This window comes from Janthinobacterium sp. GW458P (assembly GCF_002127585.1).
GTDB lineage: Bacteria > Pseudomonadota > Gammaproteobacteria > Burkholderiales > Burkholderiaceae_D > Janthinobacterium.
In genome coordinates this window covers 1-56,418 of sequence record NZ_NEGZ01000022.1, presented here as the reverse complement: position 1 = coordinate 56,418, position 56,418 = coordinate 1, and the positions used below count along the sequence as shown (strand labels likewise).

Annotated in this window: 50 protein-coding genes and 10 tRNA genes (1 of these 60 only partly in view); 33 read left to right on the top strand and 27 right to left on the bottom strand. The window is 62.4% G+C overall.

The genetic code is table 11. From position 1 onward, the window contains the following. Together CBW50_RS14290 and cheY are read left to right on the top strand one after the other, a co-directional pair. Window positions 1-859 carry the 3' portion of a chemotaxis response regulator protein-glutamate methylesterase gene (locus CBW50_RS14290; protein WP_086146174.1) on the top strand. 212 nt of this gene lie to the left of the window's left edge, so only the last 859 of its 1,071 coding nucleotides appear in the window; its start codon lies beyond the left edge, outside the window; the stop codon is at window positions 857-859. 147 nt (window positions 860-1,006) lie between these two features. Next, window positions 1,007-1,405: a chemotaxis response regulator CheY gene (gene cheY / locus CBW50_RS14285; RefSeq protein ID WP_026132837.1), complete on the top strand. Its 399-nt coding sequence runs from the start codon at window positions 1,007-1,009 to the stop codon at window positions 1,403-1,405. 76 nt (window positions 1,406-1,481) lie between these two features. Here the strand turns inward: cheY and CBW50_RS14280 are convergent, their stop codons facing one another. Next, window positions 1,482-2,234 carry a glucose 1-dehydrogenase gene (locus tag CBW50_RS14280; RefSeq protein ID WP_086146173.1) on the bottom strand — a complete coding sequence of 251 codons (753 nt, stop codon included), beginning with the start codon at window positions 2,232-2,234 and terminating at the stop codon, window positions 1,482-1,484. Window positions 2,235-2,575: 341 nt separating this feature from the next. Here CBW50_RS14280 and CBW50_RS14275 point away from each other — a divergent pair, with 341 nt between their 5' ends. Then, on the top strand, window positions 2,576-3,052 hold the full coding sequence (locus tag CBW50_RS14275) for a hypothetical protein (protein ID WP_139842512.1): 477 nt from the start codon (window positions 2,576-2,578) through the stop codon (window positions 3,050-3,052). Window positions 3,053-3,092: 40 nt separating this feature from the next. Here CBW50_RS14275 and panC read toward each other — a convergent pair whose 3' ends face one another. From panC to metG, 5 genes are all read right to left on the bottom strand, one after another. Then, on the bottom strand, window positions 3,093-3,932 hold the full coding sequence (panC, locus tag CBW50_RS14270; RefSeq protein WP_086146171.1) for a pantoate--beta-alanine ligase: 840 nt from the start codon (window positions 3,930-3,932) through the stop codon (window positions 3,093-3,095). A gap of 54 nt (window positions 3,933-3,986) precedes the next feature. Continuing rightward, window positions 3,987-4,919, bottom strand: coding sequence for a ScpA family protein (locus CBW50_RS14265; protein WP_086146170.1), 933 nt, complete (start codon window positions 4,917-4,919; stop codon window positions 3,987-3,989). 17 nt (window positions 4,920-4,936) lie between these two features. Next, window positions 4,937-5,146: a DUF3460 family protein gene (locus CBW50_RS14260; protein WP_086146169.1), complete on the bottom strand. Its 210-nt coding sequence runs from the start codon at window positions 5,144-5,146 to the stop codon at window positions 4,937-4,939. Between the two features lie 107 nt (window positions 5,147-5,253). Beyond that, a complete protein-coding gene (locus tag CBW50_RS14255; protein WP_086146208.1) occupies window positions 5,254-5,733 on the bottom strand; it encodes a GNAT family N-acetyltransferase in 480 nt (159 codons plus the stop codon). Window positions 5,734-5,751: 18 nt separating this feature from the next. Next, window positions 5,752-7,905, bottom strand: coding sequence for a methionine--tRNA ligase (metG, locus tag CBW50_RS14250; protein ID WP_086146168.1), 2,154 nt, complete (start codon window positions 7,903-7,905; stop codon window positions 5,752-5,754). Window positions 7,906-8,065: 160 nt separating this feature from the next. On the opposite strand from metG, the gene apbC reads away from it, so the two are divergent. The 3 genes from apbC to CBW50_RS14235 all read left to right on the top strand — a co-directional run bounded on the left by apbC (window position 8,066) and on the right by CBW50_RS14235 (window position 11,550). Then, window positions 8,066-9,154, top strand: coding sequence for an iron-sulfur cluster carrier protein ApbC (gene apbC / locus CBW50_RS14245; RefSeq protein ID WP_086146167.1), 1,089 nt, complete (start codon window positions 8,066-8,068; stop codon window positions 9,152-9,154). Window positions 9,155-9,290: 136 nt separating this feature from the next. Continuing rightward, complete coding sequence (locus CBW50_RS14240; RefSeq protein WP_086146166.1) at window positions 9,291-9,698, top strand: DUF4399 domain-containing protein; 408 nt, start codon at window positions 9,291-9,293, stop codon at window positions 9,696-9,698. Between the two features lie 175 nt (window positions 9,699-9,873). Then, complete coding sequence (locus CBW50_RS14235; protein ID WP_086146165.1) at window positions 9,874-11,550, top strand: alkaline phosphatase family protein; 1,677 nt, start codon at window positions 9,874-9,876, stop codon at window positions 11,548-11,550. 54 nt (window positions 11,551-11,604) lie between these two features. On the opposite strand, the gene CBW50_RS14230 is transcribed toward CBW50_RS14235, so the two are convergent. Both CBW50_RS14230 and lysA read right to left on the bottom strand, forming a co-directional pair. Further along, complete coding sequence (locus CBW50_RS14230; RefSeq protein WP_086146164.1) at window positions 11,605-13,167, bottom strand: phospholipase D family protein; 1,563 nt, start codon at window positions 13,165-13,167, stop codon at window positions 11,605-11,607. Between the two features lie 62 nt (window positions 13,168-13,229). After that, complete coding sequence (lysA, locus tag CBW50_RS14225; protein WP_086146163.1) at window positions 13,230-14,480, bottom strand: diaminopimelate decarboxylase; 1,251 nt, start codon at window positions 14,478-14,480, stop codon at window positions 13,230-13,232. Window positions 14,481-14,624: 144 nt separating this feature from the next. Here lysA and CBW50_RS14220 point away from each other — a divergent pair, with 144 nt between their 5' ends. The 7 genes from CBW50_RS14220 to CBW50_RS14190 all read left to right on the top strand — a co-directional run bounded on the left by CBW50_RS14220 (window position 14,625) and on the right by CBW50_RS14190 (window position 17,834). After that, on the top strand, window positions 14,625-15,536 hold the full coding sequence (locus CBW50_RS14220; protein WP_086146162.1) for a LysR family transcriptional regulator: 912 nt from the start codon (window positions 14,625-14,627) through the stop codon (window positions 15,534-15,536). A 90-nt stretch (window positions 15,537-15,626) separates the two neighbouring features. Further along, on the top strand, window positions 15,627-17,033 hold the full coding sequence (gltX, locus tag CBW50_RS14215) for a glutamate--tRNA ligase (protein ID WP_086146161.1): 1,407 nt from the start codon (window positions 15,627-15,629) through the stop codon (window positions 17,031-17,033). A gap of 124 nt (window positions 17,034-17,157) precedes the next feature. Then, window positions 17,158-17,233, top strand: a tRNA-Ala gene (locus tag CBW50_RS14210). A 66-nt stretch (window positions 17,234-17,299) separates the two neighbouring features. Beyond that, window positions 17,300-17,375, top strand: a tRNA-Glu gene (locus CBW50_RS14205). Between the two features lie 134 nt (window positions 17,376-17,509). Then, window positions 17,510-17,585: transfer RNA gene (locus CBW50_RS14200), tRNA-Ala, on the top strand. A gap of 51 nt (window positions 17,586-17,636) precedes the next feature. Then, a tRNA-Glu gene (locus tag CBW50_RS14195) sits at window positions 17,637-17,712 on the top strand. Between the two features lie 46 nt (window positions 17,713-17,758). Continuing rightward, window positions 17,759-17,834 (top strand) — tRNA-Ala (locus CBW50_RS14190). Window positions 17,835-18,225: 391 nt separating this feature from the next. Here the strand turns inward: CBW50_RS14190 and CBW50_RS14185 are convergent. After that, complete coding sequence (locus tag CBW50_RS14185; protein WP_086146207.1) at window positions 18,226-19,161, bottom strand: LysR family transcriptional regulator; 936 nt, start codon at window positions 19,159-19,161, stop codon at window positions 18,226-18,228. Between the two features lie 202 nt (window positions 19,162-19,363). On the opposite strand from CBW50_RS14185, the gene lhgO reads away from it, so the two are divergent. The 12 genes from lhgO to aqpZ all read left to right on the top strand — a co-directional run bounded on the left by lhgO (window position 19,364) and on the right by aqpZ (window position 28,387). Continuing rightward, window positions 19,364-20,569 (top strand): L-2-hydroxyglutarate oxidase, encoded by a 1,206-nt coding sequence (gene lhgO / locus CBW50_RS14180; RefSeq protein ID WP_086146160.1) that lies wholly within the window; start codon window positions 19,364-19,366, stop codon window positions 20,567-20,569. A 103-nt stretch (window positions 20,570-20,672) separates the two neighbouring features. Continuing rightward, window positions 20,673-21,986 (top strand): MFS transporter, encoded by a 1,314-nt coding sequence (locus tag CBW50_RS14175; RefSeq protein ID WP_226936425.1) that lies wholly within the window; start codon window positions 20,673-20,675, stop codon window positions 21,984-21,986. A gap of 325 nt (window positions 21,987-22,311) precedes the next feature. After that, window positions 22,312-22,387 (top strand) — tRNA-Glu (locus tag CBW50_RS14170). Between the two features lie 122 nt (window positions 22,388-22,509). Beyond that, a tRNA-Glu gene (locus CBW50_RS14165) sits at window positions 22,510-22,585 on the top strand. Between the two features lie 88 nt (window positions 22,586-22,673). Beyond that, a tRNA-Glu gene (locus CBW50_RS14160) sits at window positions 22,674-22,749 on the top strand. 98 nt (window positions 22,750-22,847) lie between these two features. Continuing rightward, on the top strand, window positions 22,848-24,017 hold the full coding sequence (gene earP, locus CBW50_RS14155) for an elongation factor P maturation arginine rhamnosyltransferase EarP (protein ID WP_086146159.1): 1,170 nt from the start codon (window positions 22,848-22,850) through the stop codon (window positions 24,015-24,017). Between the two features lie 135 nt (window positions 24,018-24,152). Continuing rightward, window positions 24,153-24,728, top strand: coding sequence for an elongation factor P (locus CBW50_RS14150; protein WP_086146158.1), 576 nt, complete (start codon window positions 24,153-24,155; stop codon window positions 24,726-24,728). A 201-nt stretch (window positions 24,729-24,929) separates the two neighbouring features. Continuing rightward, entirely contained in the window at window positions 24,930-26,078 is a 1,149-nt protein-coding gene (locus CBW50_RS14145) for an amidase family protein (protein WP_226936427.1), read from the top strand. Window positions 26,079-26,119: 41 nt separating this feature from the next. Beyond that, window positions 26,120-26,530 carry a hypothetical protein gene (locus CBW50_RS14140; protein WP_139842511.1) on the top strand — a complete coding sequence of 137 codons (411 nt, stop codon included), beginning with the start codon at window positions 26,120-26,122 and terminating at the stop codon, window positions 26,528-26,530. 69 nt (window positions 26,531-26,599) lie between these two features. Next, a complete protein-coding gene (locus tag CBW50_RS14135; RefSeq protein WP_086146156.1) occupies window positions 26,600-27,058 on the top strand; it encodes an Ivy family c-type lysozyme inhibitor in 459 nt (152 codons plus the stop codon). Then, a complete protein-coding gene (locus CBW50_RS14130; RefSeq protein WP_086146155.1) occupies window positions 27,058-27,483 on the top strand; it encodes a GNAT family N-acetyltransferase in 426 nt (141 codons plus the stop codon). Before CBW50_RS14135 ends, CBW50_RS14130 begins: the two co-directional genes overlap by 1 nt. Window positions 27,484-27,685: 202 nt before the next feature. Then, the gene (gene aqpZ / locus CBW50_RS14125; RefSeq protein WP_086146154.1) at window positions 27,686-28,387 is read left to right on the top strand and encodes an aquaporin Z; all 702 of its coding nucleotides are present in this window, start codon (window positions 27,686-27,688) and stop codon (window positions 28,385-28,387) included. A 21-nt stretch (window positions 28,388-28,408) separates the two neighbouring features. On the opposite strand, the gene CBW50_RS14120 is transcribed toward aqpZ, so the two are convergent. After that, window positions 28,409-29,968 (bottom strand): DUF4157 domain-containing protein, encoded by a 1,560-nt coding sequence (locus tag CBW50_RS14120; protein ID WP_226936429.1) that lies wholly within the window; start codon window positions 29,966-29,968, stop codon window positions 28,409-28,411. A 246-nt stretch (window positions 29,969-30,214) separates the two neighbouring features. Next, window positions 30,215-31,039, bottom strand: a complete 825-nt coding sequence (locus CBW50_RS14115) for a helix-turn-helix domain-containing protein (protein ID WP_086146152.1) — start codon at window positions 31,037-31,039, stop codon at window positions 30,215-30,217. A gap of 221 nt (window positions 31,040-31,260) precedes the next feature. Here CBW50_RS14115 and CBW50_RS14110 point away from each other — a divergent pair, with 221 nt between their 5' ends. The 4 genes from CBW50_RS14110 (at window position 31,261) to CBW50_RS14095 (ending at window position 35,208) form a co-directional block, all read left to right on the top strand. After that, window positions 31,261-32,412, top strand: a complete 1,152-nt coding sequence (locus tag CBW50_RS14110) for an MFS transporter (protein WP_216356355.1) — start codon at window positions 31,261-31,263, stop codon at window positions 32,410-32,412. A gap of 238 nt (window positions 32,413-32,650) precedes the next feature. Then, on the top strand, window positions 32,651-34,039 hold the full coding sequence (gene cysS / locus CBW50_RS14105; RefSeq protein ID WP_086146150.1) for a cysteine--tRNA ligase: 1,389 nt from the start codon (window positions 32,651-32,653) through the stop codon (window positions 34,037-34,039). 55 nt (window positions 34,040-34,094) lie between these two features. Next, entirely contained in the window at window positions 34,095-34,664 is a 570-nt protein-coding gene (locus tag CBW50_RS14100; protein WP_139842510.1) for a hypothetical protein, read from the top strand. After that, window positions 34,657-35,208, top strand: coding sequence for a hypothetical protein (locus CBW50_RS14095; RefSeq protein WP_086146148.1), 552 nt, complete (start codon window positions 34,657-34,659; stop codon window positions 35,206-35,208). The genes CBW50_RS14100 and CBW50_RS14095 overlap by 8 nt, the downstream gene beginning before the upstream one ends. On the opposite strand, the gene dbpA is transcribed toward CBW50_RS14095, so the two are convergent. The 7 genes from dbpA to CBW50_RS14060 all read right to left on the bottom strand — a co-directional run bounded on the left by dbpA (window position 35,195) and on the right by CBW50_RS14060 (window position 43,722). Beyond that, window positions 35,195-36,622 (bottom strand): ATP-dependent RNA helicase DbpA, encoded by a 1,428-nt coding sequence (gene dbpA / locus CBW50_RS14090; RefSeq protein ID WP_086146147.1) that lies wholly within the window; start codon window positions 36,620-36,622, stop codon window positions 35,195-35,197. The genes CBW50_RS14095 and dbpA overlap by 14 nt on opposite strands. 110 nt (window positions 36,623-36,732) lie before the next feature. Further along, window positions 36,733-36,969: a hypothetical protein gene (locus CBW50_RS14085; RefSeq protein WP_086146146.1), complete on the bottom strand. Its 237-nt coding sequence runs from the start codon at window positions 36,967-36,969 to the stop codon at window positions 36,733-36,735. A gap of 212 nt (window positions 36,970-37,181) precedes the next feature. Further along, window positions 37,182-38,846 (bottom strand): acid phosphatase, encoded by a 1,665-nt coding sequence (locus CBW50_RS14080; protein ID WP_086146145.1) that lies wholly within the window; start codon window positions 38,844-38,846, stop codon window positions 37,182-37,184. A 243-nt stretch (window positions 38,847-39,089) separates the two neighbouring features. Further along, a complete protein-coding gene (locus CBW50_RS14075) occupies window positions 39,090-40,340 on the bottom strand; it encodes an HlyD family efflux transporter periplasmic adaptor subunit (RefSeq protein ID WP_086146144.1) in 1,251 nt (416 codons plus the stop codon). After that, the gene (locus CBW50_RS14070; protein WP_086146204.1) at window positions 40,333-41,703 is read right to left on the bottom strand and encodes a TolC family protein; all 1,371 of its coding nucleotides are present in this window, start codon (window positions 41,701-41,703) and stop codon (window positions 40,333-40,335) included. Before CBW50_RS14070 ends, CBW50_RS14075 begins: the two co-directional genes overlap by 8 nt. Window positions 41,704-41,803: 100 nt before the next feature. Next, window positions 41,804-43,006 (bottom strand): ABC transporter permease, encoded by a 1,203-nt coding sequence (locus tag CBW50_RS14065; protein WP_086146143.1) that lies wholly within the window; start codon window positions 43,004-43,006, stop codon window positions 41,804-41,806. Continuing rightward, window positions 43,003-43,722: an ABC transporter ATP-binding protein gene (locus CBW50_RS14060; protein ID WP_086146142.1), complete on the bottom strand. Its 720-nt coding sequence runs from the start codon at window positions 43,720-43,722 to the stop codon at window positions 43,003-43,005. Before CBW50_RS14060 ends, CBW50_RS14065 begins: the two co-directional genes overlap by 4 nt. A gap of 348 nt (window positions 43,723-44,070) precedes the next feature. Here CBW50_RS14060 and CBW50_RS28880 point away from each other — a divergent pair, with 348 nt between their 5' ends. Further along, entirely contained in the window at window positions 44,071-44,886 is an 816-nt protein-coding gene (locus CBW50_RS28880; RefSeq protein ID WP_139842509.1) for a hypothetical protein, read from the top strand. Between the two features lie 28 nt (window positions 44,887-44,914). Further along, the gene (locus CBW50_RS14055) at window positions 44,915-45,370 is read left to right on the top strand and encodes a hypothetical protein (RefSeq protein WP_216356354.1); all 456 of its coding nucleotides are present in this window, start codon (window positions 44,915-44,917) and stop codon (window positions 45,368-45,370) included. A gap of 254 nt (window positions 45,371-45,624) precedes the next feature. On the opposite strand, the gene CBW50_RS14050 is transcribed toward CBW50_RS14055, so the two are convergent. The 3 genes from CBW50_RS14050 to CBW50_RS14040 all read right to left on the bottom strand — a co-directional run bounded on the left by CBW50_RS14050 (window position 45,625) and on the right by CBW50_RS14040 (window position 49,751). Beyond that, window positions 45,625-48,081 carry a TonB-dependent siderophore receptor gene (locus tag CBW50_RS14050; protein ID WP_086146141.1) on the bottom strand — a complete coding sequence of 819 codons (2,457 nt, stop codon included), beginning with the start codon at window positions 48,079-48,081 and terminating at the stop codon, window positions 45,625-45,627. Window positions 48,082-48,226: 145 nt separating this feature from the next. Further along, the gene (locus CBW50_RS14045; RefSeq protein WP_086146140.1) at window positions 48,227-49,231 is read right to left on the bottom strand and encodes a FecR domain-containing protein; all 1,005 of its coding nucleotides are present in this window, start codon (window positions 49,229-49,231) and stop codon (window positions 48,227-48,229) included. A gap of 1 nt (window position 49,232) precedes the next feature. After that, window positions 49,233-49,751 carry a sigma-70 family RNA polymerase sigma factor gene (locus CBW50_RS14040; RefSeq protein ID WP_086146139.1) on the bottom strand — a complete coding sequence of 173 codons (519 nt, stop codon included), beginning with the start codon at window positions 49,749-49,751 and terminating at the stop codon, window positions 49,233-49,235. Window positions 49,752-50,027: 276 nt separating this feature from the next. Here CBW50_RS14040 and CBW50_RS14035 point away from each other — a divergent pair, with 276 nt between their 5' ends. Then, window positions 50,028-50,648 (top strand): hypothetical protein, encoded by a 621-nt coding sequence (locus CBW50_RS14035; protein ID WP_139842508.1) that lies wholly within the window; start codon window positions 50,028-50,030, stop codon window positions 50,646-50,648. A 71-nt stretch (window positions 50,649-50,719) separates the two neighbouring features. On the opposite strand, the gene CBW50_RS14030 is transcribed toward CBW50_RS14035, so the two are convergent. The 5 genes from CBW50_RS14030 to CBW50_RS14010 form a co-directional block, all read right to left on the bottom strand. Continuing rightward, window positions 50,720-50,796, bottom strand: a tRNA-Met gene (locus CBW50_RS14030). 122 nt (window positions 50,797-50,918) lie between these two features. Further along, window positions 50,919-50,995: transfer RNA gene (locus CBW50_RS14025), tRNA-Met, on the bottom strand. A gap of 46 nt (window positions 50,996-51,041) precedes the next feature. Then, complete coding sequence (locus CBW50_RS14020; protein WP_139842507.1) at window positions 51,042-52,220, bottom strand: class I SAM-dependent methyltransferase; 1,179 nt, start codon at window positions 52,218-52,220, stop codon at window positions 51,042-51,044. A gap of 58 nt (window positions 52,221-52,278) precedes the next feature. Continuing rightward, entirely contained in the window at window positions 52,279-53,106 is an 828-nt protein-coding gene (locus CBW50_RS14015) for a hypothetical protein (RefSeq protein ID WP_086146136.1), read from the bottom strand. A 60-nt stretch (window positions 53,107-53,166) separates the two neighbouring features. Beyond that, window positions 53,167-53,376 (bottom strand): hypothetical protein, encoded by a 210-nt coding sequence (locus tag CBW50_RS14010; RefSeq protein ID WP_034755039.1) that lies wholly within the window; start codon window positions 53,374-53,376, stop codon window positions 53,167-53,169. A gap of 178 nt (window positions 53,377-53,554) precedes the next feature. Here CBW50_RS14010 and CBW50_RS29365 point away from each other — a divergent pair, with 178 nt between their 5' ends. Then, on the top strand, window positions 53,555-53,722 hold the full coding sequence (locus tag CBW50_RS29365) for a hypothetical protein (RefSeq protein WP_172404765.1): 168 nt from the start codon (window positions 53,555-53,557) through the stop codon (window positions 53,720-53,722). 16 nt (window positions 53,723-53,738) lie between these two features. Here CBW50_RS29365 and CBW50_RS14005 read toward each other — a convergent pair. Then, on the bottom strand, window positions 53,739-56,418 hold a 2,680-nt coding region (locus CBW50_RS14005), incomplete at its 5' end, for an SbcC/MukB-like Walker B domain-containing protein (protein ID WP_139842506.1).

The following is a 56,418-nucleotide window of genomic DNA, read 5'->3' as shown; positions in this document are numbered from 1 at the left end:
GCGTTTGCGCCCCATGCCGGTGCTGATGGTGTCGTCGCTGACCGAGCGCGGTTCGGAAATCACCATGCGCGCGCTGGAACTGGGCGCCGTCGATTTCGTCACCAAGCCGAAGATTTCGATCCAGAGCGGCATGCGCGAGTACACGGACATGATCGCCGACAAGATCCGCGCGGCCTCCAAGGCGCGCATCCGTGCGCGCACCCTGCCGTCGGCAGGCGACAAGACGACAGCACCGCTGCCGGCGCTGCGCAGTCCATTGACGTCGAGCGAAAAGCTGATCATCGTTGGCGCCTCCACGGGCGGCACGGAAGCGATCCGCGAATTCCTCATGCAGATGCCGTCCGATTGCCCCGGCATCCTGATTACGCAGCACATGCCCGAAGGGTTTACGCGCTCGTTTGCGCGGCGCCTCGATTCCTTGTGCAAGATTTCGGTGCAGGAAGCGGCCGGCGGCGAACGCGTGCTGCCAGGCCACGCCTACATCGCGCCCGGTCATTCGCACCTGACCTTGACGCGCAGCGGCGCCAACTACATGACCAAGATCGACCAGGGCGAGCCCGTCAACCGCCACCGTCCGTCCGTGGACGTGCTGTTCCGTTCGGCTGCGCAATCGGCAGGTAAAAATGCCGTCGGCGTGATCCTGACGGGCATGGGCAAGGATGGCGCACAAGGCATGCTGGAGATGAAGGCCGCAGGAGCGTATAATTTTGCTCAGGACGAAGCCAGTTGCGTCGTGTTCGGCATGCCGCGCGAGGCGATCGCCATCGGTGCCACGCATGAGGTTGGCGCTCTGACGGCCTTGCCTGGCATGGTGCTGGGCCACCTGGCTGCGCATGGCATGCGCGCTTTGCGCGTGTAAGCCACGTTTTATATGATCTGAGGCAAGTTTGTTCGCCTAAAAGCAACGAAAATGCTATCCTACGACTTGCTGCCGTAGTGTCGACCATAATGTCGGCATTCATGTCGATATTATTAACAAACCGCTACAGAAACAACGGAGTTATTCATGGCTGATCCAAAGATGAAATTTTTAGTCGTTGACGATTTTTCGACGATGCGCCGCATTGTCCGGAATCTGTTGAAGGAACTGGGTTATGCCAACGTCGATGAGGCGGAAGACGGCGTGATGGGCCTGGCCAAGCTGCGCGCGGAATCGTTCGATTTCGTCGTGTCGGACTGGAACATGCCGAATATGGATGGCCTGACGATGCTGCAGCATATCCGCGCCGATCCCGCGCTGGCCAAGCTGCCCGTGCTGATGGTTACGGCTGAAGCGAAGAAGGAAAACATCATTGCCGCCGCGCAAGCGGGCGCCAGCGGTTATGTTGTCAAGCCGTTCACGGCCGCGACCCTCGATGAAAAGCTGAACAAGATTTTCGAGAAGCTGGAAAAAGCCGGCGCCTGATCACGGCTTGATACCGATCAAGAAAAACGCTGCCCGTGCAAACCGGCAGCGTTTTTTTCGTTGGCCTGCAACTGGCTTACACCAGGCCGCCATTCGCGCGCAGGGTCTGGCCATTGATCCAGCGGCCATCGGGGCCGGCCAGGAAGGCCACGGCGGCGGCGATGTCGTCGGGCGTGCCCAGGCGTTCCAGTGGCGCCATCTTGCTCATGCGCTCTATCGTTTCGCCTGATTTTCCGTTCAAAAACAGGGCCGTGGCCGTGGGGCCGGGGGCGACGGCGTTGACGGTGATGTTTTTGCCGCGTAGTTCCCTGGCGAAGATATTCGTCATCGTCTCGATGGCCGCCTTGCTGGCGCCGTAGACGGAGTAACCTGGCAGGGCCAGGCCTATCACACTCGTCGAGAAATTGACCACGCTGCCGCCGTGGCGCAGGCGCCTCGCCGCCTGGCGCATGGTATTGAAGCTGCCCTTCACATTGATGGCGAACAGCCTGTCGAAGGCGGCGTCGTCCGTGTCGGCCAGGCTGGGCAGCTCGGGCGGCAGGACGCCGGCGTTATTGACGAGCACGTCGACGCCGCCAAAGGCCGCTTCGGCCGCGTCGAACAGGGCTTGCACGTCTGCCGCATCGGCCACGTCGGCCCTCACCGCAATGGCAGCGCCGCCATCGCCGACGATGGCCGCCGCCAGCTGCTCCGCTGCCGCCTTGCCGCTGGCATAGTTGACGACGACCTGCATGCCGTCGCGCGCCAGACGGCGGGCAACGGCGGCGCCGATGCCGCACGAGGCGCCCGTGACGATGGCGACGCGCGATGGGGGGACTGCTGTATTCATGGCGTTTCTCCTGTAGTGACCGGAAGCCCGCGGTGTTGCCGACGAGCCAGTACAGGCATTCTGGTCTTTATCTTTGACTGGATAAAGATGGCGCTATTGCTTTGATTGTGCAAGTTAAATCAATAATGATGTCGGCGCGCGTTCGCGTCGCACGACGCCGCTGCCATGCCGGCGGCCGAGGATGTATTCCGCACGGCTATTGCGCGATTGCAAGCCATGGAAACGAATTGCGCAAAGGAATGAAATATTTCCTAAAGTTAACTTTACACGTCAACTGATTTGGCCCATGATCGCTGCACCATTCGACCTTTGTCCCCGACCCCGACAAGAAGGAGCGCAGCATGCGCCGAACATCCGTTTTAGTGTTAGCCCTGAGCACGGCCTTGCTGGCGGCCTGCGGCGCCAGTATCGAGCAGGCCATCGCACCGGCAGCCGTTTCGACCGCGTTCGTGGAGGCACAGCCGCCTGAGACGCCGCCGGCGCCAGTACACCTGGCCGTCGAGGGCGATGGCCGGCATGCGTATCTGCACCGCGTCGGCGGCAGTGATTATGTTTCCCTGAGCCAGGAAAATGCGCCAGGTGATGTGGCGCCCCTGAAGGCAGCGCAGCGCGATGGGCACGCCATCCGCCTGCTGGCGGCGGACCCGGCCCAGGCGCGCGCGATGCTGCGCAGCCTGAAGCTGCCGGCCAGCCAGCGCAAATTGTGGGCAGGCGAGGAAATCGTGCTCGATGCGGCCAGTTATGACATGCTGCAGGCTGCGCGCAGCAAGGGCAAGCCGCTGTTTGCAGAGCTCAGGCTGGTACGCCTGGAGAAGTAGGGGCGGCGGAGCCGGCCGGCCCCGCCGGCGTGCGGCGCTGTCAGATTTCCAGGTTGTCGATCAAGCGCGTCTGGCCCAGCCTGGCGGCGGCCAGCACCACCAGCGGTTCGCCAGCGGCCAGTTCGGCAGCGCTTGGCGCTTGCAGGTTGGCGCGCTTGCGCACGGCGATGTAATCGGACTTCCAGCCGCGTCCGTCCAGCAGCCGCATGGCGGCCTGTTCCAGCTCGCCCACGGCCAGGTTGCCCTTGCGCACTTCCTCGGCCACGAATGTGAGTCCCTTGAACAGTTCCGGCGCTTCCGCCCGTTCGCTTTCCGACAAGTACATATTGCGCGAGGACAAGGCCAGGCCATCGTCGGCCCGGTAGGTTTCTGCGGCGATGATTTCCGTCGGCAGCGCAAACTGGCGCGCCATGTTACGGATGATCATCAGCTGCTGGTAATCCTTCTTGCCGAACACGGCCACTCGCGGGCCCACGCACGAGAACAGCTTGGTGACGACCGTGCACACGCCTTCGAAGAAGCCGGGGCGGAATTCCCCTTCCAGGGTATTGCCCAGGTCATCGGGCGGACGCACGCGGTATTCCTGCGGTTCCGGATACAGTTCCTTTTCCGTCGGCGCGAACAGCACATACACGCCTTCCTTCTCCAGCTTGGCAATATCGGCGGCCATGGTGCGTGGATATTTTTCAAAGTCTTCGTTCGGGCCGAATTGCAGGCGGTTGACGAAGATCGAGGCGACGACGGGGTCGCCGTGCTTGCGCGCCAGGCGCATCAGCGACAGATGGCCTTCATGCAGGTTGCCCATGGTGGGGACGAACGCCGTGCGCAGCTGTCCGCTGAGCTGGTCGCGCAATTCTTCGATGTCGGAAATAATTTTCATGGATTGCTTTCGCTAAAACCCCGTTGTACGGTGGTCAGTGACAAAGGGAAGGGGTCAGGCGGGCGAATACGCCAGCCGGACGTAGATGGGGGCAAACGGTTCTGCCTGCGTGATTTCGATCAGGGTTTCCTTGGCCAGTTCCAGCAGGGCCACGAAGTTAACCACCACCACGGGCACGCCGCCGGCAATGTCGAACAGCTCGCTGAATTCGACGAAGCGCGACGATTGCAGATGGCGCAGGATGCTCGACATGTGCTCGCGCACGGACAGTTCCTGGCGGCTGATGCGGTGATGCTGGGTCAGCTTGGCGCGCTTCAGCACGTCGAGCCATGCCTGCTGCAAGTCCACCGGCTCCACGTCGGGCCAGGTGGGCGTCAGGCTTTGCTCGATGAAGATCTGCGTGCGCACGAAATCGCGCTCGAACTGCGGGATGGCGTTCAGGTCGTAGGCGGCCAGCTTGATCTGCTCGTACTCGAGCAGGCGGCGCACCAGTTCGGCACGGGGGTCGCCGCCGTCTTCCTCGACGTCGCTCTTGCGCGATGGCAAGAGCATGCGTGACTTGATCTCGATCAACATGGCGGCCATCAACAGGTACTCGGCGGCCAGTTCCAGGTTGCGCACGCGGATCTGGTCCACGTATTTCAGATATTGCAGGGTGACCTGCGCCATCGGGATATCGAGAATGTTGAAGTTTTGCTTGCGGATCAGGTAGAGCAGCAAGTCGAGCGGGCCTTCGAAGGCTTCGAGGAAGATTTCCAGCGCGTCCGGCGGAATGTACAAATCGGTCGGCATGCGCATCATCGGCTCGCCGTACAGGCGGGCGATGCCCAGCGGGTCGGCGGCGGGCGCCGCGTCCGTGACCGCTGTTGCAGATGCTGCAGGGTCGCCGCCGCCGTCGCCGCCAGCGACGGGTTCGGGCAACTCGATGACCGCGTTCACGTCCTGGGCGTCTTGCCCCGGCGTGCCCGCCGACTCTTCAGGCAACATCGTGCCGGTTCCAGGTCTTAGTTCTTGTTCTGGTAAACGTAGGCCTGCTGCTTGACGGCCGACGCCATCTGGCGTTCCTGCTCATCGATGCTGACGGGTGGCTTGTCCCACAGCAGGGCGCGGCCCGCTTGCTGGCCCGCTTCCATGCCAGGATTCTTGGCCTTCAGTTCGGCGATGAACAAGGTGTGGTCGGATACGTAGTTGTTGTGTTTTGCAGGCAGTTTCATATTCTCTTCTGAGTGTCTTATAAGTAAGGTCAGCCGGCCGTATTTTACCGCGCCGGGCGAGCTGGCGGGTTGTTGTATGGACAAGCCAGGGGCAAAAATGCTAAAAATCAATACCTTAGCAGGCGGCGCATCACCATAGGCGCCGGTTCGGCGGGGTTGGCGTGCGAATATTCCAGTTCCTCGGCCAGGTCGAATTCGAAGGCCGCGTAAAAATCGATCAGCTTGCGCTGGTCGCGCCGCACGGCCAGGCGCAATTCCTCGGCCTGGCACGACAGGCCGTGATGAATGATGGCTTCGAGCAAGTGCTGCGAGATGTGGCTGCCCCGGTAGGCGGGCAGCACGCCCATGCGCGAAATCTTCCAGATGGCGGGATCGCTGTCGAGCGGCATCCAGCGCAGCGAGCCGGCCGGCACGTCGTCGACCAGCAGCACGAAGCCGCCGCCGTGGCGCAGTTGCTCCGCCACTTGCTCGGCCGTCTCGTGGTGTCCGCTGGAGGAAGGAGCCACCTTGCCGGCCCACGCGGCGCGGGTCAGCTCGGCAATCAGTTGTGCATCGGCATTCGTTGCTTCGCGCACCACGATATTCATCATCGGTCCTTGTCGTCCTTAGCGGATGCGCATGCCAGGTTCGGCGCCCGGCCACGGGTTCAGGATGTAGATGCCCGGATTGGCCTTCTCGTCGGCGGCGGAGGCGGCCATGACCATGCCTTCCGAAATGCCGAACTTCATCTTGCGCGGCGCCAAATTGGCCACCAGCACCGTCAGCTTGCCGATCAGCTCTTCCGGCTGGTAAGCCGAACGGATGCCCGAGAACACGTTGCGCAAACGGCCTTCGCCCGCGTCCAGCGTCAGGCGCAGCAGCTTGTCGGAGCCGTCGACCAGCTCGCAGTTGACGATTTTCGCGATGCGCAAGTCGACCTTGAGGAAATCGTCGATCTTGATTTCCGGCGCCAGTTCCTCGATGGCGGAGGCTGGGGCGGCCACGGCGGCGTCGCTTGCGGCGTCGATGGCGGGCGCGGCAGCTGCCGCTTGCGGCGCGTCAAACAACGCTTCGATCATCTTTGCATCCATGCGCGTCATCAAATGGTTGTAGGTGCCGATGGTGCGGCCCAGCATGCTGGCCGAGACGGCGTCCGCTTGCGTATCGGCCCAGGTAAATTGTTCGTCGTTGAGGAAGCTGGCCACGTTCTTCGCCACGCCCGGCAATACCGGCGACAGCAAGATGGTCAGCTGGCGGAACAGGATCAGGGCCGTGGTGCACACGTCGTGCAGCTCGGCCGTTTTGTCCGCATCCTTGGCCAGGATCCACGGCTTGTTTTCATCGACATACTGGTTGGTGATGTCGGCAATTTCCATGATCTCGCGCAAGGCCTTGCCGAATTCGCGATTTTCGTAGTGGGCCGCGATGCTGGCCTGGCGTTCCTTGCTCAGGACCTCGTCGCCGGACGGCACCTTGTACGTGAGCGCGCGCCAGATATAGCCCTGCGCCGTCGACGACAGGGTAGTGGCCAGCTTGCCGTCGAACTTCTTGGCGATGAAACCGGCGCAGCGGCTGGCGATGTTCACGTACTTGCCGATCAGGTCGCTGTTCACGCGGGCGACAAAATCTTCGCCGTTGAAGTCCAGGTCTTCCACTTTCGAGTTCAGCTTGAAGGCGATGTAGTAGCGCAGCCATTCCGGGTTCATGCCCAGGTCCAGGTAGCGCAGCGGCGAGATGCCGGTGCCGCGCGACTTCGACATCTTTTCGTTATTAACCGTCAGGAAGCCGTGGACATTGACTTTCAGTTTGTCGATCACCGGGTGATTGGCAAATTTCAGCATGGCAGGCCAGAACAGCAGGTGGAAGGAAACGATGTCCTTGCCGATGAAATGGATCTGTTCCGTCGTCGGGTCGTTCAGGAAGGCGTCGAAATCGATGCCTTTCTTGTCGCAATAGTTTTTCAGGCTGGCCAGGTAGCCGACGGGCGCGTCCATCCACACATAGAAGAACTTGCCCGGCGCATCGGGAATTGGGATGCCGAAGTAGGGCGCGTCGCGCGAGATATCCCAGTCGGCCAGCTTTTCGCCCGCCTCGCCCAGCCATTCGCTGACCTTGTTGACCATTTCCGGCTGCAAGCGGCCTGGCGTGTTCAGCCAGCTTTTCAGGAATTCGAAGCAGCGCGGGTCGGACAGCTTGAAGAAATACTGTTCCGACGGCTTCATCACGGGCGTCGCGTTGGTGAAGACCGAGAACGGGTTGACCAGGTCGGTCGGCTGGTAGGCGGCGCCGCATACTTCGCAATTGTCGCCGTACTGGTTCTTGGCGCCGCATTTCGGGCATTCGCCCTTGATGTTGCGGTCGGCCAGGAACATGCCTTTGACCGGGTCGAAGAAGCGGTCGACGGTTTTCGTGACGATCAGGCCCGTATCGCGCAGCTTGCGGTAGATCGATTGCGACAGATCAACGTTCTCCGGCGAATCGGTCGAATACCAGTTGTCGAAGGCGATGTGGAAGCCATCGAGGTACTGGGCGCGGCCGGCGGCGATATTGGCGACGAATTGCTGCGGCGTAATGCCTTCCTTTTCGGCGGCGATCATGATGGGCGTGCCATGCGTATCGTCGGCGCCCACAAAGTGCACTTCACGGCCGGCCGCGCCATCGCGTTGCATTCGCTGGAACCGGACCCAGATATCAGCCTGGATGTATTCCATGATGTGGCCAATGTGAAAAGCGGCGTTTGCGTAAGGCAGGGCAGTGGTGACGAACAGCTTGCGAGTCATGATTGATGCACTTTTGGGATGGATAATAGGACATTTTAACAGCGGAAAGGCAATATGAGCAGATGCAGCGCCGGCAAGTGATGCTTTTGCCGCCATCGCACCATGCAAATTTGCGCTAGACTGCGCGTATTGCACATATGTAGTACACACGGAGATTTACATGAGCATCACAGTAGAAGACGTCAAGGCCGCGCTGGCCCAGGTTATTGATCCAAATACACATAAAGATTTCGTTTCCAGCAAAACCGTCAAGAATCTGAAGGTCGATGGCGCCGATATTTCGCTCGACATCGAGCTGGGCTACCCCGCCAAGAGCCAGATCGACCTGATCCGCAAGTCCGTGCTGGCCGCGCTGCGCGTGCTGCCGGGCGTGGGCAACGTCAGCGTGGGCGTGTCGTCGAAAATCATTTCGCACACGGTGCAGCGCGGCTTGAAGCCGATGAGCAACGTGAAAAACATCATTGCCGTCGCTTCCGGCAAGGGCGGTGTTGGCAAATCGACCACGGCCGTCAACCTGGCCCTGGCCCTGGCGGCCGAAGGCGCCACCGTCGGCATGCTCGACGCCGACATCTATGGCCCGTCGCAACCGATGATGCTGGGCATCAGCGGCCAGCCGAAGACCCTGGACGGCAAGAGCATGGAGCCGATGGAAAACCACGGCCTGCAAGTGTCGTCGATCGGCTTCATGATCGATCCGGACGAGCCGATGGTGTGGCGCGGCCCCATGGTCACGCAAGCCTTGCAGCAGCTGCTGGACCAGACCAACTGGCGCGACCTCGATTATCTGATCGTCGACATGCCGCCAGGCACGGGCGACATCCAGCTGACCCTGTCGCAGAAAGTGCCCGTCACGGGCGCCGTCATCGTCACGACGCCGCAGGACATCGCGCTGCTCGACGCGCGCAAGGGTTTGAAAATGTTCGAGAAAGTCGGCATCCCGATCCTCGGCGTGGTGGAAAACATGAGCACGCACATCTGCTCGAACTGCGGTCATGCGGAAGAAATCTTCGGCGCCGGCGGCGGCGCGAAGATGTGCGCGGACTTCGGCGTGGAATTCCTCGGCGCCTTGCCGCTGACCATGGCGATTCGCCAGCAGACGGATTCCGGCACGCCGACCGTCGTGGCCGAGCCGGAAGGCCCCGTCGCCGTGATCTACAAGCAGATCGCCCGCACCATCGCCATCAAGGTGGCGGAAAAGGCGAAGGATATGACAAGTAAATTCCCGTCGATCGTCATCAAGAACGACTAGTGGCTGGGCGGCCTTGCAAATCTGGTTTTCAAGGCCGCCGTGGTGTTGTTGGATTTATATAATCTTCCCCGGCGCCACGACCGCCAGGAATATGGTTTCATGCAGTCCGTGTTGTTATTAAACAAGAGGAGACATCATGCAATTGACTACCGTATTCCTGCGCCAGGCCGCAGTCCTGGTTGCCGGCAGCCTGCTGGCCGCCAGCGCCTTTGCCCAATCCGTGTCATTCGTCGAGCCTGTTGACGGCGCGACGGTGACCAGCCCGTTCAAAGTGAAATTTGCCGTCAGCGGCATGGACGTCAAGCCGGCCGGCGACATGACGGCCAAGACGGGCCACCATCATCTGCTCATCGATACGGGGCCGATGAAGGCGGGCGAGATGATCCCCATGGATGACAAGCATTTGCATTTCGGTAAAGGACAGACGGAAACGGACGTCACCTTGCCGCCGGGCCAGTACACCCTCACCATGCAGTTCGCCAATGGCGCGCACCAGTCGTATGGGCCGGAGTTGAGCAAAAGCATCAAAGTGACGGTCAAGTAAGCGCCAGTCCGTTTCAGCGCACCTCGCAAGAGCCGGCTTCCTGCAGGAGTCCGGCTTTTTTCATAACATTGCCTATTGTCATTAATGCGTCATATAGTCTGTGTATGCTGCCGGGCGGCCAGTCTTATGGCCTCCCGATGGCATTCCTATAATGTGTACTGATAAACGAGCGGATATGACGAAACATTTCTCCCTTTCCCGGCAACTGGCGCAGGCGCTGCTGCTGGCCGCTGGCGTGGCGGCGTGCCAGGCGCATGCGGCCAAGGCGCTTCCCGCGACTGCGGCGCAGCCGAAGCTGGTCGTGGTGCTGGTGGTCGACGGCTTGCCGCAAGAGCAGGTAACGCGCTACCGCGACCAGTTCGGCCAGGGCGGCTTGCGCCGCCTGCTGGAGCAGGGCGCGTGGTTCAGCGATGCGCACCAGGCGCATGGCATCACGGTCACCGCCATCGGCCACTCGGCCGTGCTGTCGGGCGCCTACCCGTACCAGCATGGCGTGATCGGCAATAACTGGATCGATCCCGTCACGAAGAAATCCGTGTACTGCACCGAGGATGGCAATTTCCACTACATCGGCGAAGAGACGCAACCGGACGACGGCACGGCGCCGACGAAACTGCGCGTGAGCACCCTGGGCGACGAACTGCGTTACGCCACGGGCGACAAGGCCAAGGTCGTCACCGTGTCGGGCAAGGACCGCGGCGCCATCCTGCTGGCCGGGAAAACGGGCACGGCCTATATGTACATGGAAAAGACGGGCAATTTCGCCAGCAGCACATACTATATGCAGCAGCACCCGCAATGGGTGCAGCGCTACCAGGCGGCCAAACCGCAGGACCGCTATTACGGCAAGAGCTGGACGCCGCTGCTTGCCGATGCTGCCTATGCGCGCGACGCCCGTGATGATCTGGTGGCGGCCAAGCCAGGCACGCGCAACACCTTCCCCTTCGCCTATTACAGCGACAGCGGCAAGCTTGATGGCGAGTATTACAGCCGCTTGAAGTCCGGTCCCTTCCTCGATGAACTGACCCTGGAATTTGCCCGTGCCGCCGTCGATGGCGAAAACCTGGGCCGCAATCCGGCCGGCGTGCCCGATATCCTCGGCGTGAGCCTGTCTGCGCACGACTACGTGAACCATGCCTACGGCCCGGAAAGCAGGATGTCGCACGACCATCTGCAGCGCCTGGACCGCATGCTGGCCGGCTTCTTTCTTGATCTCGATAAAAAAGTCGGCATGGACAATGTGCTGGTGGTGCTGACGGCCGACCATGGCTTTGCCAACGTGCCGGAATTTGCCGAAACGCGCGGCTTTTCCGCCAAACGCATCGACGGCGCCAAGCTGGTCGATGCCTTGAACCAGCACCTGGCAACCAGCCTGGGCATCGATAAACTGGTGACGGCGTCGTCGCTGCCGAATATCTATCTCGACTACGCGCTGGCGGAAAAGAGCGGCATCCATCGCGCCGCCCTGGAAGAGGCGGCGGCCCGCTTCCTGCTGCAGCAGGACGGCCTGGCGCAGGTCTACACGCGCACGCAGATGGAAACCGGCGCCGTGGCCACGCGCATGGACACCCTGATGCGCCGCGCCTGGAACCGCCAGCTGTCGGGCGACCTGATGCTGGTCACGAAGCCGGCCTGGTATTTCGGCAAGGGCAGCGGCGGCACCTCGCACGGCACGCCGTACACGTATGACACGAACGTGCCGCTGATGGTCTTCGGCCCCCGCTGGATCAAGCCGGGCGCGTATGGCGAATACGCGGAAGTGGTCGACATCGCGCCTACGCTCGCCCACCTGCTGCGTATCCGCCAGCCGTCGGCGTCGGAAGGGCGGATTTTGACGGAAGCGCTGCGCTAAGACGCGTTGGCGCCTGCTTGGGGGCAGACCCGGCGGGTCTGACCCCGGTAAATGTTACAGCAGCCAGTCGATCGGCAGCACCGACAAAATCGCCACGCCCATGCGCTTCCACATGCTGGCGCCCGGTTCCGTGTCGTAGCGTGTGGTCGTGCCGCTGGCATCGCGGGCCAGCCAGTACAGCGAACCGTCGGGGTTCAGCAGCACCTGGTAGGCGCGCTGCGGGATCGTCGTGCGCATGGCTTGCCCCAGCTGGCTTGCCAGCGCGGGGCTGTCGATGACAAGGCCCATTTCCGTGTTCAATTCGATGGAACGGGGGTCGAAATTGAACGAACCGACGAAGACGCGCCGGTCATCGACGGCAAAGGTTTTCGCATGCAGGCTCGATGCGGAGCTGCCGAAGCGGCCCGTTTGTTCGCGCGCGTCGCCGGCTTCCCACGAGCGGCGCGATTCATACAGCAGCACGCCCGCTTCCAGCAGCGGTTTGCGCCACTTCGCATAGCCCGCATGCACGGCCGCCACGTCGGTCGCTTCCAGCGCATTCGTCAGGATGCGCACGCCCACGCCTTTTTGTGCCAGGTCGGCAAAGGCTTGCGTGCCGGCCTTGCCGGGCACAAAATACGGCGACACCAGGTCTACTTCCTTTTGCGGCGCGCCCAGCAGGTCTTGCAGCTTGTCCGCCACGCCCGTGCCTGGCCGGGCCTTGTCCAGCACCTTGGCCGGGTCGTCGCTGACCATGCGCGTCCTGGCCCATTCGAAGGGCAGGGTGCGTTCCATCATCTGCTTGACGAAGGGCGAGGTGCGCAGCGCCTGCACGTATTCCTCTGCTGCCCTGGTGTCGTCGATGCGGTCCGCCTCGGCGGCGATGGTGGCCGCGTCGCCATCGACAGGGCTGGTCAGCAGCAGTGCGGCCGGGTAGGCCGAGGCGCTGTTCCAGTAGCGGTCGAATTCCTGCGACACCTCGCCGACGACAGGGCCGACGGCCAGCACGTCAAGGTCGGCGAACAGCACGTCGCCGGCCGCGCCAAAATATTCATCGCCCACGTTGCGCCCGCCAACGATGGTGGCCTGGTTATCGGCCGTGAACGATTTATTGTGCATGCGCCGGTTCAGGCGCGAAAAATCCGTGGCAAAGGCCAGCGCGCGCGGCGCGCGGGGCACGAAGGGATTGAACAGGCGGATTTCCAGATTCCGCTGCTTGCCCAGCATGGACAGGGTCTGGTCCAGGCCCGCCGTGTTGTTATCGTCAAGCAACAGGCGCACGCGCACGCCCCGTTCGGCCGCCTGGCGCAGGGCGTCGAACAGCAGGGTGCCGGTGATGTCCTTGTGCCAGATGTAGTACTGCACGTCCAGGCTGCGCTGGGCGGCGGCGGCCAGCAGCGCCCGCGCGGCAAACGCGTCGCGCCCGTCGGCCAGCGGATAGATGCCGGATACGCCCGGGTGCTGCGCCGCCAGCGGCGCGATGGCCGCGCCCAGCCGCGTGTCGGCCGTATCGGTGATGACGCTGGAGGCGCTGCGGCCCTCCAGCGAAGGCAGTGTAGCGCAGCCGGCAAGGATGGCGCAGAGCAGCAGGGGCAGCAGCCGGCTGGCGCTGCGGAAGGGGGGTACTTGGGCGGGCATGGCAAGCTTTCATCGAGTTGCCCCGATGTTAGCAGATGCGCATGCCCGCACAGGGCGCGGTGTTACAGTTGTTCCAGCGCGATCAACTCGGCAACCGTCTGGCGGCGGCGGATCAGTCGCGACGGGTGTTGCTCATCCGCGCCATCGACCAGGTATTCGGCCGCATGCGGGCGGCTGTTGTAGTTCGACGACATCGACGCGCCATACGCGCCCGCGCCTTCGAAGACCACATAGTCGCCCACCTGCGCTTCGGCTAGCTGCCGCGTTTCCACCACGCCGCCATCGCGCTGGGTAAACACATCGCCCGATTCGCACAGGGGGCCGCCGACCACGGTGGCGCGCTGGGCGTCCAGGGTGCGGCCGTCATGCGCGATCACCGACATTTCATGGTAGCTGCCGTACATGGCCGGGCGCATCAGTTCATTGAAGCCCGTATCGAGCAAGGTGAAGTGATTGCCGCCCATTTGCTTGGTGGCGCGCACTTCGGCCACCAGCAGGCCGGCGTCGGCCACGAGAAAGCGGCCCGGTTCGATTTCCAGGTGCACGCGATGGCCCAGGTGCGCCTCGATCTGCTTGCGCGCCGCATCCCACAGCTGGAAGTAGTGGTCCGTGTCGACCGGCTGCTCGCCTGCGCGGTAGGGCACGGACAGGCCGCCGCCCGTGGAAATGGCTTCCAGGTCGTGGCCCATGTTCTTGACCAGGTCGACCATGGTGCCGCAGACGGTTTCCAGGTGGCTGTAGTCGACGCCCGAGCCGATATGCATGTGCAGGCCCACCAGGTGCAGTCCATGCGCGCGGATGACGGCCAGCGCCTCCGGCAACTCCTCATGCCAGATGCCGTGCTTGCTGTTTTCGCCGCCCGTGTTGGTCTTGTTGCTGTGGCCATGGCCATAGCCGGGATTGATGCGCAGCCAGACGCGGTGGCCGGGCGATACGGGGCCCAGCTGGCGCAGCATGTCGACGGAGCCGCAATTGACCTCGATCTTCGCTTCCACCACGCGCGCCAGCGTGGCGCGGTCGAACAGGTCGCAGGTGAAGACCAGGCCGGCGGCGCCGTTCGTTTGCGCCGGCGCAAAGCCCGCCTGCAGCGCGCGCTCGATTTCGCCCAGCGAGACGGCGTCCACGTGCACGCCCGCTTCGCGCATCACGGCGAGCAGATGGATGTTCGAATTGGCCTTTTGTGCAAAGCGCACGGTGTCGAACTGCGCCAGCTGGGCTACGCGCGCGCGGATGGTGGCCGCGTCGTAGACCCACAGGGGCGTGCCGTGTTCCTGGGCGAGTTGGGCGAGGGTGGCGTCTGGCACTGGTTTCATGGTGGTTGTCTTTGTCATGTAATGAGGGGGCGGATAGCGCGGGCTAGGCCTGATAATCCGATTTACGTGCCGATCATGATGCGGGTTTTCTGTGTAAACATAAAATATCCAATTAAGCTGACCTTATTCATTTATGATATACCCATGACCATCTCCTTGCGCCATATCGAGGTTTTCCGCGCCATCATGACGACAGGCAGCGTGACGGGCGCCGCCGCCATGCTGCATACGTCGCAGCCCACCGTCAGCCGCGAGCTGGCGCGCCTCGAGCACTTGACGGGCTTGATCCTGTTCGAGCGCGAGCGGGGGCGGCTGCGCCCCACGGCCCAGGCGCTGCAGCTGTTCGAGGAAGTGCAGCGCGCGTATTTCGGCCTGGAGCGCATCGTCAGCACGGCGGCGGCCCTGCGCCAGTTCGACCAGGGGCAGCTGTCGATCGCCTGCCTGCCCGTGTTTTCCCAGTCGCTGCTGCCGCAGGCGTGCAAGCGCTTCGTCGCCGACTTTCCCAAGGTGAGCATCAGCATCACGCCGCAGGAGTCGCCGCTGCTGGAAGAGTGGCTGTCGGCGCAGCGCCACGATATCGGGCTGACGGAGGTGGGCAATGCGCCGCCCGGCACGGCGCTCGATCCCCTGATGTCCGTCGATGAGGTATGCGTGCTGCCGGACGGCCACCCGCTGTCCGGCAAGGCCGTGCTGGCGCCGACGGACTTCGCCGGCCAGTCTTTCATCAGCCTGGCCGCCGTCGACCCCTACCGCCAGCAGATCGACGCCATCTTCGCGCAGGCCGGCGTGGAGCGGCGCATGGCGCTCGACACGCACAGCGCCGCCTCCGTGTGCGCCATGGTGCGCGAAGGCGTTGGGCTGGCCATTGTCAATCCGCTCACGGCGCTCGATTTTGCGGGGCAGGGCTTGCAGATCCGCCGCTTTGCCGTGTCCCTGCCGTTCACCGTGAACGTCGTCAAGCCGCTGCACCGGCCCCTGTCTCAATTGGTCGCCCTGTTCGAGCAGGCGCTGCAGGCCCAGGCGGACGAGGTGAAAAGGCGCTTGCTGGCCCTATAAGGCAAACCCCAGCGCTCGTGGCGGGGTTTGCCTTTGGGGTTTGCTTAGGTAGTAAAATGGCGTTTTACTTATTCAGGCCTGATTACTTCGATGACCACAACCGCTACTCCCGTCCGCACCCGTTTCGCTCCCAGCCCGACCGGCTATCTGCACCTGGGCGGCGCCCGCACCGCTTTATACAGCTGGGCGTACGCCCGCCACTTCGGCGGCACCTTCGTGTTGCGCATCGAAGACACGGACGTGGAGCGTTCCACGCCGGAAGCCGTGCAAGCGATTATCGAAGGCATGCAGTGGCTGGGCCTGGACCACGACGAAGGCCCGTTCTATCAGATGGCCCGCATGGACCGCTACCGCGAAGTGGTGGCGCAGATGCTGACCGAGGGTACGGCCTACCATTGCTACTCGTCGCCGGAAGAAGTTGAAGCGATGCGCGAGCGCATGCGCGCCGCCGGCGAAAAGCCCCGCTACGACGGCACCTGGCGCCCGGAACCGGGCAAGACCCTGCCTGCCGTGCCGGCGGACCGCAAGCCCGTCGTGCGCTTCAAGAATCCGCTCGATGGCGACGTGACGTGGGATGACGTGGTCAAGGGCGCGATCACGATCTCGAACCGCGAACTGGACGACCTGGTGATCGCCCGCCCGGACGGCACGCCAACCTATAACTTCTGCGTCGCCGTCGACGACTGGGACATGGGCATCACCCATGTGCTGCGCGGCGATGACCACGTCAACAATACGCCGCGCCAGATCAACATCCTGCGCGCCATCGGCGCGCCGCTGCCGCTGTATGGTCACCTGCCGATGATTTTGGGTTCGGACGGCCAGAAGATGTCCAAGCGCCGCGACGCCGTCAGCGTGATGGATTATCCGGCACAGGGCTTCCTGCCTGAATCGATGCTGAACTACCTGGCGCGCCTGGGCTGGAGCCACGGCGACGATGAAGTGTTCTCGGTGGAACAGTTCTGCGAATGGTTCAACCTCGACCACCTGACCAAGTCGGCCGCGCAGTTCGACCTGGAAAAGCTCAAATGGCTCAATAACCAGTACATCAAGCAGGCCGACAACACCCGCCTGGCCGGCCTGGCCCGCCCGCAAATGATCGCCGCCGGCGCCGTCTTCGAAGGTGCGCCGGATCTGGCGCAAGTGCTGGGCATGATGAAAGAGCGCGCCAACACGGTCAATGAACTGGCTGACGCTTCGATGCTGTTCTTCCGCGAGCCGCAGCCGGAAGCGGAACTGGCAGCGCAGCACATCACGGATGCCATCAGGCCCGTGCTGGCGCAGTTTGCCGAGCGCATCGCCACGGTGGAGTGGAGCAAGGAAGCCGTGGCCGCCATGATCAAGGAAGTGCTGGCGGCCCACGCCATCAAGATGCCGCTGCTGGCCATGCCTTTGCGCCTGATTCTGACGGGCCAGCTGCAGACGCCGGCCATCGACCAGGTGGTGGTGATGTTCGGCCGCGACACCGTGCTGGCGCGCCTGGCAAAGTGGCTGTAATTGCCGCGCTGAATTGAGCGTGTAAATGCGGTGCAGAAACCGCCCCTATGAAAAGTTGCTCATAGACGAAAAAGGGTATTTGCAGAGTGAAACTTCTTTGCTATACTCTTGTTTCTGCACCAACGGGGGTATAGCTCAGCTGGGAGAGCGCTTGCATGGCATGCAAGAGGTCAGCGGTTCGATCCCGCTTACCTCCACCAGCAGCAAAATCGCAGTCAGGTTTTGTTAGTCGTTGAAGTGGTGCAGTAGTTGTTGGAAGTTCCGCGGTCCCCATCGTCTAGAGGCCTAGGACATCACCCTTTCACGGTGAGTACAGGGGTTCGAATCCCCTTGGGGACGCCAGGTAGTTGTGGTATAGTAGTGGCAGTTGTTTGTACTGATTGTTGTAAGTTCAGACCCGTAAAAAACGGAATCTGGATGGAAAGCAAGTAGTGGAACAAAGTCGCCAAGTGCGGCTTTTATTATTTCTGCGCCCGGGGGGTATAGCTCAGCTGGGAGAGCGCTTGCATGGCATGCAAGAGGTCAGCGGTTCGATCCCGCTTACCTCCACCAACAGCGCAGAAGTAAGGCAGCAAACTGCAGAAGCAAAAATGTAGCACCGAGGTCCCCATCGTCTAGAGGCCTAGGACATCACCCTTTCACGGTGAGTACAGGGGTTCGAATCCCCTTGGGGACGCCAGTTCAGTCTGGTGTTGTAGTAAGAAATAGCAGTGTTTCTGCGCCCGGGGGGTATAGCTCAGCTGGGAGAGCGCTTGCATGGCATGCAAGAGGTCAGCGGTTCGATCCCGCTTACCTCCACCAACAGCGCAGAAACGGGTAGGTAAAGCAGTAAATAAATCAAAGTCGCCTTGGGCGGCTTTTTTTATTTCCGGACTCTTTTCCGCCATACCCGACAGGGGAGTGTGGCGTAGGTCGGATTAGCGTAGCGTAATCCGACAGCACCATCTTCTGAAGCCAGCATCCGTATCCATGCCGCCTCCACCAACAGCGCATAAATCACATGATAATCAAAGTCGCCTCGAGCGGCTTTTTTTATTTCCGGGCCAATTTCGCCATACCCTTCGGCGAGCGTGGCCAAGCTATTAGCGCGCTGGCATGGCATGCAAGACGTCAGCGCTTGGCTCCCGCTGATGCCCATGCATGGGTTGCTGGAAGTCGAGGTGGCCAGCGGGCGGCGCATGGCCGGCCGTTATCAGCGTTCCGTTAGGCTGCCCAGCGGTCGCGATAGATCGGCGGTGAAGTCGACATATTGGGTGGAAAGCCCGCGTAGCTGGTCGAGCAGTGGACGGTTGTCTCCGCGCCGCCACTGAAAAGAATAGATTACCGGCGCTGGCATTTCGGCGGCGGCGAGCGGGAGCAGCAGACCCTGGTCAACCAGCTTTTGACTCCAGCCAGTGGGCAGTATGCCGATCCCGACAGAAGCAATCAGCATGCCGGCAATGGCCCCCCAATTATTGCAACTTATACGCTCAACGGCAGCGATACCGTGAGCCAGTAGCCAGTCATCAATCAGTCGCGTGGTGCCAGCTGAAGGCGGTAAGGCAACGATGGGCTGTCCAGCGTCAAGTAAATCGGCGGCGCCACGTAAGCCAGGCGGGTTGTCGGATATAGCCAGGGTTGGCGCGGCAAGCCAGATGAATTGTGCTTGGCTGACTGGTTGCGACAGGATGCCGTGGTGCGATGAGCGTCCGGCAATGATCGCAAAATCGAGCTCGCCCTTGGTGACACGGCTTTCCAGAACTGAACCCACGTCGACATAGGGTTCGAGCGTCAATTTGGGATGCAGTGCCCGGACTTGCGCAATGAACTGCGGTAGCCAGGTCAGCGCGCTGAGTTCGCCAACACCAAAGGCGCACCGGCCAACTAGCCCGGCAGAGGGGGCGAAGGCGGTACGTATTGCGGCGGCGTCATCGAGCAGCGCCAGCGCGCGTGGCAGCAATGCCTGGCCTGCATCGCTGAGTGCGGCGCGGTGGCCACTCCGGTCGAACAGATTGATGCCAAGCGCTTCCTCCAGTTCTGAAATGCGCTTGGAGAGAGACGATACGGACAAATGCAGGCGTTCGGCGGCAATCGCAAAGTTGGCGCAGGTGGCGGCCCAGTAGAACGCTTCGAGTTGCTTTAAAGTCATGGACATCACTTGTTCTCTTTTTTCGAAATTAATTGTACATAATTTTTCGCTTTTATCTAAATTGTGGTTGATCAAAAATGCTTGACAGGGCAAATCGCGTCGGTGCCAGGCGTTGGGCGGGCGGCATATGCAGGCCCTCGCCCTTCGCCAAAGTGATGCATGTAGCAGTGAAATGACGAGTTTGCTTTTTTTGAGAGGCGCAATGAACAAGAAGCGTTATGCAGTTATCGGCGGGGGGRTAAATGGCCTCGCAGTCGCACGTCAGTTATTGTTGGATTTTCCCGAAGCCACGGTGGTGCTGTTCGAAAAGGAGGCGAGTGTCGCCAGTCATCAGTCCAGCCACAATTCGGGTGTGGTCCATGCCGGTCTGTACTACGAGCCGGGGGGGCTCAAGGCACGACTTTGCAGGCGCGGGGGCGAATTGATTGGCAACTATTGCCGCGACAATGCGATCCCCTACGACGAGTGCGGCAAAGTTGTCGTCGCGCTACAAGAGGAAGAGTTGCCTCGCCTGGAGGCGATTTATCGGAAAGCGCAGGCCAACGGTGTGCCTGGCGTGCGGCTGATCGGCTCAAATGAGCTGCGCGAAATCGAGCCCAACTGCATCGGCCTGGGCGCCTTGCATTCACCGAAAACGGCGATTGTCAGTTACGGTCAAATTGCGGCCCGAATCGCCGATGAAATCAGGGAACGTGGCGGGCGCATTTGTCTGAATTCGCCGGTTGAGCGCCTGCTTGAGCAGGGCGGCGAAGTACGGGTCGAACTTGCAGACGGAGAGGTCTTCGATACGGTATTCGATCAGGCAATTGCCTGCGCGGGTTTGCAGTCAGATCGCCTGGCAGAGCGTTCGGGCGATCAGGACACGCCACGCATCGTACCGTTCTTCGGCCAGTATTACGTGATCGACGAGGCTTTCAAGTCGCATGTCAAAGGCTTGATCTACCCGGTGCCGGACCCGCGCTTTCCTTTCCTCGGGGTGCATTTCACAAAGCGTATCGACGGACAGATGACGATCGGCCCGAATGCTTTCATATCCTTCGGTCGCGAGAACTATGACGGCCGCAGCATGAACCTGGCCGACATCTTCAATTTTGCCAGCTACCCCGGCTTTTGGAAGTTTGCCGCCCGTAACCTGCCGGCGACGCTTCGGGAACTGAAGACGGTGGTCAGCGAGGCGAGCTTTGTCCGCGAGGCGGCGCGCTATGTGCCGACGCTTGCCTCGGTCGGTATTGTTCCGGCGGTTCGTGGGATCCGTGCCCAGGCAATGGAGGCCAATGGTGCGCTGGTTGACGATTTCGTGATTCGCCAACACGGCAACATTACCCACATCCGCAATGCACCGTCACCAGGGGCGACATCGTCGCTAGCCATTGCTGAATACATTGTGCGTGAAGTGATGAGGCGCTGAGTTTGCGTAGCGGACAACGTACGGTTGTCTGTCGCTCCCCAGCCAGCCCCAACTCGAACGCTCTAGGCGAAAAAGAAAAAAATTAATTCATGAAGGAGACATTTTGAACATTCAAAAAACGGAACAGGAAACCCCGGCACAGACAAAAAGTCGTTTGCGCAAAGTGGCGGCAGCGACCATCGTCGGCTCAATGTTGGAGTGGTATGACTTTTATCTTTACGCGACGATGGCGTCGATTGTCTTCAGCAAGGTCTTCTTCGATACCTCGGACCCGGCGAATGCATCGCTGCAAGCCTTTGCCACCTTCGCCATCGGCTTTGTGGCGCGACCGATCGGGGGGCTGTTCTTCGGCTACTTTGGCGACCGCTACGGGCGCAAGAAAATGTTGTTCGTTACTTTCTGTATGATGGGCTTGTGCACGACCGCCATTGGCCTGATCCCTTCCTACGCCAGCATCGGCGTTTGGGCGCCCCTGTGCCTGGTGCTGATCCGGATTGTGCAGGGCCTGGGCGCCGGTGCTGAACTGGCGGGGGCGGCGGTAACTTCCTACGAACATGCGGCCGACAACAAGAAGGGGCGACAAGGTGCGTGGCCTGCATTGGGGCTGAACCTTGGCCTGTTGCTATCGTCGCTGACCGTTTATCTGCTGACCGTCAATGGCGACAAGTTTTTGCTTGCCGGCGGTTGGCGCATTCCCTTCATCCTCAGTTTCGTGCTGGTGCTGGTTGGGCTCTGGGTGCGTGGGAGTCTGCCGGAAACGCCAGAGTATCACCACTTCGAGGAAAGCCATCGCCAGAAGAGGCCGTTCCGCGAATTGTGGAAAACCAATCTTAAGGGCCTGGGCGTCGTCTTCTTTGTCGCCATCGGTTACAACGCACTGAGCTATGTCTTCAAGACCTTCTCGCTGGCCTACCTGACCCAGTTCAAAGGCATTTCGGCCAGCGTGACATCGCTATCGGTGACACTGGCCAGTCTGGTCGCAATCTTTACCGTCCCGCTCTTCGGCTATCTGTGTGACAAGTTCAGCAGCAAGAAGCTGCTGATCGTCGGCGGCCTGCTGTCAGCATTGTTCGCGTACCCGTTCATGCAGTTGCTGGACAGCGGCGAGAACAGGCTGATTTACCTGGCGCTGATCGTCGGCACCGGGGTGCTGGCGCCGATGATGTTCGCCCCACAGGGCTCTTTCCTCAGTCGCCAGTTTGCCGTGCAAAACCGCTCGACGGGGGTCGGTTCGGGGCGTGAAATCGGCACTGCCATTGCCGGCGGTATTGCCCCGTTGTGGGCGTTATCAATGGTTGCCCAGTCTGCGACTCGTGACACGAGCGCAGTGGCCTTGATGCTCACGTGCTCCGGAGCGATCGTCGCATTGGCGGCATACTTCGACCAAGGTTATCGCTTCAGCCATTACAAGAACTGATGGTCAAGGCGGCGGGCCAAGCGTGCTCAGCTCCTCCCGCCGCCCAACCCTTGTATGTCGTGGGTTTGGGCCAGTGCAAACGAAGGGGGGCAAGAGGCTTTCCTTTTGCTTGTCTGGCTGCTGTTGCTGAGGACATGTACCTCGCCCGCGCAGCCGATCGATTGCACATTGAGCAACCGCCGCCGTGAACGGTTTCCTCCATGGAAAATAAGATGGGCTAGCAGTTGATTTCGTGAATCGCCCCATGCTATACTTCGCGCACGCTTTTTTGAGGGGCTAAGCAAAGCCTTTAGCGAAGAGTCCGCTGAGAGTAAAACCAGCACAGGTCCCCATCGTCTAGAGGCCTAGGACATCACCCTTTCACGGTGAGTACAGGGGTTCGAATCCCCTTGGGGACGCCAGGATTTAGTTGTAAAGTAAGGTTGCAGTGCTGAATGGGCCTGACGAGTCAGGCTTTTTTTGTTGCTGCGATTGCTGCAGTACCGGGTCAGGATGCGAAGTAATGCATTCAGGACAGATTTCTGTCCCCATCGTCTAGAGGCCTAGGACATCACCCTTTCACGGTGAGTACAGGGGTTCGAATCCCCTTGGGGACGCCAGATTCGCGCAGTGTGCGGCCAGCATGAATGCCAGCCGCAAGCAGTACCAGGTCGGGATGCAGAGTAGCGCATTCAGGACAGATTTTCTGTCCCCATCGTCTAGAGGCCTAGGACATCACCCTTTCACGGTGAGTACAGGGGTTCGAATCCCCTTGGGGACGCCAGACCGGCTGAATCAGCCAACAACAAAGCCGCCTGGTGACAGTGCGGCTTTTTTGTTGTTCGCCGTCATCTCAACGTTGTTCATCTTTCTCCGTCATTCATGCCTTTACCTACTGATCGTGCGCCATCGTTGGCTATCTTCTGCAAAGTCGTCGACAACTACGGCGATATCGGCATTTGCTGGCGACTGGCGCGGCAGTTGCACGGCGAGCATGGCGTGGCCGTCACCCTGTGGGTCGATGATTTGCCCAGTTTTCTGCGCATCTGCCCCGGCATCGATGTCACGGCCGACGCGCAGCAGGCGTGCGGCGTTACCGTGCGCCACTGGCGCGGCCAGGATGGCGCGTTTGCGCCCGCCGATGTTGCCGACATCGTCATCGAGTTCTTTGCCTGCGATATTCCGCCCGGCTACATTGCCGCCATGGCGCAGCGCGCGCCGCATCCCGTGTGGCTGAACCTGGAAGGCTTGACGGCGGAAGAGTGGGTCGAGGGGTGCCACGCGCTGACGTCGCCGCGCCACGGCATGATCAAGCATTTCTTTTTCCCCGGTTTTACGGATAAGACGGGCGGCCTGCTGCGCGAAGCGGCGCTGGATGAAAAAAGGCTGGCCTTCCAGGCCGATGCGGCTGGCATGGCGGCATTCCTGGGGCAATTCGGCGTGACGCCGGCAGAGGTTGGCGCATTAAAGGTGTCGCTGTTCTGCTATCCGCACGCGCCCGTGGCCGAGCTGTTCGCCGCCTGGCAGGCGGCGAGCGAGCCCGTGGCCTGTCTGGTGCCGGAAGGCGTCGCGTTCGATGCCGTTCAGGCATTTTTCGACGGCGATGCGGCAGTGGCCGGGGCGGCGCGCACGCGTGGCGCGCTGACTGTGCGTGTGCTGCCCTTCGTGCCGCAGGATGATTACGACCGCCTGCTGTGGGCCTGCGACGTGAATTTTGTGCGCGGCGAGGATTCGTTCGTGCGCGCCCAATGGGCGGGCAAGCCTTTTATATGGCATATCTATCCGCAGGATGAAAACTTGCACCACGTCAAGCTGCGCGCCTTTCTGCAGCGCTATGCCGTCGATGCCGCGGGACCGGTGGCCAGTCTGGTGCAGGCGGCGCTGGCCTGGAATGGCGCCGCTGCGGAGGCGCCCGCGTGGAACGTGCTGTGGCCCGCATGGCAGGCGGATCTGCCTCGAATCGGCGCGCACGCGCAGGATTGGCAGCGGCGCATGCGGCTCAATGGCGATCTGGCAAGTAACTTGCTGGCGTTTGCGAGTGCGACGAGATAGGCGCTTGCTTAAAATTAAGGTAAAATGCCCGGTTATTTCTCACGTATTTTTAACCGATCAAACGCAAGCTTGCGGCGCTGATGGCGCCCAGGCGGCAGATGATCTTCATGCAACCCACTTTTTACGTACATTCCTATGAAACCCGCAAAAGAAATTCGTGTTGGCAATATCATCATGGTCGACAGCAAGCCAATGATCGTGTTGCGTTCTGATGTCAACGGTTCGAGCCGCACGGGCTTCACCTACAAATGGAAGATGAAAAATCTTCTGACGAACACCCCGATGGAAAACGTGTTCCGCGGCGACGACAAGTTCGACGTTGTTGTTCTGGATAAAAAGCCAGTAACGTATTCCTACTTCGCCGATCCACTGTTCGTCTTCATGGACGCCGAGTACAACCAGTACGAAATCGAAGAAGAAAACCTGGGCGATGCACTGCATTACCTGAAGGATGGCATGGAATGCGAAGCCATTTTCTACGACGGCAAAGCCATCTCCGTGGAACTGCCTACGACCATCGCCCGTCAAGTGGTGTACTCGGAGCCTGCAGTCAAGGGCAATACGTCGGGTAACGTCCTGAAAGAAGCCAAGATCGAAAACGCCATCGACGCGCACCGCCACATCGTGCAAGTGCCGCTGTTCGTTGCTCAGGACGACGTCATCGAAATCGACACCCGCACCAACGAATACAAGCGTGTCGTGCGCAACTAATCGATGTCCGGCGCGGCATGCGTGGCCCGGCAAACGCCGGCCAGGCTTGCTCAAGTTGTCGATCATCAAGAAACGCTGCCTTCGGGCAGCGTTTTTTTGCTTAAAAAATAATTCCTTATCACAACTATTAGTTTGCAAGGACTGCTATGCTACGGCTATCACACTGTTGCGTTTAAAACAGTGAAGTTTCCTGGAGACTCCATGCAGCGCAGTCACTCGTTACGCAATGGCCCCGCCCGGGGCGTCGCGGCCGCGCCGGCGCGTACCTCGCGTCCGGTGCTGGCCCGTGCCACGGCGCCGGCCAGTCCCATGGCCCATCTGCTCGACGCGGGCGTGTTGCCGCAACAGCAGATGATGCAGGCCGGCAAGCTCAGTTCGCATGCGCTGACGTCGCAGTACCTGGCGCGCATCCGTTCGCTGTGCAGCATAGGCGCGCGCGCCCATGCCGGCATTGAAATCAATCCCGATGCGCTGAAAATCGCCCTGGAAATGGACCGCGAACGCCAGGGACACAAGGTGCGCGGCCCCTTGCACGGCATCCCCATCGTCTTGCGCGACAATATTGCCACCGGCGACCGCATGAAGACGCGCACGCAGGCGCCGTCGGCCACGCATGCCAGCTGCGACTCTTTTGTCGCCTCGCGCCTGCGTGCGGCCGGCGCCGTCATCATCGGCAAAAGCAATTTACGCCAGTGGGCGGCCGTCAGCGTGCCGCATGCCAGTGCCAGCTGGGCTGGCCTGACCATCCTGGCCGTCGACAGCGAAACGGACGGCTCCATCGTCGCGCCCGCGTCCGCGTGCGGCCTGGTCGCCATCCAGCCGACGGGCAGGGCCGCCGTCGCCGGGCAAGCCACGGCCGGACCGATGGCGCCCAGCGTGCGCGAGGCGGCCTGGCTGCTGGCGGCGCTGAACGGCGACAGCGTGGCCGATACCGCTGTCCTGAATTGTTCCGGCTTGCAAGGACGCCGCATCGGCGTGGCGCGCAGCCTGTTTGGCCGCTGCACCGAGACCGATGCCGTGATCGAACTGGCCCTGCAGGTATTGCGCGCGCAGGGAGCCGAGCTGGTCGACGCGCTGCCGGCGCCCGGCGCCATCGGCGACTGGCTGCAGGATCATGGGTTCGACGCGCTGGTGGGGCCCACTTGCCATGCCGTGCCGCTGGCGCAGACAGGCCAGCCGCACATCACGGTGCCCGCAGGCATGGTGTGCGGCTTGCCGGTCGGGTTGTCGTTCATCGGCGCCTTACATGCCGAGATGCAACTCCTTGCGATGGCGTATGCGTATGAGCAGGCGACCTTGCACCGGCGCACGCCGGCATTGCCGTCCAGCATCACCGAGGCGCTGCGCTGAGCATGATATTTTCCCTTTCTTTAGCGATCCGTTGATATCCTATGCTTGCAACTTTGCTGCTGAGTGCGGCCGTGACCGCCGCGACCACTCCCTTTGATGTGACGCAACTGTCCGGCAGCTGGTCCGACAGCGTCAATGCCAACAGCGTGTGCGACCAGGCGCGGCACTTTACGCGCATGCAGCTGTCTGACGATCATGTGCGCCTGGCGATCTTCAATGACCGTACCTGGAAAAGCAAGCTGGGTGAAACCAACCGCTTTGCCGCCACGGTCGTGGCGGAAACGGAACACAGCCTGACTTTGCGCTATGACAATGAAACCCGCCTGAATGCGAATGGCAAGCTGGTGGAATGGCAGTTGATCATTGTCGCGCCCGGCGTGTACCGCTGGCGCGAAACGGATTGGCCGGAAGGCAAGGTCAATGGCGTGGTGGGCATCCGCTGTTCGCCTTGATGCGGTGTGAAAGGCTGACATGCCATTCTGCTATGCTGTGCGCATTATTTTTTGCTTCCAGGAGATTGCATGTCCGCACGTTTGCTGTTAACACTGTTCATGGGCGCGGCCGTGGCGCTGGCCGCCATGCCGGCGCAAGCCCGTACGCCCAGATTGTCGCTCATTGAGCAGGCGCAAAGCTGCGACGGCGGCCATACCTGCCCGTATTTCCCCGATGTCTACAAGGCGGACTACGCCTTTCGCAAGGCCTTCAATGTGGGCTTGAAAAAGGCTGGCCTGAAGCGGCAGCTCTGGGTGCCCGATGGCGTGGCCAGTCCGCTCAAGCCAGTCGAGATCGATGGCAAGGCACGCCTGCTGAGCAGCGTCTGCGAACCGCACAATTGCGGTCACCGCTACTCCATCCTGTATGACCCGGTCGCGCGCAGCATGACGGGCGTCTACATGGGCAGCGATGCCAAGGGCGGCTTGCTCACCGTGTATTTCGGCGAGCCCAGCATTGCCGAAGCCGACTTGCTGTACAAGAACTGATGCACGCGCCACTACGCATTTCCAGCGAGCGCGGCGAACTGGACGTGGCCATGATCCACGGCTACCTGAGCGAGCAGTCGTACTGGAAGCGTGGCGTGGCGCTGGAAACCGTGCGCAAGGGCATTGACAATGCCCTGTGTTTCGGCGGCTATGTGGATGGCCAGCAAGTGGCGTTCGCCAGGGTCATCACCGACTACACGGACTTTGCCTACCTGCGCGACGTATTCGTGCTGCCCGCTTGCCAGGGAAGGGGATACGGCAAGCAACTGGTGGCTGCCGTGCTCGGCGATGAGCGCTTGCGCGATGTCGTCTGGATGCTGGGAACCGATGATGCGCATGGCCTGTACGCGGGCTTTGGCTTTGCGCCGCTGGAGGCGCCGCAGAAGTATATGCGCCGGCCGGTGCGCGGGAAATTATCAAAATAACCTTTAGACGTCAAGATAACTATTGACATTATTATACATAATAATGTTGCCTTGATAATGACGTTATGTCATTATGCGCGCTCTGCTGTAGTGTTGGAGCGGTGCTTTCCCTTGCCGTGGCCATGCGGCCCCGGCAAGGGCGAAATAGCAGTGCAGTCGGTCATCCCTGGCAGGTTCTCTCGTCACTTTGAAGGAATACATCATGAAACAATATGGAGCCGAGTTTCTCGGTACGTTCTGGCTGGTGCTGGGCGGCTGCGGCAGCGCCGTACTGGCCGCCGCCTTTCCCGGCCTCGGCATCGGCTTTGCCGGCGTGGCGCTGGCATTTGGCCTGACGGTGCTGACGATGGCCTACGCCATCGGCCACATCTCGGGCTGCCACCTGAATCCCGCCGTTTCGATCGGCCTGTGGGCCGGCGGCCGTTTTCCTGCCAATCAATTGTTGCCTTACATCATAGCGCAAGTGCTGGGCGCCATCGTGGCCGGCGGCGTGCTGTATGTGATCGCCAGCGGCCAGGCCGGTTTCGACGTCAGCAAGGGTTTTGCCTCGAACGGCTACGGCGCCCATTCGCCGGGCGGCTATTCGATGCTGTCGGCCCTCGTCATTGAAATCGTGCTGACGATGTTTTTCCTGATCGTCATCCTGGGCGCCACCGACAAGCGCGCTCCGGCCGGCTTCGCGCCGCTGCCGATCGGCCTGGCCCTGACCCTGATCCATCTGATCAGCATCCCCGTGACGAATACCTCCGTCAACCCGGCCCGCAGCACGGGCGTGGCGCTGTATGTGGGCGACTGGGCCACCAGTCAGCTGTGGCTGTTCTGGCTGGCGCCCATCATCGGCGCCCTGCTGGGCGCGCTGGCCTACCGCCTGATCGGCAGCGAGCAGGGCAAGTCCGGCGCCTAGCGCGCCTGTCGCCAGCGGGCCTCAGGGATCGGCGATGACGAGGCCCGCCAGCGCCGGTGTCAGGAAAGCGTTGGTCAGGGCGGCGCGGCCGCCATTGTTCCATACCTTGACATCCCAGCTCTTGCCCTTGCCGCCATATGTGGCGTAGCTCTCGACCTGATCCATGGTGTCAAGGGCGCTGGTCAGGCTGGCGGAGATGGCCGAGATGCGGGTTTTCTTGCCTGCATGCCCATGCCTGTCATTGACCCGCAGCATGATAAAGTCGGTGCAGTCGCGCGCCACGGCCGGCGCCCGGCTCTCCAGGTTGTAGTCGCGTGCCGCCGTGATGTTGCTCGCCGGTCCATGCCCTCTGGGCACGGCGACGACGCCGATGCCGCCCACGCCGATCTTTTGCAGGCCATTGTCTTTCAGCGCGGTGGCGACGGCATCGTCGCTGATGCCGAAGATCTTGCCGAAGGTGGCGGACCAGGTCAGCCACAACGTGTTGAACGTCACCCACGCCATGTTGCTGTCGTCGAGGCGGATGAAAAACTTGCTGTTGTCGGTCAGCGCGCCCTGATGCCGCTGGACGCACCTGAAACGCGCGCCTTCGCCGGCCAGCTTGGTGGTCGAGTCGAACGCCTGTTCGCTCGAGACGATGGTGGCGCCCAGAGTCCCGGCGCTGGCCATCAGGCCGTCGTCGCCCAGCGCGTGGTGCTGGTTGCTGTAGGTGGGCGAGAGGCCTGCCTGCGCCCCGCCGCGGCGGCCACGGTTTTCCATCGCCGCCACGGCGCCATGATCGCGCACCTTGACGACATAGCCCATGTTAAAGCCGCCGAAATGGTAGTCGAGTTCCAGCGTCGTGGGGGCGAGCGCCGCGCCGTAAGTGCCGCCCAGGCGGATGCGGAAGGGGTCGATTGCCGCGATTTCGGGCTTGTCGTAATCCTGCGCCTTCGTGTTCCACGCGACGGCGGAGTGGTCATGGCCGACCGTTTCGCCTTCCACCGTCAGCTGCTGCAGCAGCGTGGCGCGGTCGGCTGCCAGCGGCAGGGTCTTGCTGAACAGATGTCCCCTTTGCGACAGTAGCGGCGACAGCCACACTTCTTCACTCGTCATGTCCACATAGGCCGCGCCGGCCGGAGCGGGCCTCTTGCGCTGAACGCTGTATCCGGCGGCGGCGCCCGGCTGCAGCACGGTTTGCGCCGGCGCGTCGTGCGCGGCGAGCGCGCGCTGCCCCATGATGTCGGCTTCCTCCTCGAGGTGCCGTTCGTCGTTCAGCGGCACGCCTTTGGCCTGCAGCGTGGCGCGTACGCGGCCCTGTTTTTGTTGCACGACATGCCAGGCTTCGTGCGGCACATGCGCTTCCTGTCCCGGCGCCACGTGAATCTCGTTGCCCTGGGCGTAGGCAAGGGCTTGCAGCTGCGCCGGCCGGGCGGAGTTGTAATGGACGCGGACATCGTCGAGCGCCATGCCGGACAGATTTTCCATGCCGCTTTTCAGGCGGTCGGGCAAGCCCGTGCGGTTGGCGTTCGGGCCGCCGCCGGCATGCGCTGGCGGCGACGCGCCCGGAATCATGGCGCTCTGGCTCTTCCGCTGAGCCATTCTGGGGCCGTCCGCCATCAGTTGCGCGAGGTGTTGCCGGGCCAGCGTGGAGGGGCGCAGGTCGGCCAGGGCAGGGGGCGTCTCACTGGCTTGCCGAGGCGCTGATGTTTGCTGAGCGGTACCCTGTGCTTCCTGCCTGGCCTGTCTCATGCTGATCCTTCGCAACGTTGTGTCGGGAATGCGGATGTCGCCGGAAAGCATGCCTGACGTCGCATGCACTGGATTATTTTACAACAATCAACGGCCTTATAACCGCCACTCGCTCAGGTAATGTTGCGGCGTGCGGCCCAGGATGCGGCGGAACATGGCGCTGAAGGCGCTGGGGCTGGCGTAGCCGAGCGCATAGGCGATGGCGGCCACGCCTTCGCCCCGGTCCAGGCGGCAGAACGCCTCGGCCAGATGCACTTGCTGCAGCCATTGCCGGTAGTGCAAGCCCGTTTCCTTGGGGAACAAACGGATCAGGGTGCGCGCGCTGGCACCCGCGTCCTGGGCCCAGTCCTCGATGCTGCGCCGGCTGCCGGGCGCTTCCATGATGGCCGAACAGACGGCCACCAGCCGGCGGTCGCGCGGCCAGGGTATGGCGATGGGCACGGTATCGGCGGCGGCCAGTTCCGACAGGATCAGGTGCGCCAGCCAGTCGCCGCGTCCCTCGAGCGCGTATTCGACCGGCTCGGCCAGCAGCGCCAGTATCAGTTCGCGCAGCAGCCGGCTCACTTCCAGTACCTTGCAGGCGGGGCCGAAGACGGCGGCCACCTGCGCATCGATGTACACGGTGCGCATGCTCAGCTTGCTAAGTATGTGCAATTCATGCACTACGCCCACGGGGATCAGCAGGGCACGGCGCGGCGGCAAGATCCACACGCCGTGCTCGGTGGTCACGCGCATCACGCCTTCCGTGGCAAACAGCAGCTGCGCCCGCACATGGCAGTGCGGCGGCGTGTAGTCGGACGCCTCATATTGCTTGGACATGGCCGTCACCGGGCGCGCCACGTGCTGGTAGTCATGCGCATTGGTGCTGCGGGTGAAGGGCATGCCGTCTTCGTCGGCCAGGGCAGGGTGGGTCGTGTACATGGTGGCGGCGGAAAAAGTGGCGCCGGGCAGGTGCGGAATGTCACTTACTCGACGATTATTGGAAGTTAGTAGTTCAGTGGCCATACTATACTGCTTTCTTTGCCGGGCTGCCTGCCGCGCCCGATCACTGCGGAAGATTCATGCACACCATCACCCCATCTCCCGCCGCCATGCCGGCGGCCACCACACTGTCCAGTTCACAACAGCAATCCGGCCTGGCCATGCACATCCTGGGCGCCGTCGCCTTCGTGCACCTGCTCAATGACTTGATCCAGGCCCTGTTGCCCTCGATTTATCCGATGCTGAAAGCCGAGTTTTCACTCAGTTTTACCCAGGTCGGCCTTATAACCCTGACGTTCCAGTGCACGGCATCGTTGCTGCAGCCGTGGATCGGCTTGTACACGGACCGCCGTCCGCTGCCATTCCTGCTGCCTGTCGGCATGTGCTTCACCCTGGCCGGCGTGCTGATGCTGGCCGTCGTCTCAACCTTCCCGACCCTGCTGCTCGCCGCTGGCCTGATCGGCGTCGGTTCCTCGACTTTCCACCCGGAAGCGTCGCGCGTGGCGCGCATGGCCTCGGGCGGGCGCTACGGCTTTGCCCAGTCGCTGTTCCAGGTGGGCGGCAATGTGGGTTCCGCCCTGGGGCCGCTGCTGGCGGCCGCCGTCATCGTGAACCGTGGCCACGGCAATATCGCCTGGTTCAGCTTGCTGGCCGTGCTGGCCATCGGCATACTGTACAAGGTCAGCGGCTGGTACCGCGGCCACCTGGCCAGCTTCAAGCCGAAGGCGGGCGGTCATGGCCCGAACTTGTCGCGCAACAAGGTAATGGGGGCGCTGGGCGTGCTGGCCCTGCTGGTGTTTTCAAAATACATCTACATGGCCAGCCTGTCGAGTTACTACACCTTTTACCTGATCGATAAATTCCACCTTTCGCTCGGCGATGCCCAGCTCTATCTGTTCCTGTTCCTCGCCGCCGTGGCGGCCGGCACCTTCATGGGCGGACCCATCGGCGACCGCATCGGGCGCAAGCGCGTGATCTGGATTTCCATCCTGGGCGCCGCGCCGTTCACTCTGCTGCTGCCGTATGTCGACCTGTTCTGGACGGCCGTATTGACGGTAATCATCGGCTTTGTGATTTCTTCCGCTTTTTCCGCCATCGTTGTCTTTGCGCAAGAATTGGTGCCGGGTAAGGTGGGCATGATCGCGGGCATCTTCTTTGGCCTGATGTTCGGCGTGTCCGGCATCGCCGCGGCGGCCATGGGCCACCTGGCCGACGTGGCGGGCATCGCCTATGTGTATAAAATCTGCTCCTACCTGCCGCTGCTGGGCATCCTGACGGTACTGCTGCCGCATATCGAGCAGGCGAAAAAATAAGCGGGGGACGCGGGAGGGCTTGACGGCCCGCCCGCGCGCATGCGATATTCGTCCCATGATCACTTTCATCCTCCCTCCAGTTTTTGCATCCGGCGCCGCTGCTGCGCTGTGTCCGTGTACCTGGCTTCGTGAGGATGCGGCCCGGCGCCGTTAAACTTTTTATTCCTCATTCCGATGGCCACAGTGTTGAAAAACCTGTGGCCATTTTCTTTTTCCGCCCCACTTTGGAAAGACCCGCATGACACTTCACCTGTACGACACGTATAGCCGCAGCCTGCGGCCATTCGAGGCCATCGAGCCGGGCAAGGCGGGCCTGTACGCCTGCGGCCCCACCGTCTACGATTACGCGCACATCGGCAACCTGCGCACCTATCTGTTCGTCGACGGCTTGCGCCGCGCGCTCGAGTTCAACGGCCTGCAGGTACGCCACGTGATGAACATCACTGACGTGGGCCACCTGACGTCGGATGCGGACAGCGGCGACGACAAGGTCGAGGCCAGGAGCCGGCGCAGCGGCAGGTCGGCATGGGACATCGCCGCGGCATTCACGCGCGCGTTCGAAGAGGATTTGCGCCAGCTCAATATCCTGCCGCCCACCGTCTGGTGCCGGGCCACCGACCATATCGCCGAGCAGATCGCTTTTATTGCGGACCTGGAAGCGAAGGGCTATACCTACCGCACGGCTGACGGCATGTATTTCGACACCACGCGCCAGGACGGTTACGGCCAGCTGGCGCGCCTGAATCGCGACGGCCTGCAGGCGGGCAAACGCGTGGAACTGGGAGAAAAACGCGACATCTGCGACTTCGCACTGTGGAAGTTCAGCGGCGTGCCGGGCCAGCGGCAGATGGAATGGGACAGTCCCTGGGGCCTGGGCTTTCCCGGCTGGCATATCGAATGCTCGGCCATGGCGGAAAAGCACCTGGGCACGTATTTCGACATCCATTGCGGCGGCGAAGACCATGTGGCCGTTCACCACAGCAATGAGATCGCGCAGACGCAAGCGCGCCATGGCACGCGCCTGGCCAATTTTTGGCTGCACGGCGCTTTCCTCAAGACGCAGGAGGCGAAGATGTCGAAGTCCTCGGGCGACTTTTTACGCCTGCAAAGCCTGGTGCAGCAGGGTGTGGACCCCTTGGCCTACCGCTACCTGTGCCTGGGCGCCCACTACCGCAGCAGCCTCAATTTCACGGACGAAGCCTTGCGTGCCGCCATCAGCGGCCTGGCACGCCTGCGCGTCGCCGTGCATGCATTGAGCGAAGGGCGGGGCGAGGTGCAGGGTGAGGCCGACCCCGTGTGGCTGGCGCGTTTTATGACCTGCATCAACGATGACCTGAACTTTCCGCGCGCCCTGGCCGTGGCCTGGGAATTGCTGAAAAGCGGCCTGCCTGATGCTGTGAAAAAGGCCACCATGGCCCGTTTCGACTCCGCCCTGGGTCTCGATCTGCTGGCCTGGCAGCCGGCGCAGGTGAATGTGCCGCAGCCAGTGCAGGCGTGGATGGCGGAACGGGCCATCGCCCGCGCGCAGCGCCAGTGGGCCGAGGCGGACCGTCTGCGCGCACTGGCGCGCGCGGCCGGCTACGACATCGACGATACGCCGCAGGGGCAGCAGGCGCGCGTCTTGTGATGATGCTCTGTGTCCCGGCGAGGCATAATGATGGCCCGATGAAACTGGAGATGCCGTGAAGCGTCGTTTGCTGTTACTGAGTTGTAGCCTGGCCTTTTCTGCCGCGCAGGGGGCCAGCGGGTGTCCGGGCTTTCCCGCGCTGGCCACATCCAGCGAGGCGCTGCTGGCGCAGGTGCGCGCGCTGCCGCCCGTTGGTGTCGACAGGGAGCGGCAGGCGTGCGCGCCGGCGACCGTCATCGATTTCGCCTACAGCGGCGGCACCCTGTGCAGCTTCGGCGGCGACGTCGAGGCCGCGACGGCCGCCGTCACCCGCCTCGCGGAGGGTGGGGAACTGGTCGAATACCTGTACCTGTTTGCGTATGCGCCGGCCACGCACGCGCGCCTGCTGGCGCTGCTGGGCGCGCGTTTTAAGCCAGTCGACAAGGCGGCCTGGCCGGCCTTCCTGCAGGGCGCCAGGCCGGGCAAGGAAACCACGGCCCTGTTTGCGCACGGCGGCTACTATATTTCGCTGGGCAAGCCCACCGGGGGCGATCCCGCGCAATGGTATTCGAATGTGATCTTTGAAAAAATGGATAAACCTGCGCTGGGCGTGCGCAAAGTCTGCCAGGAGGGGCGCGATGGCTGAAGCGGACGCCTTTCCTGCGGCCTTGGCGTACACGCTGGCCGGGCTGCTGCCTGCGCTGGCCCAAGGCCAGCTGCACGCGCCGTCGGCACCGTTTGACGTGCATCAGGATGGCCGGCTGCTGCGCATCCCCGCGCGCACGTATTACGACCGCGGGCAGCTGCTGAACTGTACGCGGCTGGCCGGCGACGCAGGCGTGCTCGCCCTGTGCCTGGGCACGCGCCACCATGACGGCCATCTGCGCGAAGCGTGTGCAAGGCAGCTGCTGCAGCAGGAGCGGGCGTGGACGGTGCCCTTCGTCGTGCACCTGTGCGGCGAATACGTGCTGGAGATTGTCGCGGTCATTGGCGCGGCGCTGCCTGCCTGGAATACGGAAGCGCTGGCGCGCTACCTGCGGGAGAACCCAGCGTATCTCGATACGCTGGAGCGGCGCAGCATCAGCTACTGGAGTTGCTACTACCGCGGGCAGTACCCTGTGTGGGACGGCTATCCGGGACGCAGGACCATGGCGGCCCTGCGTACCTTGCAAGGCCTTACGCCTCGATAAAGCGCATCTTGAAGCTGCGGCCCTTGATGTTGCCGAAGTCGCGGCCCAGGGTATTGCCAGCGTTCAGGCGCTTGAACGCCGCTTCGGCCACCTTGCGGTCCAGCGCCACGTAGGTCATGAACTCGAACACGTTGATTTTGCCCACCTGCTCCTTGGTGAGGCCCGCGTCGCCCGTCAATGCGCCGAGCAGGTCGCCCGGGCGCAGCTTGTCCTTCTTGCCGCCCATGATGCACAGGGTGACCATCGGCGCCGGCAGCGCCTCTGCGCCATCGTCCTCGTTCAGCTCCTTCAGGTCGTGCCATTCGGCGGCGCTGTTCTGGTACTGCTCGATCAGCTTGACCCATTTTTTCTCGTTCGGCGCGCACAGCGACAGGGCCAGGCCCTTCTTGCTGCCGCGGCCCGTGCGGCCGATGCGGTGGATGTGCACTTCCGTGTCTTTCGACACGTCGACGTTGATCACGGCGCCCAGATCGGAAATATCGAGGCCGCGCGCGGCGACGTCGGTGGCCACCAGCACGGAGCAGCTGCGGTTGGCGAACAGCACGAGGATTTCATCGCGCTCGCGCTGTTCCAGCTCGCCGTACAGGGCCAGCGCGGAAAAGCCCTGCTGGCGCAGTTCGTCGGCCAGTTCGCGGCAATGCACCTTGGTGTTGCAGAAGGCCAGCGTGGATTCCGGCTTGAAGTGTTTCAACAGCTTGCCGACGGCGCCGTTGCGCTCGTCGAAGCCGATTTCATAGAAGCGCTGCTCGATCTTGTCGTTGTCGTGCTGCGCCTCGACCGTCACTTCCAGCGGATTGACGAGGAACGACGCCGTGGCGCGGCGGATGTCTTCCGGGTAGGTGGCCGAGAACAGCAGGGTCTGGCGGCGCGCCGGGCAGGCGCTGACGATGCCGGCGATTTCCTCGTAAAAGCCCATGTCCGTCATGCGGTCCGCTTCATCGAGCACCAGCGTCTGCACGTGGTTCAGGTTGATGGTGCCGCGGCCCAGGTGGTCGCGCAAACGGCCCGGCGTGCCGACGACGATGTGGGCGCCGTGTTCCAGCGAGGCGATCTGCGGGCGCATCGGCGCGCCGCCCGTCAAGGTCAGGATCTTGATGTTGCCGGCCGCGCGCGCCAGGCGGCGCAGCTCATTGGCCACCTGGTCGGCCAGCTCGCGCGTGGGGCACAGCACCAGGCCCTGCACGGCAAACCAGGCCGGATTGAGCTTGTGCAGGATGCCGATGCCGAAGGCGGCCGTCTTGCCGCTGCCCGTTTTCGCCTGCGCGATCAGGTCGCGGCCATCGAGCACCGCCGGCAGGCTTTGCGCCTGGATGGTGGTCATCTCGTGGTAGCCGAGCGAATCCAGATTGGCCAAAAAGGCGGGCGTCAGCGGCAGGCTGGAAAAGGAATTGGTGGTGGCAGTGGTGGTGTTCATAGGGGCGGAGCCGGTAAAAAGCGGTGGATGGGCACAGTCTACAGGCGTTCTACGCCCTTGTGCGGATGGTGGTGTGGAAGCCGGCGGCAAACGGCCGCCCGCGTGGGGTACTAATTATCTGGCGCCCAGATGGGCAAGCCGGTGAGGTCAAGGCCGGCGTCGCGCGTCCACACGGGCAAGCCCGTGGCGTCGGTCGGCTCCAGCAATTCGAGCTGCACCTGTTTCAAGGCCACCTTGCGCGCGCGCACGCGGCGCTGCGGTTCCGGCGCCGGCTCTGGCGCGTCGTGCGCTGGCGGCGGGCCGAAACCGGGCAAGTCGATGGTGGCGTTGTCTTTTTTATCTCTCATTTCTGAACCTCTGGTCCCCGGCCGCGAATAACCGGCGCCGGGGAGCGGGCAAAAAGCTGACCGCTGTGTGAATACTCTGTACGCTTCGTCCACAAAACAAAAGCCCGGCTACAGGAGTCGGGCTCATTGTGAATATCATCGGCAGGAAAAGCAGACCTGCGGATTTAAGTGCGGCACGCAGTGTATCACAGGCGTGCCGCATTGTGGGAGGCTTAGCGGAAGCTCAAGGCGCCAGTCAAGTCACCCGGCGGCAGCGCGCCGCGTGACGCGAAGGCGTCATTGCGCACTTTCAGGCCTTCGAGCAGCGGCAGGTCGTGCAGGCGCGTGATCAGGCGCAGGATCGACGTGGTGTCATAAAAACTGTGGTCGACGGCGCCTTTTTTCGCGTACGGCGAGACGACGATGGCGGGAATGCGCGTGCCGGGGCCCCAGCGGTCGCCTTTCGGCGGCGCCACGTGGTCCCACCAGCCGCCGTTTTCGTCAAACGTGATCACCACGATCATGTCCTTCCACTGCGGTGATTCCTTCAGATGCTGGATGACGTTGGCCACGTGCTGGTCGCCCGACTCGATATCCGAATAGCCGGCGTGCAGGTTCAGGTTGCCCTGCGGCTTGTAGAAGGTCACGGCCGGCAGCTTGCCCGCCACGGCGGCGGCGAGGAATTTGTTCGAGATCGGGCTGTCGCCCGTGCCGCCGTCGCGCAGGTGCTCGGCGCGCGCGGCCGTGCCAGGGGCGAACTGCTTGAAGTAGTTCAGCGGCTGGTGGTGGAACTGGAAGTTCGGTTTGCTGCCGCCGCCCTTGTGGTCGAGCGCCGCTTGCCAGCCGCCGCCGTACCACGCCCAGCTGACGCCCTTGCGCGACAGCAGGTCGCCGATGGTGTCATAGGTTTGCGGCGGCAGGGTGTTCGCGTCGGCCGGGTCGGCGTGCAGCGGATCGCCGTCGAAGGCGGGGCGGACGTAACTCGGTTGATATGGCGGCGCCATGGTGTTGACGGCGTAGCCGTCTGGCGTCAGGGCGCCGTCATTGACGTACTTCGGCTTGCCGTCCAGCGCGGAGGCGGGGCAGTCGGGCGAGATGGCCAGGCGCACACCTTGCGGGCCGTCGGACAGCACGGCGATCTTTTTCTTCGCCGCCGTCTCGGCAGCATTGAAATACTCGTTGGCGCGGCCCGTGACGAGGAACTGGTGGTTCATATACGAGCCGCCGAAGGCCGCCATGAAGAAGTTGTCGCACAGCGTGTACTGCTCGGCGATCTGCCACAGGTTCAGGTTTTTCGACGTTTCGCCGTAATGGCCCATCACCAGGCCGCCGCTGTCGGCCCACGCGGCGAAGCCGTCGTTCTTGCCGCCGTTGATCTGCATCTGGTTGTTATAGAAGCGGTGCACCAGGTCGCGCGTGATGATGCTCTCGGGCAGGGGCTTGCCGGCCGCGTCGCTCAATTTGTAGGGCGCGTTCGGCAGGCCGGAAATCTGCTCTTCCTTGATCAGGTAATCGGTGCCGCCGATGTTCTGCTGGTTCGGCACCAGGCCGCCCCAGATCTTCGGCAGGGTGGCCAGCGGCTTGCCGTCGCGGTCCAGCTGCCGCGCCTGTTCGGCCGTGACGGCGGACAGGGGCGCGCTGGTGCCGGGGAAGTTGGCGAACAGGTTGTTGAAGCTGCGGTTTTCCAGGTAGATCACGACCACGTTCTTGACGTGCGCCTTGAGTTTCGCGTCGAGCGAGCCCTTGGCGATGGTTTTTTTTGCTGGCGCGGCGTCGGCCAGCGCCGGCAGGCTGGCGGCCAGGCCGACTGCGGAAGCGGCCTGGAAAATGCGCCGGCGCGACGGGTTGGCGGGTTGGTCGGCCGGATCGGCTGGCAGGGCGGGGGCGAGGTCCTTCACACATTCTCCTTGGGTGTTTCTATGGGCACGGGCGTTGGCGGCAATGGCCGGCAACGCCCGTGAAGCGGGAAAATTGTATCACCGGCCCTGCGCCAGTGTGAATTATTCAGCCCACTGGTCGTCCATGCCCAGTACCCGCCACGCCCAGGCGCGCGGCGCGCACTTTTGATCGAATGGCTTGCCGACTTTGGCGCCCGCTACCAGCGTCAGTCCGGGCCTACGCAGCAGCGACTGGCGTACTGGTTAACGTGTATTGCTCACTGAAATGAGGGTACCCGCGGGCACCCCGGTGATCTCGGCATTTTGCTCTGTGGTGGACGTCACGTGTACCTGTTTTCGCTCAATGCCGCCCTTGCCAGCAACGACTGCTACGAATGTCTTGCCATCTTCTGTCAATACCGCATTGATCGGCACGACGATTGCGGCAGGATTGTTATAGGTGACCATTTTAATATTGGCGCTCATGCCCAGGCGAATTTGGGCGCGCACCTCGGGCGCCAATTCAGGCAAGTGAACCTTGACGTCATATCGCGGCGCAGCTCCTTGCGAGACAAGGCTAGGTACCGAGGATATCGCTTCTATCGTGCCATTGATGACAGCTGCGCCAAAGGTTTCGCCCGATACTTCGACGGCTTGTCCCTGTTTAAGCTGCCGCACCTCGGCCTCATCGACCGTGGTGCCGATACGCACCCGGTCCCGGCTGGCCAGACCCAGCAGTGGCATACCCCTGGTGACACGGGAACCGGTGCGGGCGATATCCGCCTGAGCGTCGGCACCGCTGTTCGGCGCCTTGACCACTATGCCCGAGAATGGAGCGACGACAATCTTGGACTTCAGTGTGGCGACCAGCGCCGCATACTTGTCTTTGGCATTTGCGTCTTCCAGTGAGGCAATCCTCAGTTGCTGCCCGTGCCCGGCTCCCGCCAGCGCGTCGACCTCTTCTTGGGCAGCGCTTAACTCGGAGCGTGCCGAGCGCTGTTGCTGCGCAAGGGAATCCACTTCCATTTTGGCGACAATGCCCTTTTTGTACAAGGCAGCATTTTCTTCAAGGCGCAGCGTGATTTCCGCCATATTTTGAGTTGCATTGGCGTGGAAGCGATTCGCCCGCCTGAGCTCGGCGCTACTTTGCCAGTCCTGCAGTTTTCGTAGCGTAGCCTGTGTCCGTAGCCTGTCTGCCATTGCCTCGCGCAGTCTGATATCCATGTCGGCAGAGCTGAGTTCAATGAGCATCTGGCCTTGCTCAACGTACTGCCCCTCTTCGAACCGACGTTGCAATATTTCGCCGTCAAACGGCGCGGTCAGCGTGATCGATTCAGCAGGTTCAACCCTTCCCACCAGCGCCAGGCCATGGCTGACGGCTTCCTTTTGCGTAACAAAGTGAGTTGCAGCAGCGGTCGCGGGAGCAGTGGGGGCGTTCCAGAACCAGCATGCGAGGATGGCGAGGACGGCCAATGGCACCAGCAGGAAGGCCGAGCGTTTGATTTTCTTAACCATTCAAAGAAATTTTCCAAGTGTCTAATGTTAGTCCCAGTTGCAGATCTAATTCAACTTGGGCGTTCAAATAGGCAATCAGCGCATTGAGCCGGGTATTCTCTGCATGACGCAGATCGGCCTCAAAGCTGATTACCTGAAAGTTCGATGAGCGTCCCAGCGTTAGTTTTTCACGCTCAATCTGGATCTTTTTCAACGATAGGTCCCTGGCCCGTTGCGCCAGTCCATATTGACGCCAGCGAGTTTGAATGTCGCGTACCGCGCTGGTGATGTTTTGCTCGAGTTGCTGCCGGCTTTCTTCCAGTTGCAGCGCCCGGGTTCGTACTGCGGTGGCGGCTTGTACCTCGCCCTGTTTCCGCGCCATGTCGCCGAGGGGAATATCTATCTGAAGACCGACGTAGCCGTTCCATTGCCGTTCTCCTGAGCCCCCTTGACGCTGTGTTTCTCTGGTCGCGCCGCTGACCAGCGACAAATCCCACAGGCGTTGGTTGCTTGCGGCAGCGAGATTGATCTCCGCTTGTTTGTTAGCGATTTGGCGGATCAAGTAGTCTGGTTGGTTGGCGATCGCGATCTCTTTCGCTTCCTTCAGATCGATTTTGACCGGCGATGGCTCCAGGGTTTCCACCGCGCGCAGCGGCAGGTCCAAGTCTAGCGCCAGCAAGCGCACCAGATCCATGCGGCGCTGATCGTGCTGATTGAGCGCTTCCTCGACGTTGACCTCTTGAGTCAGCACATCTGCCTCCGTTTGCACGACGTCGAACTCCGCCATGCGTCCGGCTGCAACCAGATCCCGATTGATTTCCAGTAGCTTGCGTCCGCGCTCCAGACTATCTTGTGCGATCGTTAGTTGTTCCTGGGCACGAATTAGCTCGCGGTAAGCGTAAATGATTTGAGTGACGACACGTGCCAGCTGTGATTTCAAGCTTAGCTGGCTGCTTTCTTCGGCCAGCCTTGCGAGACGCACTGGCACCATGCCGATTTCCCATCCGGCGTCACGCAAAAGAGGCTGAATGACCGAGATGTTGGCATTGGCATGGCGGCCATCCGTAGTTTGCCCGGATTTGTTCAGCAATCCGTTCCACGCGAGGTTCACCCTCGTGCCGATTGGACTCAGCATCGTTGCGATGGGCGCGACTTCAAGCGTTCGCCAACGCTGTTGCTCTGACCTTTGCGTGAGAAAGCGGCTGCTCAGGACCAGCTTGGGAGTAAAGCGATCTTCGGCGACTGCAAGGTCGAAACGTTGCGAAATGCGTTCCACGTAGGCGCTGCGGATGGCGCGATTATCCTGCAATCCCAGATAAATGGCGTCAACCAGCATAAGATTGGCCGGTTGGACGGCCCGTCGCGCCAGCAGTGGCGCATCCATCGTGGGGCCGAACGGGACTGGATGCTGGGAGGCCAAGGCTGACCCGGCCTGACAAGTGTTGGATAAGGAAAGAGCGCAGAGGGCGCCGAAAATCGCTGACTTATTCATCGCGCAGTATCTGTACAGGTTGCAGTTTTGCCGCCTTGATTGCAGGGAAAAGACCAAATCCGACACCGGTCAGGATGGGAGAGATAACCCCGGCAGCCAGTGCATTTGCCGGCACCCAGAAATGCCATCCAACCATGGCTGAATAGACATACGTGGTCGCGACGCCGAGCGCTAGCCCGGCCAGGGCTCCGCCCATGGACAGTTCTATCGCCTCGAGAACGAACAGGTTGCGAATGTCGCGCTGGCGGGCGCCGACACTGAGGCGTACACCAATTTCCTTGCGCCGTTCCGCTACGCTCATCAGCATCACGTTCATGATGCCGATGCCGCTGACTAGCAATGAGATGCCCCCCAGGGCAGCGAGAAGATATGAAAAATTCCTGGCCTGCCCGCGCATGCCATCAAGTAACTGCATGGGAAGCTGCATTTCCACCGTGCGCGAAGGATAGCGTGCCAATAGATACTCCTTCAAACGGTCTGCTGTTGCCATGATGTTGGCACTGCCCGTCGATCTGAAAATTATGCTGGAAATATCCGGTGCGCCTTGCAGTCGCCTCATTGATGCCAAGGGAATAATCACCGATTGATTGACCGAGACCGGCAACAGTGGATTCGGCAATTGTGCAGGAAGTACGCCGATGATGCTAAACAGATAATGGTCTATCTGAATGACGTGGGTGCCTCCGGTTCCGCCGATCCCGAGCTTGGTCGCAATGTCGTTGCCGATAATGGCGTAGGTAGCTCGGCCGTCCAGGTCCGATATAAAGCGCCCCTTGATGGGAACCCATTCAAAGATGCGGGCGATGGATTCCTGGGTTCCCAGTACGGTAGTGTCGATGTGCATGCCCTTGCTTTGAACCGTTGCGGACAGTAAAGCCAGAGGTGCCACTTCGACGATCCCGGCCACGCGGCGCGCTTGCGTAGCGTCAAAGTGCAATGGTGTGGGCGTGCTGGCCGTTTCCTGAAGGCTGGCAATGCCAATGTTGGAGCCGAGGGATTCGAATGCGCGTAACGAGTCCTCCGCAGCGCCTTGACTCAGGCTTAGTAAGGCGACGATCGAGGCGCTCCCGATGGCGATTCCCAGCATGCTCAGCATCGCGCGCTGGGTAAGACTCCTGATGTTCCGGGTTGCTTCAGAGATTAACTGGCGGGGGGAGGGGCCGGGCCGTATGCGTGCCGCCTTGCTGCTGGTCATGCTCGCCTCGCATCTGGTAAACCACGTTCCAGCAGGCGGCCGTGGCAGATGTCGAAGTGACGTTCGCAGCGCGCGGCGGCCGAGACGTCATGCGTCACGATTAGCAGGGAAACGGCCTTTTCACGGTTGAGGTCAAATAAGGTATCAAGAATAACGGCAGCGATGGAACTGTCCAAGCTGCCGGTAGGCTCATCGGCTAGGATGATCGACGGCTGGCCTATGAGAGCCCTGGCGATCGCGACGCGTTGACGCTGGCCCCCGGACATATCTGCCGGTTTGTGCAAGGCCCGTGAGCTCAAGCCCATGCGATCGAGTTGCTCGCATGCCAGTTTTCTCGCCGGCTCTCGATCGATGCCGCGATAGTAGAGTGGCAGAGCAACGTTATCCACCGCGTCGAGTTGTGGCAAGAGGTTGAAGGATTGAAAGACAAACCCTATCTTATCGTTTCGTATCTGAGCAAGTTGATCGGCGCTAGTGCTTGTCACATCCATTCCGCAGAACTCAAATTTGCCCGCGTCTGGTTTATCCAATAGTCCCAGAATATTAAGCAGCGTGCTTTTTCCAGAACCCGATGTGCCCGTGATGGCGCAGGATTCCCCTCGGTGTACGACTAGCGAAACGTCCTGCAATGCCGCGACAACACCGCCAGGGTGAGGGAAATTACGGTACAAGTGCGTCAATCGGAGAATCGGATCGATGTCAGGGGCTTTCGGCATTCATTATATCCATCGACTGTAGGCCATTGATTCTAAGTCATTCACTTCGCAAATGCCATACTCATTTCCAGATGCGAGTCGCCACATATGGAGGTCTTGGCCAGTTTTCTTTTGACGGGGTGTGTCGCTGATAAAGCCATGTGGCAGGTTTTTTCGAAGATTCTCAGCGAGAAATGTCGGATCATGCCTGACGCACGGCAATTTGGGAATGCTGATGGAAGCTTTATGCGAAATTTTCCTACTTTCGTCAATACTCACACATAATCACAATTGAATTAATGAAAGCCGCTGGTAGGTGGCTTGATATTTGTTGTGGTATAGTAATATTTATTAATCATGGAGATGACAATGGTAAGTATTCCTGCATCGGGATTTTCGCTTCGTCGGGAAAGTAATTCCTCCTCGGTTTCCAATGCCGAAGGCAATATGGCATTAACAGGGGGGGGGGCGTCGGTTGATGCGAAAGCTATCATTGGCGCTGTTTCGGAAGGCATGGTCATCTCGACTCTTGCTGTCCGATTATCCAAAGCCGCATCGACTACCGCCACTAGCATGCAGGGACTAGACCGGCTATCTCTCGTGGCTAAAATCAATAAGAATACCGACACCATACTCTACAAGCTTGATGACGAGCATAAAACGGCGGCAGCGAAGCAGGTTCCAGCACCAAATGATGCGCCATCGGCGCAGTCAGCTGCTGCGGCAACCGCTTACGTGGATGGCAAGGCCCGCAATCCATTTGTGGGGCTATCGCGCGAGCAATTGGCAACCATCGCCCAAGATGAAAGTGGCACTTTTACGGTAAATGAGCGGCGCGCCGCCTTTATGCAGGCATACAGGGAAGAAGAGGCGTGGCGCAGCCAAGTTCTGGCTGAAGGAATGAGGGAATACAACACAACAGGAAAGACAACCAATTTTTTCAAATCAGTTTTAGCACATTTCAATGACTTGCCTAAGCTGGAGCAGGTTCTTTATCCAGAAAACTATGCTACTGATCTGGAAGGTAAAATTAAACTCGATTTTAATTATTTCAACCATGCCGCCGGAAATGCGCCGGCCACGCCTGGATCTCTTGCGAGTTTGATGAAAAGTAAAAATGCCGGAGCTGTTCCGGATTTATTTGAAATCTTGAGCCTAGGCTCTAATCCATCCATTTCATCCTGAAAATGGATAAACACTAAGGAAGCTTATCTTGAAATTTTCCAAACGACTTCTCGGCGGGGTATTGATTAGCTTGGGTATGTCTGCACCTGTTGTCGCTTTTGCAGGACCACAAGTCCTTGTTACGGTGAAAAATCTGAATGCAACTGAACAGGCTGTTCAGTGGATCGCCACTAATAACGAGATTAGTACGCAGGCCAATGCGTCTCCGACGCCGGCCCCGAAAATACCGGCGTTAGAGCAAAATAGCTTTCGGGTGCAAAGCAATTTAACCCCCATCGTCAATTATGCCTCCTTGATCTATACTATGGGGCGCAAGCAATGCCAGTTTCACACTGCCTATACATTCGCCACCGGCAGTAACGGGGTTCAGACGCCGCAGTGGTCAAAGGTAGCTACGCCAAGTGGCGGCGCTGTATGTACCGCGACGATCACTTCGACTGACATGTCGACGCATGCCTGGGCTGTCACGTTCACGATGAAATAATCGTTTCCGGAAAATAGCCAGGAATTCCCCAGCATCTACCTTCATTGCATCACACTGGTCGCCGCAAGGAAGCCGGTGTGGTTCTGCCTCCAGGCAGCTTGGCCGGCTGGATCAGCTGGCAGGGCGAGGTCCTTCTCACATTCTCCTTGGGTGTCTCTATGGGCACGAGTACCGGTGGCGCGGGCCATCGACACTCGTGAAGCGGGAAAATTGTATCACCGGCCCTGCGCTAGTGTGAACTATTCGGCCCAATCCTAGAACTGGTAGCGGACGGTCAATGCCACCTTGCGCGCCGGACCATACATGCCCGAGTACCACCAGTCCGACACGGAAGCAGTGTACTGTTTGTCGAACAGGTTGGCCACGTTGACGGTGGCCGACAGCTTGTCGTTGACGTCGTAGCGCGCCATCAGGCTGGCTACCGAGTACGCTTTCTGTTCCCAGTGCAGGGTACTATTGATCTGCCACGCATCGATGTCGGAATACACGCGGCTCTGCCAGTTCATGCCGCCGCCCACCGTCAGGCGATGCAGCTCGCCGGGCAGCCGATAAGTGGTCCACAGCTTCACCAGGTGGCGCGGGAAGGTGGTCTGGATCGCCTTGCCGGTATTGTTTTCCGTCTGGCTGTACGACCACGAGGCCGACACATTCCAGCTTGGCGTGAGGGCGCCCGTCGCTTCCAGGTCGATGCCCTTGGTATCGGCGCCCTTGATGGTGCGGAACGCCGGATCGTTGGAGCCGGGCAGGGTGTGGCCCGGATCCGTTTCAGCCAGGTTTTTCTGGCGGATCAGATATAGCGCGGCGGCCGTGTTCAGGCGGCCATCGAACCAGCCGCTCTTGATGCCCGCTTCAAAGGTCTTGCCCTCGCGCGGCGCCAGCAGCTTGCCGTAGCGGTCTTGCGAGGCTTGCGGCTGGTAGATGGTGGAGTAGCTGGCGTAGGCGCTGTGCGTGCCGTCGATGTCGTACACCAGGCCGCCGTACGGCGTGAAGACGCTGCTGTCCGAGGCTGGCGACGCGCTATAAAATGGCACGGTGGGCGCGTCCGAGATGTAGTTTTCGCTGTAGCGCAGTACTTTAGCGCCGGCGATCAGTTTCAGGCGCTCGGACAGCGTAAAGCGGCTGGCCGCATAGGCGCTGGCCTGGCGGCGCGTGCTGTCGTGGGTGACGAAGGTATCGCCAAACACGGGCGTTGCCATGCGATTCCAGCGGTACAGGTTGACGGGCTTGCCCTGGATGTTCTTGTCGAAGCGGCCATCGGTCGTGCTTTGAAATTCGTTGTAGTCCATGCCCAGTACCAGTTCGTGCTGGCGGCCGAATGCGTTGAACGGTCCGCGCACGTTGGCGTCCACGCTATTGACCTGGAGCTGGTAAATGCGGTAGTCGGCGCTCATGCGCAGGCCATCGCCCGTGGCCTGGTCGGGCAAGCCGCCACTCACGTTCATGAACACGGAGCGCTCTTCCTGCGAGGACTGCACGCGGTCGGCCGAGATCTTCAGTTTCCAGTCGTTCGCCAGTGCGTGCTCCAGCGTGACGAAGAGGTCGGTCGAATTGGTGTCGAAGCGATTCGACCTGGCCGCCGGGCTGAAGGAGCGGGGCAGATCCGTCATGGCGCCATTGCTGTAAAACAGGGGGAAGCCCAGGTAGGACAGGGATCCGTTCGAGCGCTTGCGCTGGTGCGTGACGCCGGCCGTCAGCTTCGTGTCGCTGGACAGGTCCGCCTCGACCACGCCATACACCACTTTCTTGTCGCGGCTGTAGCCGTCGATGATGCTGTCGCCTTCCTCGTACACCGTCACTAGGCGGCCGCGCACGGTGCGCGCCTCGTTCAGCGGACCCGCGATGTCGGCCATGGCGCGCCGTTCATCGTAAGAGCCCAGCTCGCCCTCGACGGACGCCTGGAACTGCGCGGTCGGCTTCTTGCGCACCATGTTGATGGCGCCCGAGGCATCGCCCGCGCCCGTCATCAGGCCCGAGGCGCCGCGCAGCACTTCGATACGGTCGTACAGCGCCATGTCGGCCAGGCTTTGCGACGGTATCGCATTGAGGCCCAGGTTTTCCGAATGCGTGCTGACGCCATCGAGCTGGTAGTTGGTAATCGCATAGCCGCGCGAAGTAAAGCCCGTGCGTTCGCTGCCCAGCGAGAACAGCGTGATGCCCGGCGTTTGCGCCATGACTTGCGCGATGCTGTTCAGGCCCTGGTCCTGCATGCGCTGCTGCGTGATGACGCTGACCGACTGCGGCGTTTCCCTGATCGACAAGCCCAGCGGCGTGGCGGTGGAAACCGGCAGGGCCGAGACATAGGCGCCCGTGCCTTCGGTGGCATCCTGCTGCGCCTTGACCGATACCTCCGGCATCATCGACAGCGCCTCGCCGCCCGCTACGGCATCGGCCGTGCGCAGCAGGTAGCTGCCGTTGGCGCTGCGCTCGGCGGTCAATCCGCTGCCGCGCAGCACGCCGTTCAGGGCGGCCAGCACCTCGTGGCGACCCGTGAGGCCCGCGGACGACTTGCCGCGCGTCTGCTCCGGCGTGAAGCTGAGGATCACCCTGGACTGGCTGGCCACGTGGCGCAGGGCGGCGGCCAGGTCGCCGGCCGGCACCTGAAAGTCGTGGCTCGCCGTTTGCGCCGCCGCGCTTTCCTGCGCCAGCGCCGGCATGGGCGCGTTCAGCAGCAGGGCCGAACCGATGAAGATGAACTGGATGGCATATGCCATGCGCTTGATGCGCGGCCTTGGCCGGGAGGACATAACTGGAGACATGGTTACCTTGTGTTGTAGTCGTCAAAAAGAACGTTGCATACACAGGTCACGCGAGCAGCGAAAACGGGTATCATTTTTTTGATTTTCTTTGCGCTGCACTTCAGCCGGCATGCCGCGCTTCCACCTGCACCCAGTAGCGCGTGCGCAGGCGCACATCGACAGGAAGGGAGTCGGGCAGAGACAGCAGCACGCTATCGAGGTCGGCCAGCGGGAAGACGCCGGACAGGCGCAGGCCGGCCACCGCGTCGTCGCAGCCGAGGAATCCATGGCGGTAGCGGCTCAATTCATGCAGCAAGTCGCGCAGCGGCATGGCGTCGGCCAGCAGCAAGCCCTGGCGCCAGGCCCAGATGTCGGGCGAGACGGCGTGCGCGGGCAACGTGCGCCGCGCCGTCATGGCGCCGCCTTGGCCGGCGCGGACGACCAGGCTGCCGGCGCCCTTGCGTGGCGTCAGCCTGACGGCGCCCTGTTCCACGGCGACGCTGGTGCGCCCGTCTTCCTGGCGCACGGAATAGCGCGTGCCCAGCGCCTGCGCCTGGCCGTCCGCGGTCTCGACGAGGAAGGGGCGGTAGGGCATGTCCGTTTCGCCTGCGGTGGCGATGAACACTTCGCCCTGTACCAGTTGCAGCATCCGCTGCTTGTGCGTAAAGCGGATGTTCACGGCGCTGCCGCTGTTCATGTGCAGGCGGCTGCCGTCGGGCAGCGTCAGTTCTCGCTGCTGGCCCACGCCGGTGGAAAAATCGGCCAGGGCCGCGCGGGCCAGTTGCGGCGCGAGCCCGGAACGCGTGCCGAACCAGCCCGTCAGGCCGATGGTGGAAATGCACGCCAGCAGCCGCAGGCTGGCGCGGCGCGAGATGGGCGAGCCAGGGCGCTGCGCCAGCGCCTTGCGGCTGGCCGGGGCGTCGAGCACATGGAAGCTGCCGCTGACGTTTTCGATGTGCGTCCAGGCCCGCTCATGCTCGGGATGCGCGGCGCGCCAGCAGGCCCATGCCTGTCTTTCCTCGGGCGTGGCTGCGCCGCTCATGAGGGTGGTGAGCCATTCGGCCGCCTGCATGGCGATGGCCAGGTCGATGGGCTGGCCGTGGGCGTAGACGGTGGCGCCGCGCATGTCAGGGGGCGGCAAAATCGGGCACGGCGAAAAAACACAGCAGATTGGCCTTGCTCAGATACTTTTTGACGGAATGCGTGGTGGTGTCCAGTTCGGCGGCGATCTCGGCGTAGCTCATGCCGTCCAGGTGGGCCAGCAGGAAGGCGGCCCTGGCCTTGGCGGACAGCTGCTCCAGCGCGCGGTCGATCAACTGCAGCGATTCGAGCAGGAGGGACATCGCTTCCGGCGACGGCGTGCAGGCTTGCGGCTGGTGCAGCAGGGCGTCGAGGTAGGCGCGTTCGAGCTCTTCGCGCCGGCAGTGATTGGCCAGCAGGCGCCTGGCGATGGTGGCCAGGAAGGGGCGCGGCTGCGCGATCCCGGCACTGCTGCGCGCAACGAAGATCTTGAGGAAGGTATCCTGCGCCAGGTCGCTGGCCAGCCCCGCATCGTGCAGGCGCCGCTTCAGCCAGTGCTGCAGCCAGGAGTGGTGCTCGGCATACAGGGCCTGGAAATCGGACGGCGGGGAAGGAGCGGACAGCATGCGTGCGGTATGGGATATCTTAATCTAAATGAGAATTGTTCTCATGATAGCGCAGCGGCGCACGCCGGGCAATCGGGAAAACGCGGCGTTGCTGAAATGCGACTGCGCCCGGGCCGCCTGCAGCGAGGGATTTGCGCCTGCGCACGGCAGATGTAAAAGTTTCCTTGGCGCAAGCTTTCATGTGAGAAAATGCGGGCTGTCGATGTGGCGCGGAGCGAAAAAATGATGTGGATGGTTGGCGGTGCCCTGGTTCTGTTGGTCGCCAGATTCTTATGGTTGGCCTACTTCCATCGCGTGCAGGCGATGTCGCGCCAGGCGGAACTGATGAACTGGATCGACATCGGCCGGGTTTCCAATGCCGATGGCGGCAAGGATATTTTACTGGCGAGAAATGAGCGCGGCGTCAAGATCGACTGGCGCACGGGCGAGGTCTGGCTCATGAATCCGAAGGTGACCGAGCCGTTTGCCGATTTCCTGGCGGTCGAACGCTGGCTCACCATGCACGATATGACGACGGCGGACAAGCCGGCCGCAGCCGCTCCTGTACAGGCGCCAGCGGAGCCGGCGCCTGAACCGGCGCCTGAACCCGGCCCCGTGCGCGACACTTTGCCGGCCTTTCAGCAAAAGGTCGATGCATGCCTGGCCAAGGCGGAAGGCGGCCAGGAATTGCTGGAAACCAAGCAGGCTTTCGAGGCGGGCAGCGAGCCTTACCTCGAGGCGTCGACGGAATTGAGCAAGGCGGCGCTGGAACTGGAAGTGTCGCCGGCCATGGTGGCCACGTTTCATATCAGCGCATTTGCCGCGCTGTCTGAAACGACGGGAACGGACAAGCTGGAACGGGTGGCGGCCAGCCTGCATGCGGCGGCCAGGCAGATCAGGGCCAGCGTCACCGCGTAAGTGCGGGCGAGACCAGGCCCGGAATGAAAAAACCGCTGAAGCCCTTGCAGGCATCAGCGGTTTTTATGCATTGGTTGCGGGGACAGGATTTGAACCTGTGACCTTCGGGTTATGAGCCCGACGAGCTGCCAGACTGCTCCACCCCGCAGGCGAATTATAACCGGGTTTGCTGCATTGCGAAAGGGCGGATGACGTGGCTTGCAGGACATACTGGTCCGGAATGGAAAAAGCCGCTGATTCTCTTGCAAGAATCAGCGGCTTTCCGGTATCTGGTTGCGGGGACAGGATTTGAACCTGTGACCTTCGGGTTATGAGCCCGACGAGCTGCCAGACTGCTCCACCCCGCAGGCGAATTATAGCGGGGTTTGCTGCAATGCGCAATGGCTGACTGGATTACACCGCCGCCAGGCGCCACAGCGAGGTGATTTCCTGCGAGCGGGCCGCGTGCAGGCTGTCCGTGGCGTCCTGCGCGCGCGGGTGCGTGGGTTGCACGTCCAGGCGGTCGACGACCTTCAGGCCTGCCTGTTCTATCCATTCGAGCAATTGCGCGCGCGGGCGCAGCCCCAGGTGCTCGGCCAGGTCCGACAGGATCAGCCAGCCTTCGCCGCTTGGCTCCAGGTGGTCGGCCAGACCGGCAAGGAAGCCGCGCAGCATGCGGCTGTCCGGATCGTAGACGGCGTACTCGATCGGCGAGCTGGGGCGGGCCGGCAGCCATGGCGGATTGCACACGACGAGCGGGGCGCGGCCGGCAGGGAACAGGTCGGCCTGCACCACGTTGACCTTGCCCTGCAAGTCGAGGCGGGCGAGGTTCTCGCGCGCGCAGGACAGGGCGCGCGGGTCCTGGTCGGTGGCGACGATGCGGGCGACGCCGCGCTGTGCCAGCACGGCGGCCAGCACGCCCGTGCCGGTGCCGATGTCGAAGGCCAGGCTGGCGCGCGGCGGCAGGGGCGCATCGGCCACCAGGCCCACGTATTCGCCGCGGATGGGCGCAAACACGCCGTAATGCGGGTGGATGCGCTGGCCCAGGGCCGGCAGTTCCACGCCCGTGCGGCGCCATTCATGCGCGCCGATCAGGCCCAGCAGTTCGCGCAGCGAGGCGACGAACGCCTCTTCGCCGCGGCCATACGCTTCATTGCACGCCAGTTTCACGTCCGGCGCGCGGCGCAGCGGAATCGTGTAGTCGGCATCGAACGGCAGCAGCAGCATGGCCAGGGTGCGGGCGCGCTGCGACTGGGCCTGGCGGTGCAGATGGAATGCTTCCGTGGCGGTCGATTCGGGTTTCGCCAGCTTGGCGGCCTTGGCCTTTTTGCTGGGTTTGTCGTTCTTGTGGTCGGCGCGCCGCGCCAGCGCCTGCAGCAACTGGCGCGCGTTCTGGAAGTCGCCGCGCCACAGCATGGCCGTGCCTTCGCAGGCCAGGCGGTAGGCCTGGTCGGCCGTCGTGCGGTCGTCGGCGATGACGACGCGCCTGGGCGGCGGCATGCCGCTTTCCGAGCGCCAGCGGGCCGAATGTTCGGCGCCGTTTTCGCTCCAGTGGATCTGCGGATGAACGGTAGGGGAAGAAGTGTCGGACATGGGTTTCAATCGATAGAAGGGGGCGCGCGGCATGGTCGCCTGCGCAGGCCGTCTTCCATTATACGTCGCTGGCCGTGCCGTTAGCAGTGTCCGTGCCATAGGCGAGTGCCAGCGCGCGGGCGCGGGCCTGGTCTTCCTTGTCGGATTTGACCGCCGCGTCCGGCCGCACCAGCTTGAGCAAACGCAAGCTCAGGCTGCCTGCCAGGTCGCCATCGTTGCCGCTGGCGCTGGCGCCATCGGACTTGCCCTGATAGAGATTGCCTTGCAATTGCTGGCCCAGCAGCTTGAACAGGTCGTGCAGATTGCCGGCGAAGGTCGTAGCGGGCAACTCTTTGGCGGGCAGGGCGGCGTCATCGGCGGAGCTGGCTTCCTCCGCTGCCTGTTGCGTTTGCTCAAGGACGCCCGCGCTGATGTTCGATTGATACTGCACTTCCACTTCGAAGTCGAAGGTCTGGCCGTCGGCCGTCGTGATCTTGCCCTTGCCGACGAAATGCGCGTTTTCATCGAGGCTGAAAGCGGCCGCGCGGCTGCTGCCTTTGGTGCCCGAGACGCTGGTGCTGCCGCTGCTGACGCTGGAGCCTGCCTGCAGGTCGACGGAATCGAAGGCGATGCTGGCGCCGTCGCCGAACAGCTGGCGCGTCATGTTGGAGAGAAAATCCTGCGCCACGTCGACGGTGGCGTTGCCCAGTGCATCGGTGCGTTGCGACAGTCCCTTGGCCGACAGGTCCAGGCCATTCTTCGACAGGGCCACCACGTCTTGCGCGGTGCGCTGCATCAGGGGCGAGGCGGCCAGGCCGGTGGCGCTGCCGCCCGTGCGGGACGGCTGCTGGCCATTCAGCGTAGTCGAGGCGGGTTGACGGCTGGCAAGGGCGGGAAGCTGGGACATGAACAAATTCCGAGTGAGCAAGTACTCAGTTAACGGCAGTCGTGTCCCATTCTTTAACCATTAGTGGTGGTGCGACCAGCTACCGTCCGCCGACTCCAGGTAGGACTTGACGGCATCGGCCTGGCCCGTGGCGTGGCGCTTGAGTTCGCCGCACGCGCAAATGCCCTGATACGGCTGGATATGCGAGCAGGCGGAGACTTTTTGCAGGTAGACCTGCATGGATTTGTGACATTTGACGCACTTGAAGGTGAGGCTGCGGGCGGCTTTCATGGGATTCCTTGAACTGTTGCGGGGCGTAGCGGTCGGCGACGCGAAGGACGGGATTCTAACCCACTCCGCCCATCGTTACATACTGTTGCAACTGCGCCACGCGCAGGTCAACTGAATCCGCGCCGTGACGTTGAACGTATATAGGAGGCCGACTGGCCGCCATTGAAGAGGTAGCATCATGGAAAAGCGTGACAAGGAACAGCCTGTACAACCTGGCAAGGAATTGGTCAGGAAATGGTTGAAAGCGGAGCTGGAACTGCGCCGCCCCCCGCCCGACCCCGAGCAGATTCGCCGCGAACTGGGCTGGGATCTGCTCAGGCTGTGCCGGGAGCCTGTGCCGCGCTGATACGCCAGTTGACTCCCTAGCGCACCGTCACCACGCTCTTGCCGCCCGACCCCGGCTGCACGAGGATGCGGGTGGCGATGCGCTCCGTCATTTCCTGCACATGCGAGATGACGCCCACCTTGCGGCCCATCGCTTGCAAGCCGTCGAGCGCGTCCATGGCCACGCGCAGGGTTTCCGTATCCAGGCTGCCGAAGCCCTCGTCGATGAACAGCGATTCGACGCGCACGCGGTTCGATGACAGCGAGGCCAGGCCCAGCGCCAGGGCCAGCGAGACGAGGAACGATTCGCCGCCCGACAGCGAGTGCACGGAGCGCAGTTCGCCGCCCATGTCCTGGTCGCGCACCATCAGGCCCAGCGAGGGCTTGTCCGGATTGTCGATGCGTTCGAGCTGGTAGCGCCGCGCCAGGTGCTGCAAATGCGCATTCGCATAGCCGAGCAGCACTTCCAGCGTGAATTGCTGCGCGTAGTTGCGGAACTTCTTGCCGTCGGCCGAGCCGATCAATTCATCCAGGCTGGCCCAGCGCCGTTCGATCGCCGCTTGCGCCTCGATTTGCGCCAGCATCGCTTGCGCGCTGTGGCGTCGCGCGTCGTCCTGCGCGATGGCCAGGCGCAGGCGCGTCGCTTCCTGGTTGGCCGCCTGGCGTTCCAGCAGCAGTGCCTCGAGCGCGGCCTGCAGCGCCGCTGCGTCCCTTTCCAGGCCCTCTGGCGGCTGCGCCAGGTGCGCCGCCAGCTGCTGCCGGCGTTCGGCCAGCACGGAGACGGCCGCCGTGTGGCGGTCCGCGATCACCTGCAGGGCGGCCCGTTCGGCGCGCATGGCTTCCGGCGCGATGGCCAGCTGCGCGCGCAAATCGTCGAGCGTCGCGGGCGCGTGGTCGGGATGGGATCGCTGGAACTGGCGCAGCCAGTCGTGCAGGGCGGCGCTGGCGCCGTGTTCCTGTTCATGCAGGGCGGCCAGCCGCTGCGACAGCTGCGCGCACGCTTCTTCCAGACGCGTGCGCTGCTGGCCGGCCGTTTGCGCCGCCGTTTGCTGCTGCGCCAGCAGCTCTCTGGCTGCCGCGATGGCGCCTGCCAGCGTGCGCTCGACGTCGGCCACGCCCTGGCCCTGCCATAGCGCGTTGCGTTCGGTTTGCAGTGCCGCCAGTTGCTTGTCGGCGGCGGCAAAGGCGGCGTGGGCCTCCTGCGCTGTTTGCTGCGCCTTGGCGGCGCCCAGCAGCGCCGCTTCCAGCTGCGCTGCCAGCGTCGCCAGCGCGTGGCCGCGGTGTTCCTGGTCCGCCTGCTGTTTCAGCCATTGCCGGCTTTCCCCCTCGCGCGCCGCGCGGAAGGCGGCCGGGCCGGCGCGCCAGCTGTCTTTCCAGTCCTCGGCGCCGTCGGCGTCGGCAAAGGCGGCATCGAGCTGCGCCAGCAAGGCGTCGAGCGCGGCGCGCGCCGTCCCGGCCTTGTCGGCATTGCCCGCTTGCTGCGCCTGCAGCTGCGCCAGCCGCACCTGCGCGTCGGTGRCGGTGCTTGTGCAGCGCGCGTGGTCGCTGGCCGCCAGTTCATGCGCCGCCTGCGCCTGCTCGCGCCGCGCGCCGGCCTGGCGCAGCGCCGTCTCCTGCTGCGCCAGCGCCTGCAAACCGGCCGCATTGGCCGCCAGCTGCCGCGCGAACCAGTCCGCGCGCTGGTTTGCCTGCGGCAGTTGCAGGGTATCCGCATGCGGCTGCCATTGTGCGTTCAGGCTGTCGATGGCGGGCGGCAGGGCCGCCAGTTCGGCATTCGTTTGCGCCTGTTCGCGCGCCATCGCGGCCAGCGCCGCCTTGTGCGTGGCCAGCCGCTCCAGGTTGCCGCGCGCCTGCGTGCGGCAGGCCAGCACTTCATCCTGCAAGCTGGCCAGCATCGCCTGCAAGGCGTGATCGGCGTGGCTGTACGGGTGTTCCAGCGCGCCGCAGACGGGGCAGGGCTGCCCGTCCTGCAAATTGGCCCGCAGCTGCTCGACGCTGGCCGCGCATGCCGCTTCCGCGCCTTTCAAGGATTTTTCCGCCTGCGCCAGGCGCGCTTCCAGCAGCGGCGTTTGCGCCGCTGCCGCCGCCAATGCCGTGCTTTCCGTTTGCGCGGCCTGCGCCAGCTGGGCCGCCCTGGCTTGCCAGTGCGCCAGCGCCTGCTGCTGGCGCGCCAGTTCGCTCCAGGTCTTTTCCGCGCTGGTCATGCTGCGCGCGTGCGCCTCCAGCTGGCCGCGCTGTTCCTGCAGCCCCTGGCCATCGATGGCTTGCACGGCCGCCAGCGCCTCGCGCCGCTGCGTATCGCGCACGGCCAGGGCGGCGGCGGCGCCGGCCAGCGCCGCTTGCGCCGCCTGCGTGGCGTCTAAGGCCTGGCGCACCTGCTGTCTTGACTCGGCCATGCCGGCGTCGGCCGCAGCGGCTTGCGCGGCCGCCTGGCCGGCCTGGACAAACAATTGATCCCACAACTGCCACGATTGCGCCAGCGCCTGCCATTGCTGGCGCGATGTCAGCCACAGGCGGCCCGCTTCCTGTTCCGCCTGCAAGGCGTGCTGGCGCTGCTGCAGCGCATGCAGCGCGGCGCGCGCCGAATCGTTGGCCTGGTCGGCGGCCCGGGCGCCGTCTTGCGCCTGGCGGTGCGCGGGCACCTGTGCCGCAATGCCGGCGTCAAGCGCCTTGGCCCGGTCGAGCAGGGGCGCCGCATCGCGCTGCGCCGCTTCCCGG

Coding starts and splice junctions, on each gene's coding strand:
- cheY (WP_026132837.1), top strand. CDS start 1,007: ATGGCTGATCCAAAGATGAAATTTTTAGTCGTTGACGATTTTTCGACG.
- CBW50_RS14280 (WP_086146173.1), bottom strand. CDS start 2,234: ATGAATACAGCAGTCCCCCCATCGCGCGTCGCCATCGTCACGGGCGCC.
- CBW50_RS14275 (WP_139842512.1), top strand. CDS start 2,576: ATGCGCCGAACATCCGTTTTAGTGTTAGCCCTGAGCACGGCCTTGCTG.
- panC (WP_086146171.1), bottom strand. CDS start 3,932: ATGAAAATTATTTCCGACATCGAAGAATTGCGCGACCAGCTCAGCGGA.
- CBW50_RS14265 (WP_086146170.1), bottom strand. CDS start 4,919: ATGTTGCCTGAAGAGTCGGCGGGCACGCCGGGGCAAGACGCCCAGGAC.
- CBW50_RS14260 (WP_086146169.1), bottom strand. CDS start 5,146: ATGAAACTGCCTGCAAAACACAACAACTACGTATCCGACCACACCTTG.
- CBW50_RS14255 (WP_086146208.1), bottom strand. CDS start 5,733: ATGAATATCGTGGTGCGCGAAGCAACGAATGCCGATGCACAACTGATT.
- metG (WP_086146168.1), bottom strand. CDS start 7,905: ATGACTCGCAAGCTGTTCGTCACCACTGCCCTGCCTTACGCAAACGCC.
- apbC (WP_086146167.1), top strand. CDS start 8,066: ATGAGCATCACAGTAGAAGACGTCAAGGCCGCGCTGGCCCAGGTTATT.
- CBW50_RS14240 (WP_086146166.1), top strand. CDS start 9,291: ATGCAATTGACTACCGTATTCCTGCGCCAGGCCGCAGTCCTGGTTGCC.
- CBW50_RS14235 (WP_086146165.1), top strand. CDS start 9,874: ATGACGAAACATTTCTCCCTTTCCCGGCAACTGGCGCAGGCGCTGCTG.
- CBW50_RS14230 (WP_086146164.1), bottom strand. CDS start 13,167: ATGCCCGCCCAAGTACCCCCCTTCCGCAGCGCCAGCCGGCTGCTGCCC.
- lysA (WP_086146163.1), bottom strand. CDS start 14,480: ATGAAACCAGTGCCAGACGCCACCCTCGCCCAACTCGCCCAGGAACAC.
- CBW50_RS14220 (WP_086146162.1), top strand. CDS start 14,625: ATGACCATCTCCTTGCGCCATATCGAGGTTTTCCGCGCCATCATGACG.
- gltX (WP_086146161.1), top strand. CDS start 15,627: ATGACCACAACCGCTACTCCCGTCCGCACCCGTTTCGCTCCCAGCCCG.
- CBW50_RS14185 (WP_086146207.1), bottom strand. CDS start 19,161: ATGACTTTAAAGCAACTCGAAGCGTTCTACTGGGCCGCCACCTGCGCC.
- earP (WP_086146159.1), top strand. CDS start 22,848: ATGCCTTTACCTACTGATCGTGCGCCATCGTTGGCTATCTTCTGCAAA.
- CBW50_RS14150 (WP_086146158.1), top strand. CDS start 24,153: ATGAAACCCGCAAAAGAAATTCGTGTTGGCAATATCATCATGGTCGAC.
- CBW50_RS14145 (WP_226936427.1), top strand. CDS start 24,930: ATGCAGCGCAGTCACTCGTTACGCAATGGCCCCGCCCGGGGCGTCGCG.
- CBW50_RS14140 (WP_139842511.1), top strand. CDS start 26,120: ATGCTTGCAACTTTGCTGCTGAGTGCGGCCGTGACCGCCGCGACCACT.
- CBW50_RS14135 (WP_086146156.1), top strand. CDS start 26,600: ATGTCCGCACGTTTGCTGTTAACACTGTTCATGGGCGCGGCCGTGGCG.
- CBW50_RS14130 (WP_086146155.1), top strand. CDS start 27,058: ATGCACGCGCCACTACGCATTTCCAGCGAGCGCGGCGAACTGGACGTG.
- aqpZ (WP_086146154.1), top strand. CDS start 27,686: ATGAAACAATATGGAGCCGAGTTTCTCGGTACGTTCTGGCTGGTGCTG.
- CBW50_RS14120 (WP_226936429.1), bottom strand. CDS start 29,968: ATGGCTCAGCGGAAGAGCCAGAGCGCCATGATTCCGGGCGCGTCGCCG.
- CBW50_RS14115 (WP_086146152.1), bottom strand. CDS start 31,039: ATGTACACGACCCACCCTGCCCTGGCCGACGAAGACGGCATGCCCTTC.
- CBW50_RS14110 (WP_216356355.1), top strand. CDS start 31,261: ATGCACATCCTGGGCGCCGTCGCCTTCGTGCACCTGCTCAATGACTTG.
- cysS (WP_086146150.1), top strand. CDS start 32,651: ATGACACTTCACCTGTACGACACGTATAGCCGCAGCCTGCGGCCATTC.
- CBW50_RS14095 (WP_086146148.1), top strand. CDS start 34,657: ATGGCTGAAGCGGACGCCTTTCCTGCGGCCTTGGCGTACACGCTGGCC.
- dbpA (WP_086146147.1), bottom strand. CDS start 36,622: ATGAACACCACCACTGCCACCACCAATTCCTTTTCCAGCCTGCCGCTG.
- CBW50_RS14085 (WP_086146146.1), bottom strand. CDS start 36,969: ATGAGAGATAAAAAAGACAACGCCACCATCGACTTGCCCGGTTTCGGC.
- CBW50_RS14075 (WP_086146144.1), bottom strand. CDS start 40,340: ATGGTTAAGAAAATCAAACGCTCGGCCTTCCTGCTGGTGCCATTGGCC.
- CBW50_RS14070 (WP_086146204.1), bottom strand. CDS start 41,703: ATGGATGCGCCACTGCTGGCGCGACGGGCCGTCCAACCGGCCAATCTT.
- CBW50_RS14065 (WP_086146143.1), bottom strand. CDS start 43,006: ATGACCAGCAGCAAGGCGGCACGCATACGGCCCGGCCCCTCCCCCCGC.
- CBW50_RS14060 (WP_086146142.1), bottom strand. CDS start 43,722: ATGCCGAAAGCCCCTGACATCGATCCGATTCTCCGATTGACGCACTTG.
- CBW50_RS28880 (WP_139842509.1), top strand. CDS start 44,071: ATGGTAAGTATTCCTGCATCGGGATTTTCGCTTCGTCGGGAAAGTAAT.
- CBW50_RS14050 (WP_086146141.1), bottom strand. CDS start 48,081: ATGGCATATGCCATCCAGTTCATCTTCATCGGTTCGGCCCTGCTGCTG.
- CBW50_RS14045 (WP_086146140.1), bottom strand. CDS start 49,231: ATGCGCGGCGCCACCGTCTACGCCCACGGCCAGCCCATCGACCTGGCC.
- CBW50_RS14040 (WP_086146139.1), bottom strand. CDS start 49,751: ATGCTGTCCGCTCCTTCCCCGCCGTCCGATTTCCAGGCCCTGTATGCC.
- CBW50_RS14020 (WP_139842507.1), bottom strand. CDS start 52,220: ATGTCCGACACTTCTTCCCCTACCGTTCATCCGCAGATCCACTGGAGC.
- CBW50_RS14015 (WP_086146136.1), bottom strand. CDS start 53,106: ATGTCCCAGCTTCCCGCCCTTGCCAGCCGTCAACCCGCCTCGACTACG.
- CBW50_RS14010 (WP_034755039.1), bottom strand. CDS start 53,376: ATGAAAGCCGCCCGCAGCCTCACCTTCAAGTGCGTCAAATGTCACAAA.
- CBW50_RS29365 (WP_172404765.1), top strand. CDS start 53,555: ATGGAAAAGCGTGACAAGGAACAGCCTGTACAACCTGGCAAGGAATTG.